Genomic DNA, 40,795 nt, shown 5'->3' with positions numbered 1-40,795 from the left:
ATGGCGCATAGACGCCGATTTGGGTAGCGGGGGAGACCATTTCATCAGATTCAGGTGACCTTCAACTGCTGCTGGTGACCCGTTCGAGGACGCGCAGGAAATTGTGTGCCAGCTGGGGGTGCAGCTGGCTGCCCGCCATCTGCAGGATCATCTGGGAAATTTTGTGAATCTGCATCGATCCTCGGTAGGAGCGTTCGGTGCGGAGGGCGTCGAAAATGTCGGAGACGGTTGAAATCTGGCTGGCGATATTTTGTCTCCAGCCATGTCTGGGGGTCGGATATCCCTGATTGTCGTAACGCATGTGGTGCTCATAGGCAACCACCACCGCCAGCCGCGGGATGCCCGGGGTGTTGAGCAGGTAGCGCGCGCCGTCGGCCGGGTGACGGCGCATGATCTCCCATTCTTCGGTGGTTAAGTCACTCTCTTTGGTGATGATCTCATCGGGAATGAACAGTTTGCCCATGTCGTGCAGCATGGCGGCGACGCCGATATCGTGCAGCAGCTGGCCCTCGATGCCGAGTGCCATGGCCTGGGCGATGTTGAGGGTACAGACATTGATCGAATGGGTGAAGGTGTATTCATCCAGCTCCCGCAATGGAGCCAGGGCGAGGAAGGATCCGGCTTCGTTGGTGAAGGCCGAGACGAAGCGGGCGACGATTTCCGAGATGCCTATGGCATGCAGCTGGCGGCGGGTTTTGACCGCTTCACAGATTTCAGCGAAACGTGCCAGCTCTTCGGCGTCAACCTCCTCGATCCCCTCCAGGCCGGAGGCTTCCTGCAGGTCTTCAATACGGAAATTGCTTTCATCGATTTCATCGCCCGGTCGGCGTTCCCCATCTTCCTTGCGGTTATAGCGCAGTTCGACCCGACCCAGCCGCAGACGCTCACCTGCCCTGATGACCGCATCACGGCGGGCGTTGACCAGCTGGCTCACCAGGTCGAGGATCTCTTCGGTTTCGAGCCCGGGCAACAGCTTGATATGCGCAATGCCGTGCCGACGCAGCTGGCGGGCGAGGCGGTCGATATACATGCCGCGGCCCAGGGAGTGCCGCTGGGCGATCAGTTCGTCTTCGACGAACAGCAGTGAGACTCCTTCGTCGCCTGTTCTTGAAAGGGGCAGTGCCTGTCGCGCCTGTTCGCAGAGCCGAGTGACCTGGCGGTGCTCGCTGCTGTAGAGCGTCGCGGTGGCGATCGCGGTGGAAAGATGACGGACGAAATCGAGAATCGGCTGACGGTCGTAGCGGCTCATGACTTCCTCCGCTGCAGGGTCTTAAGCAGTGCGTCCGCCTGTTCCCCGAGGTCACCACCGCTGGCCGCCAGCAGCTCGAGAATTTCACCGACCTCTTTGCGGGGGTAACTGCTGAGGGAGAGGATGATGTGCTGCTTGAGACGCAGCCAGCGGCCGCCGTGCAGCAGGCTGCGGGTCTGCAGAACCCGTTCCAGAACCGGCAGGGCCGCGGGGTTGCCGAACGGTTCGAGAGTATCGACCACGGCCGTTTTCAGGGCGAACCCGTCGACGGATTGGTCCTTGATTTCCAGCAGTCGCAACAGGCTTTCGAACAGCTCCGGGTTGAAACTGCCGTCGAGTTGACGTATCGCCTGCCATTGACGGCCGCGGTCACCGCTGTCCAGTTCCCGGGCCAGGTACTGGTTGGCCTGGGGATCGTTGAACTGGCGCAGGGTTTTGAAAACCTCGACCCGGACTTTCGGGTGCGGATGGTTGATCAGGGACCGGATGCCGTGCAGGGTGACCGGATCGTTGAGCCGCCGCAGCAGGGCGACCAGGTTGCGGACCACGTACCAGCGGCTGTCGCGCAGGTGCAGCATCACCGGTTCACGGATGGCATCGCCCATTTCTTCCAGTCGATCGAGATAGTAGCGGCGCAGCGACATCCGTTTTTCGACCGCCATCCGGTTGATCAGCGGTTCGATGAAAGGCGTCCCGATCTTGCGGATCAATTCGGTGATGGCAGCGAACTTGTCCCTGCCCCAGATGCTCATGGCGGCGAGGATCTCTTCGAGAAAACTGTTGTCGGCCAGCAGTATGGTCAGATCGGTGCTGCCGTTGCGTTTTGCCGACCGGTTCGGACCCCTCTGCAGGCCGACCAGGTAGTCGAACTGGCCGGTTTCGAGAAAATATCTCAACAGTTCCAACAGGATTTGCCGCAGTTCTTCCCGATCCTGCTCACTGCCCTCCTCGTTTCCCAGCAGGTCGATAACCACGTTGCAGACCTGGCTGTCGACCGGCTCGGCGGAAATTTCCGCGCGCAGTTCTTCGACCGCCATGCCCTCCAGGGTCGGGATATCATCCATGGAGACGATGCTGTGCAGCAGGTGCTGATAGGTGCCGGGAATGAAGCGGTCGGGGTCGTCTTCACGGAACAGCGAACGCAGGTGTTCACCTAGTTCGGCACTGGAGATCGTTTCTCCGACCTGGTCGGTTTCCTTCGAGGTGTGCTGGGAGAGTTTGCCGAGCAGGTTCATGATGGTCGGCGGGATCGTCAGGCGTTTCTCGTTGACATCCTCAAGGGCGGTGAACAGGGCATCGCTGGAGAGGTGAGTCAGTACCTCTTCGGCCAGTTCGTTCTGCGCGCCGAGGGTATTGAAGGTGCTGGAGAGAAACTGGCGGCGAAGTTCGGGGCTGAGACCGTCGACGAAGCTGCCGAGCTTGCCGAGGGCTTCGGTACGGTAGCTCTGGCTGCGGCCCTCAAGATCGAGTTCCTGCAGAAAGGTGGTGATGGTCTGTTCGTAGCTGGACAGCACCTCCTCCTGGTCCGCCCCCTCTCGGCGACGACTGAGGTATTCGGCAACCAGGGCCGGATCGACGGTGGCGCTCCTTTTCAGCTCACCGTCGGGGCTGAGGTCGCCCGCGATCAGTCCGCTGACAAAACGGTCCCAGAGTGATTCCGACTTCTCTTCTTCGAGGAGGGCGTCGCTGGCCCCGATTTCATCTTCGTCGGTGACGCTGAAGGAGTTGTAATCGATGAAGGTGAGGTTGAGGTGCGGCAGATCGAGATCGCGGCAGACTTCAACCAGGCCGCCCCGCTCCGCCAGGTCCTCGGGCCGCTGGACGCTCAACTCCTGGAAACGCAGCAGTTCGTCGTGCTCCAGCCCGCGTCGGAAGGTCAGTCCGGCAAGTCCGAGGTTGAAAAGTTCGTTGGCCAGTTTACGGTAGACAGCGTTGCGCTGGTCGAGGGCCGATCCGTGGACCAGCAGCGAGCGGCGGGTGATACCGAGGGTCAGGGAGTCGCGGAATTCGAGCAGTTGCCGCAGCAGGCTGATCAGCTGTTCGGCGGATTTCTGAATCTGCGGGTGCCCGGCGGGATAGGCCAGGCAATGCTGCCGGGAAATGTTCAGCGCGTAGATGAATTTCGACAGGATCTTGGTGTCGAAATCAAGATTTTGCGGAGTGTTCTCCGCCATGACAGCCTCCGGCGATTGCAGTTTTGCTTCCAGCGCGGTTCGCGCTCACAACGGCCACAGGATACACCAACCGCAGTTGTCGGATAAATGTTTTTCCGCTTGGCTGTCGGATAGTTGGCGCGTTTAATCTTCTTCTCAGCTGCGGGTGAATTTATGTGCCAGCTGATTGTCGATGACGTACATGCAGACTTCGCGGGCGCCCTTTTTCGAGTATTGATGCCGCTGGCAGAGATTGTTCATCAGGTAGCTGACATCGTCGCGGATCCTGCGGTCATAGGTTTTGAACGACTCACGCTCGAAATCCTTGATCGCGCGACGGAAATTCTCGTTGTCCAGAAACGGATCAAGGGCCTGCTCCTTCAACTTGGCGACATAGCGTTCGTGCAGTCGACCGTAAAGTTCGGTCTCGCTGAACGCCTTGCCTTCGGCGAGAATCTCCTGGGTGAGGGTGCGGGCGGTGTATTCTTTCTGTGTTTCGCGGCGGAACCGGGCACGCGTTTCGGCATCGGCGTCGCTCTCCAGCAGGCGATTTTCGATGTTGTGCAGAAAATCCTCATTGATTTCGAGGCGTTCTCCGGTAAAGCGGTTGGTTGCTTTGCTGCCGATTTCGTAGTTGAGAGCGAACAGGTAGTTCTGGATATCGCGCGAGATCTGCTCCTCGTTGTAGTAGTAGAGCGATTCCTTGACCTCCTGCAGCACCGTGTAGTCGTACATCGACAGTAACGACTCCATGAATCCTTCCGGCAGGGCTTCGCTCAGTTCCTTGTGAATTTTGGTGAAGAAGCGCCGGATGATGGTCATGTCGATCAGCTGGTCCTTGCGGGCGTAGGTCGAGAAAAGGTCGTTGAAAATACGCAGTGAATCACGGCCGGAGATGCCCTTGAAGCCTTCCTGTTCCGATTCGGCGATAATGCGCCGACGGCGCTTGGCGGTCAGTCGTCGGCGGTCTTCCGGGGTGATCCACTCGGGGATATAGCCGGTATAGATTTCCATCTTCAGCAGCAGCAGGTTCTTGTCGCAGTAGAGGGCGTACTTGTCCGGTTTTTCGATCCAGTCGAGCATCGCCTTCGAGGTTGGATTGAGACGGGTGGCGATGATCACCCGGGCGAAATTGTGCAGCACCCGCGGCAGAAATCCCTCATCGATATGCTTGCCGAAAATATGGCGGTAGATTTCCACTTCGGTCTGCAGGTCGAGAACATAGGGGATTTTGATGGTTTCGATGCGGTCGGTGAAGGACTGGAAATCTTCGATGTTGGTGCGGTCTTCGGGATTGAGCAGAGCGATGAAGAGGGAGTTGACATTCTCCTCGATATCTTCGACCTTGTGTACCCGTTCGCTGATGATGTTGTGCAGTTCGATGAAGCGGTCGCGGTTGTGTGACTTGATATCCATCAGCGCGTAGATGCCATTGTTGGTCTTGGCGTAGCGCGAGTAGATGTAGCGTACCTTGTTGCTGTCGCACAGCAGGTCGTCGATGCGTGACTGTAGGATCGGGTTGGTGAGGACGTTTTCCTTGGCCGGAGCATCTCCGGGGTTGAAGACGCTGATGCCTTCGCCGAGGCGCCGGTTGAACTGGTAGGGCCGGACATGGATCAGCTTGAAGACTTCCGCCGGACTGCCGAGCTTGCTCAGCAACGCGCGATAGAGGGAGGAGCAGATGGTGCAGCAGCGGTCCTTGAAAACCCACTCGTACTCCTTTTCGGTAAAAACCTTGTACTTGCGCTTGGTGTTGGCAAAGAGGTCGTCGATGAAAGATCGGCGTACCTCTTTGGGAACCACCAGGATCGGACTGTCGTGGCTTGGGCAGGGCACCTCGATCGCCTGCCCCTCCCGGTTCTGACTGCGGATGATTTCGTTCTGCAGTTGGGAGGTCTTGTCAAGCATCTGCGACAGCCGGCTCAGCAGCTGGTTGGTTTCGTGGTCCTCGAGTTGTCCCAGCAGTTCCCGGTCGAGTCGCCAGACAACCTCATAGCGGCGTCCCTCACTGCTGTTGGCGTAGTTCTCGAATTTCTGCAGCAGGTTGTTCAGAAAGGTGCTTTTGCCGCTGCCGTGCGGCCCTTCAAAGATATAGACCTTGTTCTGCTGGGTACTGCGCTTGAAGGTTTCGGCCAGGTCGATCAGCCGGTTGGCGAACAGGCGGTCGGCGAAGAAGGGCCGATCGGTATTTTCGGCGAACAGCCGCCGACAATCGTAGGCCATGTAGTGGATTGATTCGGGATCGTCAGCGTATTCATCCTGCCCCACTTCGACATGTGATTTGAGCAGATCGTGGAACAGCTGAAAGATGTTGCGCATCGTCTGCTCTGGATTACGGGTCAGGATCTCCAGGTATTCCGCGAAGGGGATGGTGCGCTCCTGATTGCGCAGATCCTGGTGTCGACTGATGTTGGCCAGGGCATGTTCGATTTTTTTCATACTGTCCCCATCGTTTCGCGTTTCAGTTCCCGGTTGTGCATCCGGTAGCGGACCCGCTGCCATTTGATCTCCCGCGGTTTGCCCGCCTCGGCCGGGGGGGCCGGGGCCGCCTCGTGGGTTTCCAACTCGACCGGGTTGCCCCACAGGTACTCCAGCCCGAGCATGGTTCCGGCGATGTAGTCCCGTACCAGTTGCTTGCCTTCGAAAGTATGCCTGAGGCGCAGGGTGCCGTCGCTGTTGTCGCCGTTGTTGTTGATTTCGATGTGCGGCGGATGGTAAAGGGACGCCAGCAGCATCTGACGGTAGTCTTCGGCACGGCGGCTGCCGACCCGGTATTCCCATACCATGCGCTGCTGATTGAGGGTCTTCTCGGTGACGAACAGCCGGTGATGGTCGACGAAATCCTGGTCGACGAACTGGTTGATGAACATGAAGTCGCAGTAGTTTTCGCGCAGGGTGAAGATGCTTTCACGCCCCCTGCCGAGTTTGCGGTCGTAATCGCGCCGCTGCTGCTGGTCGGCCAGCTGCTGAAACTCCCAACTCAGCTGCCCCTTGTCGGCCCGTTGTTCGATGTCCTGGAACAGGCGCAGGCCGAGGGCATAGGGGTTCACGCCGACCCGCGGCAGGGAGGTGACCATGGCGTTGACCCGGGCAAACTCAACCTCGTGGCTGCGAATTCGGTCATCGGCGAGGAACAGCTTTTCGTGCCAGTAGCTGGCCCAGCCTTCGTTCATGATCTTGGTGCGGATCTGCGGTTGAAAGTAGAGACTGGTTTTGCGTACCACGTGCAGGATCGACTGCATCCACTTGTTTTCATCGCGGTTGAGAAACTCGGAGTTCTCCAACAGGTAGAGGAGCAGATCCTGCTTCTGCACCGGGCTCTTGTCCCCCTGTTTTTGATAGATGGCTTCAAATTCGGGATAGGTTTTGGCCGTGTCGGCGAAAAAGGTCTCTTCGCACATCTCGCCGCAGTCGCGGATGCAGGTGTTGAAACGTTCGATTTCCTCCATGAAAGCGCTGGTTTTCATCTTCTGAATTTGCTGCAGGAAGACATCGAAATAGAAATTGACCTTGGGCGAGGGTTGATTGACTTCAGTGCGGTGGTGGCGGGAGAGCAGCCCGTGGTAATCGACCAGGTTGTCGATACCGCGGGCGAATTCAATTACGTAGTCGACCCAGCGGCCGTGTCGGGCGCGCAGCGAGGCGATCAGTCGCTTGTCGGCCAGCGCCTGGCTGGTGAAATCGTAGTCCCAGGTATGGCGGAAGAAGTGATTGTTCTGGAAGAAGTCAATATGCGCCAGTACGTGATAGAAGATCATCACGTTCAGCCAGTCCGGGTTGTTGTCATTGTAGAAGGAGATCGCCGGGCGGGTGTTGATCACCGTCTCGAAGGGGTTGTTGGGATAGAGTTCATACCGACCCCGTTCGCGCAGCACCTCGACATCATGCACCCAGTAGTCGTAGAGGGTCGGGATCATGTTTTTCGGCGTCAGGTCGAGCAGATCCCGGTTGGTGACGATGTACTCCAGGGATTCATCCTGAAAGCTCAGACCGGCATCGCGGGCGCGCTGCTTGCAGCCTTCCATGATTGATTTTGTATGCTGATCAACCAGTTCCATAGCTACCGGGGAGCGGTCTTTTTCCGCGATCTCTGCGTTGCCTGTGCGCGGTCCGCGTCAACGTAGCTTCCGCTACGCCTCCTTGATCCGTGCTCGGCGCCTTGATCTCACGAAAAAATCTTCGCTCCTGTGACCTTTCTTCTAGAGTGAACGATTCCTTGCGTTGCCTGTGCGCGGTTTGTGTCGACGTAGCTTCCGCTACGCCTCCTTCACCCTCTCTCACCTTCCTTGATTCGACGAAAAATCCCTCGCTCCAATCACCTTTCTGCTTGAGAAATTCCAGTTCTTAATGCCCACTTTTCTTTAGCCTTTAGCCTTTAGCCTTTAGCCTTTAGCCTTTAGCCTTTAGCCTTTAGCCGGGTCTGGTCTATTCCGATATCAACTTCTTGATCCCCTCGATGATGCGGTTTTCGTCGCTGCTCTCGCTCATGGTGTCCTTGCGCAACAGGTCGACGGCGTCGTCGAGCAGGCCCGATTTCCGCAGGTACTTGTCGACTTCGGTGTTGCCGGTGTCGGTGTAGGCATGTTCGGCGATGGTGATCCCGACCCGGTTGGCGTAGCGCAGCATCCGTTTCAGCTCGGGGATGGTCTTTTCTCCGCTGGTGTCCCAGTCGTCGCCGTCGGTGCCGTGAAAGACATAGATATTGTAGTCGCGCGCCAGGCTCTCCTGCTCGACAATGTCGTTGACCAGGCGGTAGGCCGAGGCGACTTCGGTGCCGCCGGCGACCTTGGAGTTGTAGTAGGTGTAGAAATCCTCAACCTCTCTGGCCGTGGTGTCGTGAAGGATGAAACGGGTCTCGACCTGGCGCTGGTACTGGTAGAGCAGCCAGCTGTAGATCAGCACGTGCTGGGTACAGACCAGTTCGGTCGCTTTGCCGCCCATCGAGCCGGAGTAGTCGCGGACGAAGAAGACCACCGCCTGCGATTCATAGTCCTTCTCCCGGGAGAGGATGCGGTAGACCTTGTCGTTGGGAGCGATGAGAAAGTCGGCCGGGTCGATTTCGCCGATATCAGGCACCCGTCCCAGGCCGATATTGGTTTCAAGGATGCGGCGCAGGGTCGCTTTCTTGTCGAGGACCTGGCCGAAACCGCGGTTCTTGTCGGTCAGATCGTAGGTGTAGCGGGTCAGGGAACGTTTCTTGCCTTTGTCCTTGAGGTTGGGCAGTTGGAACTGTTCGGTGAGGATGCGGCCGAGGTCGTAGGCGCTTGATTCGAGTTCATGGGCACCGCCGCTGCCCTGACCGGCCTGGCCGGAGCCTTCGCCCCCCTGGCGAACCGGCTGTTCGCCGATCACTTCACCCTCTTCGCCTTCGCCGGACCCTCCTGACCCCGAGCCCTGCTGTTCCTGCTGTTCCTGCTGTTCCTGCTGGATGCCGGGGTCGTGGATGAGTTTTTCCTCGACGGTGGTCGGCACCACCACCACCTTGTCGTCGTCGCCGCGTCCGGGCCGGATCATGCGGCCGACGCGGATTTTCCGCGGGAAACCATCCTCTTCGCGCTGGCGGTCCCGTTCCAGCAGTTCATCGAGGGAGCGGATGCGGGTGACGTAACCACCGGTCGGGCGACCGATGCTCTGCAACATGACCAAGTCCTGCCAGGCGTAGAGATTTTCGGGGAAGGGGACCGTCACCTCGGGGGGAGACGGCAGACCGTGTTCGCCGTCATCCTCGATTTCGCGCCGGATCATCTCCTCCTGCCGCGCGTTCAGCCCGCGGCGGCGCAGTTGCTGGTAGCGGTGCCATAGATCCCGTTTCATGCGAACATCTTTCCGCCCTGGGTTGCGGTTCAGGATTCATCCTCCTGGGTGCAGAAGTACTCGATGGTCTTCTGCGCGCAGGTTCGGCAGTAGCCGAGCTTGTCGAGCATGGTGGTGATCATCCGGTCATAGAGCTTCTGGTTCTCTTCATTGGTACGGTTGGCCAGCGCCCCGACCAGGCTGCCGGCGCCGGCGATGTCCGATTTCAGGCGCACGTCGGTGACCGCCTTGACCAGTTCGAGGTTGTCCATGAAGTCGTAGTTGGGATCGAGCGAAATCTTCTGACCGTAGATCTTGCGGATCGCGGTGCGGAAGGTTTCCCGCTGTTCCTCGGTCTTCAGCCCCAGCAGTTCCTCGACGCTCTTGATGAAGCGCTCATCAATTTTCAATGCCCGCAGCTCACCGCTCTGCGGATCCTTGTATTTCCACATCTTGTCCGGACCGAGGTTCTCGGCATCGATGCCGATGATCATGTTGACATAGTTCATCACGTCCTTGCGGATCGCCAGCGGTTCATCCATGTAGGCGTTGAACATTTCGGTCATCACCCGTTCACGGTAGAGGCTGCGGGCGATCTTGAGATCTTCGAGGTACTTGGCTCGGTCATTGGCGTCGGAGACATAGTCGAGTACCACCCGTTCCAGGGCCGGGAAGATGTCGATGGCGACCATGCAGCAGCCTTCGTTGGTTTCGGAACTTTCACCGAGCAGCTGTACGGCACGGCCGAGGTTGCGCTGGCCGAGCCCTTTCTGGCCGAAACGCTTGGTGATGTCGGGGTTCTGGTTGAGAGTATCGATCACCTCGGCCAGGGTCTTGATGCTTTTTTCTCCGGCCACTTCGCCGGCGGCCAGTTTCATGGTTTCGATCGGGGTCAGCTTCTCCGAGCGCGGCAGCCGGGAAAGGACCACGGTCGCCGAGATGGCGTAGTTCAGGTTTGGATCCTGGTGCAGATCCTCCTTGGTCAGGGTGGTCTTGGTCTGCGAGCCGATGGCGTAGGTGGTCAGTTCGGCCTGGCGGCGGTAGTCGGTGTTGTGCGAGACGTAGCAGACCCGGCAGCGGTCGACGATCGGCGCCTCTTCCTTTTCGGCCAGGAAACGGTTGAACTCGGAATTGTTGCTGGTAGCGATGATCAGGGTGTCGATCGGCCATTTGTAGCCGTCGATTTCGATGGTGCGGTTCTGGATCACCCCGAGGTAGACCTGGACCAGGTCTTTCTTGTTCTTGAAGATCTCGTCGGAGAAATGGATGCCGCCGCCGGCCACCCGCGCCAGGGCGCCGCGCCGCAGGTCGAAGCGGTAGGGGTTGTTGGTGTCGGTGATGTGCAGCAGCCGCTGGATCGATTCCTCGCCGAGCAGGTCGACGGCTGAGGAGGTGATCTTGTCCTTGGCCGAGTATTTGCCGGTCAGGGTGCCGAGGCTTTCGGTCATCGGTACCGGAACGATCTCGATGAACTTGAGCATTTCGTCGAGTTTGCCGTCGGTGTGGCGGCGGATGTCGTTCCAGATGTACTCGCTGCAGGCTCCCAGCGGGCGGTAGGCGGCGTAGAACTGGTCGATCTCGGTGTCGCTGAAGCCGCCCTTTTCGGCCAGAAAGACCTGGCTTTCTTCGCGGGTTTCACCGATGTTCATGGCCAGTATCATCGGGTCCTCGTAGGTCTGGGACTCGATATTCTTTAATCGGCCGTAGCTGCCGAGCCGGTCGATTCCCTTGAAAACGAAGGTGTGCTTGCGGTTCTCGGGGCGACTCAGGAACCGCCGGTAGCAGTCGCAGAGATATTCGACGAAGAAGGTCTTGCCGTTGCCCGGTTCGCCGACCAGGACAAAAGCCATTTCGGCTGATGATCCCCCCTCGGCGGCATCCTTGGCGAAGGAGACGAAGCTGTTGATCTCGTCGAACATGCCGATCACGTGCTTGCCGCCCCGGCGGAAAATCTGGAAATCGTAAGTCGTTTTGCCGTTGACCACCACCTTCTTGATATCCTGGTGGAGGATCATCCGGGCGACCCCCTGAACGGCATTTTCGAAACGTTGTTTACCGGTTTTGACGGCCTTGATGTGGTTGACAAGGGTTGGAGCGGTGCGTCGTTGAGCCATGGTTTCGCCTCCTGGAAGGGTTCCCGCGACGGCAGTGTGTGGTACCGAAAAGTATAGCCGGAAATCTTTCATTTGCGAGGCGATGTGGCTGTTATTTCATGAAGATTGGTTTTCTTCGGGAGGGGTTGCGCCGTTGCGGAGGAGGGAAGAGATCCGTCGTTCTCAGATCAGTCCGAAGCGCTGCTGGGTTTCGTCGGGGGCCCGGTCGAAATGGGAGAACTCCATCGAGAAGGTGCCACGGCCGCGGGTGGCGCTGCGCAGTTCAGTCATGTAGCCGAACATCTCCGAGAGGGGCACTCGTGCCCGGATCAGTTCCATGCCGCCCAGGGGAGTCATCCCCTCGACCTGCCCACGTTTCTGCTGCAATGAGCCGAGGACTTTGCCGGCGAATTCTTCCGGGGTGGTGATCTCCAGCATCATCAATGGTTCGAGCAGCAGGACTCCGGCATTGCGGGCGGCCATGGCCAGGCCGCGCTGGGCGGCGGCGCGGAGACCGGTTTCGGTGGTCACGCCGCTTTCGATCGGAACCTCGCGCACCTCGACACGCAGGTCGGTCAGGGGGTAGCCGGTACGGGCTCCCGCCCGGCAGGCCAGGTTCAGACTCTCGTCGAGTGCGCTGCGCCATTCCGCGGGGAGCAGATCTTCCTTCGGCAGGTCGACAATCACGCCCTCGCCGCGCGTCAGCGGGGTCAGGGCCAACAGTACATCTCCTGCCTGGATTTTCCCTTCTGTCTCGCGTTGGAAAATCTCTCGGTGTTCAACACTTCGGCGGATACTCTCGCGGTAGACCACCTGTGGTCGGCCGGTGATGACGGCGACGCCGAAGTCATCGGCAAGGCGGCGGGTGACCACTTCGAGATGCAGCTCGCCCATGCCGGTGAGAATCGTCTGTCCGGTCTCCTCGTCCTCGTGGACACGAAAAGTCGGGTCTTCCCACTGCAGCTTCTCCAGCGCCGGAAAGAGCTTGTCGCGGTCATCGACGCCCTTCGGTTCAACCGCCAGTGACACCACCGGTTCCGGGATGCTGAGGCCGCTCAGCACCAGCGGCTGTTCGGAGGCGCAGAGGGTGTCGCCGGTCAGGGACTCCTTCAGCCCGGCCGCGGCAACGATATCCCCGGCCCGGGCACTGGTGAGTCGTTCGCGCTTGTGGGCGTGCATGCGGAACAGCCGGGCGACCTTTTCTTCCTTCTGCATCCGGCTGTTGAAGATGGTGTCGCCGGGCCGCAGGCGTCCGGAGTAGAGGCGCAGATAGGTCAGTTTGCGTCCTTCGTCGGAGAGTACCTTGAAGGCGAGGGCGCAGAGGGGCTGCTCCGGGTCGCAGCGGACCTCCCGCTGTTGTTCCACGTCAGTCAGCAGATGGGCGGTGGCCGGCGGGATGTCCAGGGGGGACGGGAGATAGTCGCCGATGGCGTCGAGCAGCGGTTGAATTCCCTTGTTGCGCAGTGCCGAGCCGAGCAGCACCGGAAAGATGCGTCCGGCGATGGTGCCGCGACGCAGCGCCGGGCGCAGCTGCCCGGCACTGACCTCCTCACCGTCGAGGAAGGCGGTGAGAATCTCCTCGTCGAAGTCGGCCGCGGTTTCGACCAGGTACTCGCGGGCCTGTTCGACCTGTGCGCGCAAGGTTTCGGGGACAGGTTCCGCGACTGCCGGCCGGTCATTGTCGAAACGGAACGCCCGGCGCTCAAGCAGGTCGATGATGCCGTTGAATTCGGTTTCGCTGCCGATCGGCCACTGCAGCAGCACCGGCCGTGCCTGCAGTTGCTTCCGCATCTGCAGCAGCACCGCCTCGAAATCGGCACCGATGCGGTCCATCTTGTTGATCAGGCAGATGCGCGGCACCCGGTAACGATCCGCCTGGCGCCAGACCGATTCACTCTGCGGCTGGACCCCTTCGACGGCGCTGAAGATGGCCAGGGCCCCGTCGAGGGCGCGCAGCGAACGTTCAACCTCGATGGTGAAATCGATGTGGCCGGGGGTGTCGATGAGGTTGAACCACCAGCTGCGCCAGCGGCAGCTGGTGGCGGTGGCGGTGATGGTGATGCCGCGCTGTTGTTCCTGTTCCATCCAGTCCATGGTCGCCGAACCGTCATGGACCTCGCCCATCTTGTGAATTTCACCGGTGTAGAAGAGAAAACGTTCCGAGACGGTGGTTTTGCCGGCATCGATATGGCTGATGATGCCGAAGTTGCGCAACTGGTCGAGGGGGGGCTGGTTCATGGTGGTCCTGTTCAGGGGTTGAGCCCCTTGCGGATCTGGTTGAGGCTTTCCGGGTTGAGCTGGTTGAGCTCAAAATATTCCCGTTCCAGTTCTTCGACATAGAAACGGTCGAGACCACTGTTGTCGAGAAAATCTTCACGCAGCGAGGCATCCCGGGCGGCGACGATTTCCGGCAGCAGGTTGTGCAGGTAGATGGCTTCTTTCTTGATGTTGACCACCACGTCGCGGAACAGACCCTTGGGAATGTCGCCGTCGTAAAGTCCCTTGTTGGTGAATTCCACGCTGATCTCCCGGCGCAGTGCCTCCTGCTCGGCGCGGGTATTGTAGCGCGAGTAGAAGTTGCGGATGCGGTCCTTGACGTGGTCGAGCAGCTGGTGGTAAAGGCGCTCCTGCTCTGCGGTTCGGCGTTCCTTTTCCAGCAGCTCCTGGATGGTCATGCTGCCGTCGGCGATGGCGGCCAGCCCCTTGCGCAGGATCTCGACTTTGGTTCGTCCGTAGCGGCCGAGGTACTTGTTGTCGAGCAGGGAGGTGAAGAACAGTCGGTCGAAAAGTCCGGCGTCAAGTTCTTCGAAGGCGTTGCGGTTGCCGAGCAGGCTGCGGATCGCCTCCTCGCCGAGGTGCATTCCCTCCATGAAGGCGAGCTGGCTGATGTGCGCCGAGACGCTGTCGTAGCGGTCGAAGAAGGTGACGATACGCGAAAAACTCTCCAGCAGGGAGAGATCCGCCCCGTCACGAATGCGCTCATCGCAGGCCTTGCCGGTTTCCAGCAGCAACTGTTCGAACTGGTGGTCGCGGTTTTCACTCGCCTGGCGTTTGGCGTCGAGCAGTCGCAGCATGTCGTCATTGGTGATGCCGGCGTCGATGTCGGCGTCCTGCAGCAGAATCCCTTCGAGAATCTGCCGGGTTTCGGCCAGGTAGTCGTCCTTTTCGTCGAGATGGACCAGCTTGTCATGTTTGAGCATCTCGTCGAGAGTATAGAACAGTGCCGAAGGAATCTTGTTGCGGACCGAGAGGGTTTTCAGCCGGGTCAGGCGGGCGTTGTCGGCGGTGCTGATCTCGCCGGCAAGGTTGCAGTCGATGAGGATGCTCCGGTATTCATCGACGATGCGGCGGTTGTCGGGATGTTTGTACATGACATCGATACGGATGCGTTCCTGCTGATAGCGGTCGATCTGCAGATCCTCGGCCAGTTGTCTGAGGCGGCCGTAGTCTTTTTCGGAAATGCTTTTGTCGGCGAAATAGAGTTCGGCGAAGGTGTCGTGGTAGGCCTTGTGGCGTTTGTGAATCAGCTTGACCAGATACAGGGCACTGCGGTGGCCGAGGTAACCCATCAGCTCGTCGAGCAGTTCGATGTCGTCGCCGTGCTGGACGTGGGGGCTGCGTTTGAGCTGTTTGCCGAGCAGGCGGGCGATCTCCTCCTGCTGCTCACGAAGGCGGCCTGAAACCGAGCCGGAGAGGAAGAAGAAATAGTTGCAGACGGCGTTGCCTTCAAGAAAGATCTTGTCATAGCTGCTGCTGCCGTCGGTCCGGTCGGTGAAGAGCAGTTCATGCCGGTCGCTGTAGGTGGCGCCGTAGAGTGCCAGGCGGTTGCGGATATCGCCTTTGGCGAGATCTGCCAGCGGCTGGTCGACGCCGAACATGTATTCGCAGAAAGATCCGCCGTTGCCGCGATGGCTGATCCCGTCGCTGCTGAGGACAAATTCGTTGCCGGGACTGAAAATCCTCAGTCCGTGACCATCCTGCTCATAGAAATAGCTCTGCCGGACGTCGCGGCCGGCGACACTGGCGAAATATTCGATGGTCTCGTCGAGGTGCCCGTGAAGGCGGATTTCCTGATGCATGGCGGCCTGAGGTGCCGGGAACAGAGTCCGGCGGGTTAGGGGCGGTTCCTGGAGCAGGGTTTCAAGTCTCCCCTATTAAACCTGAAAATCGCCGTGATTCAAGGGGCATGCTCCTGATCGGCAAGAGAAAAAGTCAACCGTTGCCCGTCATAGGCGAAACCGAATCCGGGTGGCAGTTCGGATTCGTGGCGATGATGATCGATCTCGTGGTTGAGATGGGTCAGCAGCGTGCGGCGGGCTCCGATCCGTCGGGCCTCGGCCACGGCGGTGGCAACATGGAAATGGGTCGGATGGGGGCGCAGCCGCAAGCCGTCGAGGATCAGCAGATCGAGCCCCCGCAGCAGAACTCGCGAAGCGGCGGGGATTTCACTGCAGTCGGTCAGATAGGCAAAGGGGCCGATGCGGTAGCCGGTGGCTTCGTCGTCCCCGTGGCGCAGGGGGATCGGGATCACCGGCAAGCCGAGGATGTCCTCCGGTTCTTCAAGAATCCGGGTTTCCAGCCGCGGGCGGTAACCCAGCTTGATGGTGGGGTCGAAGATATAGGGAAAAACCCGCCGCAGATGTTCCATGGCCGAGGCCGAACCGTAAAGGGGGATGAACTGCTGCTGGCGATGATTGAAGGGGCGCAGGTCGTCAATGCCGTGGACATGGTCGGCGTGGGTGTGAGTGTAGAGTACCGCGTCGATGTGATTGATCTTTTCCCGCAGCACCTGCTGGCGTAGATCGGTGGCGGTGTCGATCAGCAGGTTGCGGCCATGGTAACTGAGCAGGATACTGCAGCGGGTACGCCGGTTTTCGGGAACCTCTGAGCGGCAGACGGCACAGTCGCAGGCAGGCATCGGTACGCCGGGGCTGCCGCCGGAGCCGAGAATGATGATTTCAACCAGATGCGGTGCAATGGCCAAGAAGATTTCTCCTGTCGATCAACTCGTGAATAGCGTCGGCAGACCGGTTTCCTGCCGGCCGACATTGCCCATGGGTCGGAGTTACGCAATTGTCATGCCGTTGGCACGGCGTCGGGAAACAGGGCGAACGTTGAGCCGTGATGGTTGCTAACCAGATGATATCACAGGTATTGGTAGAGGCTATGGGAGTATTCTCCGGAGCATTTTCAGGTGGTGCCGGAGACTTTTTCGCAAAAAAACCGGGGGTCCGGTTGTCTGACCGGGCCGGGTGACGGCATAATAAACAGGATGTCGCCGGCCCGGTTGCGGATATGCCGCCGGGGCAAAGAACCCTCCTGGAGATGAATGTGCCACCGAAACCGCAGATCCCCCCTCTTTTTCTGTCGCGCTTCACCGTTGACGACAGCGCCCCGTTTCAGCGGCACCTCAACCGGCTTGAGGTGGAGATCGGTCAGGAGGATTACCGTCATCTGAAACGGGTCGAACTGCTCGAACAGCCGTTGACGGAGGCTGAAGCGGCGGCGATGCTGGATATCACCGAACGTCTGCTGGCGACCACCCAGAACAATTACAACCGCAACCTGCTGACGTCGCTCGGAATCCGGGTGCTGCTCGATGAGGCCAGCTACCGGGTCTATTATCTCTGCGGTGACCGAACCATCCGCTTTGTGCCCCTGTGGCGGGAAAAGGTACTGAAGAAATTCTTCGGGGTCGTCCCCCTTGCCGACAGCGGTTGGCATCCCTGCCGCAGTCTGCTGCCCGGCTTCGAAGCGCGCTTCCTGCCGGACGCGGCCGGCGGTGCTCTGCTGCTGCGGCGCATCGCCGGCGGCGAGGGGCTGCCGCTGTTGACCGCGACCCATGGCCCTTACGATCCGCACACGCTGGAAGTGGCCCTCTACTTTCTGCGCACCGGCAAAGGGGGGGCGGCGACCGTCAATCTCGGTTTCGCCGGCCGCGAGCCGCTCACCGATGCCAACCTGCGGCAGTTGCAGAGCTGGGGCGTGCCTCTCAACCCCAGCAATATCGACGTCATCTACCCCTATGTCGATGAACATGGTCATCCCAACAGCTACAAGATGGAGGGAGGGCTGCGGCAGTTTATCCGTCAGCTCGGGATTGCCGAACCGCAGCTGATCCTCGACATCCACGGTTGTGTCGGGACCTGTCCGGAAGATCGCAAGGTGGTGGTCGGCCTGGGGGGGCTGCCGCCGTTTTGTTCCTTTGAGGAACTCGGCCGGGTCGAACAACGGGGAGATATCCTGCATCTCTTCCCGGCGATGCCGCTGGAGCGGGGCCTGCAGCTGGTGCGGGAGTTGTCGGAGGAGGTTTTTCTGCAGTTCTGCACCGCGCCCGGCTGCTGTTACCATTTTGTCGTTCTCGGCGGGCTCCAGGCGCTGGGACGGCGGATCGATCTGCGCAAGGATATCGCCAGTCTGCTGGAAGGGGAGGAACGCACTTACCTGCCGGTCGACATGGTACGCTGGCTTCCCGGCGCCGGGGCCAATGCCCTGCAGCGTATTGAAGCTCGCAAGCTTTCTGGCGCCCCCCTCTGCCTGCACGTGGAAATTCCCACCGCGGTGCGCCGCAAGATGGTGGTCCGGCTGCAGGAGCTGGCGATTACCGACTCTCTCAGTTCAAGTGGGCTCTGACCCGGCGCGGGGAACTCCTCCCCGGGACTCTTCAGCCGGCAGGAATCCCCTGTTTCGGGATAAGGTCGCCCGACTCAGCAGTCCATCGGTTCACCCTCGTCATCAGCGGTGCCGTAGACAGGGACCAGGCGGCTGCCGGCGAGCAGGTCGTTCCAGCCGCGACGGGTGCTGCTGAAAAAGATCACCAGAAATCCGAGTCCCGCCGGCAGCAGTGAAAAAAGGCCTCCGACGCTGCGGAGAAAGGCCTGGGAGAAGAGCAGCGGTTGTCCGGCCAGGTCTTCGACCCGCAGGTGGAAAAGCATTTTGCCCGGGGTCTGGCCGGTGAGAAAATGGAAGAGGGTGAAGTACCCGAAGCTGAGGGCGAAGAGGACCAGGAAGTAGGGACCGGAAAGTTCGACCAGGGTTGTCATGTCGGGCAGCAGTTCACCCGGCGCGGGATTCTGGAGAATCTGCTGACCGATGATAAGGAACAGCACGAAGACCAGGGTGAGAACCAGCAGGTCGCAGAACCCCGCTGCCAGGCGCGGCCCGAACGGGGCGAGCGGGACGGCATCGGTTTCGTCGGCAGTCTTTTCGCCCCCTGCTGTGGAGGTGAAAAAAACCTCTTCAGCCTGATCGGCTTCTTCGTCCATGAAATCGAAGCGTTTTTCAGCCGCATCGTTCGGGGCGGAGTCTCCGGCGTCGGCAAACAACTCGCGAGGCGTGGATTCTGCCGCGGTTTCCGATTCGGCAGAGTCCTGGTTCTGATCGTTGTCGACAGTCGTCGTCCGGCTGAAGTCGGGGGCCCGCTCAGCTTCCGCGAACCCCCGTAAATCAAAAGGGTCGGAGGACTCCCGGGCTTCCTCGGATGTGGTCTTCTCCGGTTCCGGCTGTTCACCGGGGGGAGACTCCTCGATTTCATCCCAGCCTTCGAGATCGTCGTCGCCGGTGGCCGGTTCGCTGAAATCAAGGTCCTCGACGACTTCGTTGAAGTCGAGGTCCGCGGCGGGTTCGTCCGTATCGGGATCGTCACCTGCGTCAGCCATCTCGATACTGTCTTCGGCGGCGGCAAAGGCGAACTCGTCATCTTCGTCGATGGTTTCCGCGGTGTCCAGCGCGGCATCTCCTTCAGTTTCGGTCGCGGCAAAATCGAAATCATCAGCCAGCTCGATACCCTCATCCTCAGGCGCGGCCGCCACTTCGGTTTCGTCATTCGTTTCGTCAAAACTGAAGTCGTCCAGAGCCTCCTCGTTCTTCGCGGCAACCGGTTCCGGTTGGGGCGGTGGTTCGTCGGCCGCGGGTTCCTCTGCAATATCGGTGGTTTCTGTCGGCGCGGAGGTCTCTGTGACTGTCGGTTCTTCGCTCATGAAATCGAAGCCGAAATCCGTATCGGCAGTTGCCGTTGTGGCGGTTGTGGCTTCATTGCCCTCCAGCCCGGCGGTTGTTTCAGGGGCTTCACTCTTGCCGACAGTGGGGAAAATCAGGCTGCGGAGACCGAATTTCTGTTTGTGACTCTGCAGATCCTGGCCGCATTTCTTGCAGTTTTCGAGGAAGTCAAAACTGGTGAATCCACACTTCGGACATTTCATCGGCACTCCTCCCGCTCAAAGGTTCGGACCTGACGGGCCCGACCAATCACAGCCCCCTCCCTTTTCGGGGTCTGTTCGGAGAGCTGTCGCTGTCGCCAGTCGACCGCTCCCGGTTGGTTCCCAAATCCCCGTAAAGATACTGCAAAATTCCGGCCACGGCAAATCCGGCGGTTTCGGTGCGCAGGATGCGTGAGCCGAGACTGACCGGGATAAAGCCCTGTTGCTGCGCCATTTCAACCTCGGCGGCGCTCAATCCCCCCTCGGGGCCGATCAGGATGGCGGCATTCCGCGGTGCAATCGAGGGCAGGACCGCCTGCAACGGGGTCGTGTCCTGTTCCCAGGGAACCAGCCGCAGTTCGCTGCGGCAACGATTCAGCGCATCGCCCAGAGGAAGGGGCTCCGCCAACTCCGGCAGCAGCATCCGTCCAGACTGGCGGGCGGCTTCACGGATGATTCTCTGCCAGCGTGGCAGCCGCGGTCGGCCGCTCGGTTGACAGCGTTCACAGAAGGTGGGAACAAAGCGGCTGATACCGAGTTCGGTCCCTTTCTGCAAAACCAGGTCGAATTTGTCCCCCTTCGGCAGGCCCTGCAGCAGGGTCAGGGGCAGGGTGTTTTCACTGACCCGGTGGCGTTTTTTGACTCCGGCCAGGCCTCGCCTGCGGTCGAGTTCGAGCAGTTCGCACCTGCAGCTCAGTCCCGCGCCGTCGAGCAGTTCGATCTCCATCCCCGGCTGCAGTCGCAGGACCCGCAGGTGGCGCAGAATCTCTTCCGGCAGCCTGACCTGTTCCTCGGTGAGCAGCTGCGGGTCGATAAAGAAGCGGCGCATCGACCCTAGCCCCGGTACACCAGGCAGGCCCATTCCTCCTGCAACAGCAGTTGTGCCGGGCGGTTGAAAAGGGGATCAAAAGCCTCCCGCACCAGGGGAATTTTCTCCTCCAGGATACCGGAAAGGACCAGGTTGCCTTCACCCGCCAGGTGTCGACGCAACGGGGCGGCCAGTCGGACGTTTTCCTCGGCGAGGATGTTGGCCAGGACCAGGTCGAAGTGGCCGGGGATCTTTTCCAACGGCGTGAGGTTCAGGTCGAGTCGATCTTCGACCCGGTTGAGGACGGCGTTGGCCTTCGCGACGCGGCAGGCCTCCTCTTCGATATCGCAGCCGACCACCTGCCCGGCTCCGAGCAGGGCGGCGGCAATGGCGAGAATGCCGGAACCGGTGCCGACATCAAGGACCTTGCGGGGCGGTTTCCGGGAGAAGGTTGCGACCAGGGCTTCGAGACAGAGCCGGGTGGTGGCGTGGCTGCCGGTGCCGAAGGCCATGCCGGGATCGATCTGCAGCAATGTCTCGCCGGCTGCGGGTTGCTCCTGCTCCCAGGTCGGCCGGATCAGCAGTGGACCAACCCGGAAGGGCTTGAAGTGCTGCTTCCAGTTTTCGGCCCAGTCATCCTCGGCAACCTGTCGCATGAGCAGATCTCCGGGTTTGAACCCGGGGATCAACGGCGCCACGTCGACCAGAGCGGCCCGCAGCCGGACGCACAGCTCTTTGCTGTTGTCTACCGCGGGGAAATACCCATGCAGGGTCTGGTCGCCGATATCCGGCTGGTTGGGGTCGGGAGGTATGAAGGTGTCGAGTTTGTGTACCGCGGTGACGACGCCGGCGGCCCCCTGGTCCGTCAGAACATAGCTGACCAGGTCGACGCCGGCTGCCGGAACCTGCAGGGTGATTTCGGTCCATGGTGGTTTCATGATGTCTGTTTAGCAGAAGGATGACTGCTTTGGCAATCCAATGTTGGTGGCGTCGGAGATGGTTTTTCAGTTTTCAGTTATTATGAGCCTTGACAAATGAGGGTGATATCAGTACTTTTTCGAAGTCTTTTAATGAGCCGCTAACATCGATGGTATATTTTTGTCGGTGTAGTGAGCCGAAACCGGTTTTCCAGTGGAACAGGCTGCCTCTTGCGAATCATTAAAGGAATGCTACACTGTCTCTAATGATAATTTCATGAGGGTGGCTATGGCCCCGTTGCAGCATGTTTACCTGCTTTCAGACGCTACCGGGGAGACCGCGGAAAAGATGGCTTCCGCCGCCCTTTCCCAGTTCCGGGAAAAACAGGTGCGGCTGTTGCGTTTCAGCAACGTGCGCACCAAGAGCCAGGTCTACCAGGCTCTGGATGACGCCCTGGAGAAGGGCGCCCTGGTTGTCTATACCATGGTCAACCGTGAATTGGCCCGGCTGGTGCGCGATGAATGCGATGCGCTCGGACTACCGGCCATCGATCTGCTGACTCCACTGTTGCGCAAGCTGGCGGCCTTCTTCGGCCTTTCGCCGAAGGAGACCCCGGGATTGCTGCATGGTGTGGATGAGGACTATTTCCGTCGAATAGAGGCGATGGAATTTACCGTCAAGCATGATGACGGACAGGAAACGCGGCACCTGCCGCAGGCTGATATCGTACTGGTGGGGGTGTCGCGCACCAGTAAGACACCGTTGTCGATCTACCTTTCGCACCGTGGCTGGAAGGTGGCCAACGTGCCGCTGGTCCCCGGGATCGAGCCACCTCCGGAACTGGCGGAGATTGATCCGGGACGGGTGGCGTGTCTGGTCATCGACCCGCAGCGTCTGGTCGAGATCCGCGCCGCGCGTATGAAGCACCTGGGACAGGATCCTCGCCTTGCCTATGCCGATTATGACAAGGTGGAGGATGAAATCCGTTTTTCACGGGCCTATTTCCGCCGCAATCCCTGGGTGGTGATCGACGTGACCGGCAAAGCGATAGAGGAGACGGCCAACGAAGTGCTGGTCAAACTGAAGATGAAGTAGTTTTTGTCGATTGTATGGACGTAGATAGAGAGCGTATCCCAGATCAAAGGAGAATAAAATCGATGAGCGCAAAAATCCTGGTGGTCGAAGATGAGAAGAAAGTAGCCAGCTTCATCAAGCGCGGGCTGGAAGAGGAGAATTTCAGTGTTGACGTCGCAGGTGATGGCGAAGAGGGTCTGACGCTGGCGCAAAGCAATCGTTATGATCTGATTCTCATGGATCTGATGCTGCCGAAAATGGACGGTCTTTCGGTGGTTCGCGAACTGCGGGCCAGGGAGATCACCACCCCGGTGCTGTGCCTGACCGCCAAGGATACGGTGGAGGATATCGTTTCCGGGCTCGATTCGGGCAGTGATGACTATCTGACCAAGCCCTTTGCTTTCGCCGAGTTGCTGGCCCGGGTGCGGGCCCTGTTGCGGCGCGGTTCCCAGGACCGCGGTGCCGAACTGACCTTTGCCGACCTGCGTCTCGATCCGGTGACCCACAAGGTCTGGCGCAGTGAGAAGGAGATCGACCTGACCGCCAAGGAATATGCCCTGCTCGAATATTTCATGCGCAACCCGGAACAGGTACTGACCCGGACCATGATTGCCGAGCATGTCTGGGATTATACCTTCGACTCCTTCACCAATATCATCGACGTTTATGTCAATTACCTGCGCAAAAAGGTTGATCGCGATTTCCAGCAGAAACTGATCCACACGGTGCGCGGTATCGGGTACGTGCTCAAGCAGCAGGGGTAAGATTTGTTCCATTCGCTGCGGTCCCGACTGACTCTCTGGTATGCCCTGTCGCTGGCCGTCATCCTGGCGGCCAGCGGCTTTTTCTGGCATTACTACCTGGGTCGGGAACTGCATTCCCACCTCGACCAGCGTCTCAAGCTGATCGCCGAGGATGTCGCCACCTTCTATGCTCTCAGTGAGAAGGAGCCGCCCTCTTCTGCCGTTGGCAGCTGCCAATCCCTGGATGATTTTCTGCGTCGCCACAGCTGGAGCGAATTTGTCCAGATTCGTGACCTGAATGGAACCATCCGTTGTTTTTCCCGCAACCTTGAAAGTGCCCGGCTACCGTTCGGCGCTGCCGGGGACAAGGTCCTCAAACAGCATCTTCCGGTTCTGGAGTCCCTGGCCGCGGCTCCTTTCGCCGGTGTGAGGCTGCTGAACCTGCCGCTTGAGATCGGGGGGAAAACGGTCGGCGTGGTGCAGGTCGGCGCCCACACCCGCGATGTTGAAAGCGCCCTGGAACGTTTACGGATGGTGCTGGCCACCTTCAGTCCGCTGCTGTTGCTGTTGATTACCCTGGGTGGATGGTTTCTGGCCGGGCGCACTCTTGCGCCGGTGTTGCGTATCACCCGTTCGATGCGGCGCATCAATGCCGAGAATCTTTCGGAGCGACTCACGGTCGGTAACGCCGGTCGTGAAATTGCCGAGTTGGCCGCAACCTTCAACGAAATGCTGGCGCGACTGGAAGAATCCTTCGGTCGGGTCAAGCAGTTTTCCGGTGATGCCTCCCACGAACTGCGCACTCCGCTGACGATCCTCAAGGGGGAAACCGAGGTCGCCCTGCGCTGGGCCAAAACCCCGGAGGAATTCCGTAATATGCTCGAATCCAACCTTGAGGAGATCAACCGCATGGAGCGGATCATCGAGGATCTGCTGCTGCTGGCGAAGAGTGATTCGGGCGGTCTGCCTCTGGAGAAAAAACCGGTCAGTCTCTCCGACCTGATGCAGGAGATTTACCTGCGGGGCAGCTCCCTGCGCGAGGATTCGAGCCTGGACGTGGTGCTCAACCTGGAGGTTGATGGCGAGGTGCTGGTTCAGGGCGATGAGCTGCGGTTGCGGCAGCTGTTTCTCAACCTGATTACCAATGCCGTCAAGTACACACCGGCGCCGGGGAGGGTGGAAATAAGCCTGCACCTGGATGGGGATCGCGCGGTGATCAGTATCAGTGATACCGGCATCGGTATCCCTGCCGACCATCTTCCGTATATTTTCGAACGTTTCTACCGCGTCGATGAGGCGCGTAACCGGGCGGTCGGGGGGGCCGGCCTCGGGCTGGCGATCGTCAAATGGGTGGTGGATGCCCACGAGGGGCATATCGATGTCCAGTCGATGCCGGGGGTCGGAACTACTTTTCGTGTCGAACTGCCGATTGCGGGACCATCGCTGCTCGACCGTGAAGCGATTCGGCAAAGGTAGATGGACGCGCGCGTTTTTTTTCGTCTGGTCAACGGCCCCTTCGGCGACCCGGCCCTCTATCTGCGTCTGCCGCATCAGCCCGACGCGTTGTTGTTCGATTGTGGAGACCTCCATCCGCTTGCTCCGCGGGCCTGTCTCAAGGTGCGACGGGTCTTCATCAGTCACGCCCACATCGATCACCTGGCCGGGTTCGACCAGCTGCTGCGCCTCTCTCTTTATCGTGACCTGTGTCTGCAGCTCTATGGCCCACCGGGACTGGTGGCGCAGATTGACCATCGCCTGCGTGGTTACAGTTGGAAGCTGTTGGAGAATTTCCCTTTTGTGCTACGGGTTACCGAGTGGTCCGAGAGGCTTGGGCGTTGCGCGCAGTTCTCTGCTGCCCGTGCCTTTGCCCTGGAGGAGTTGCCGCCTGTCGATCAGCAGGATGGCTGGCTCTGTCGTGGACGGGATGACCGGATCAGCGCGTTGCCGTTCGATCATGGCGGGGTTCTGTCGCTCGGGTTTCGTTTTGAGCAGCGACAGCAGGTCGTGATTGATGTTGTCGCGTTGCAGCGCTTCGGATTGCTTGCCGGCCCCTGGCTGGGGAACTTCAAGCGCCTGCTGCGCGAGCAGGCGCCGGGGGATACCTTGCTTCAGGCGCCACTTGCCGATGGCGGGGTGCGTGACTATCGTCTCGATGAACTGTCCGGAGAGATTGCCCGCAGTCGTGCCGGGGTCAAGGTCTGCTATGTCACCGACCTGCAGCCGACGGAGACGAACCTGGACCGGGTGGTCAGCCTGGCTCGTGGTGTCGATCTGCTGGTGATCGAGGCGCCTTTTCTGCATCGTGACGTCGAGCGGGCCCGGAAGCGTAATCACCTGACCGCGCATCTCGCCGGAGAGGCTGCTGGCCGGGCCGGGGTCGGGCGATTGCTGGTTTTTCATCATTCACCGCGTTACCAGGATCAGCCACGGGCGCTCTGGCGTGAAGCCGAGCGGGCGCGGCGGGAGGCGGCCGCGGCAGGACGGATGAATCCCGAAACCTCCGGGGTTTGATAAAATGATACCTGAATCAGTGAGTTCCTGTGAGATGGAGAGTGCAAGTGCTTGGCCTGAATGGGATTTTCAAAAATCTAAAGCGCACCCATAGGTTCGCTGGTGATTTTTGGGAAGCTCAGGCAGGTCAATGACTTGTGCCGTCCGCTGACAAGGGTCTCACTGATTCAGGTCATAGGAATACAGCTGGTTTCAGCGGGGAATCGGCTCACCTGTGGCAAAGCACAGTGGCAATCATCGGACGTTATGTTAAGAGAGTAGTTCATGCGCCTCGCCCTTAAACATCAGATCATCCTCGCCCCGGCCATCGTTTTGCTGCTGATGAGTCTGCTGCTGGCGTTCCTGCAGTACACCTACTGGGACCTGTCGGTCAAACGCCAGGCGCAGCGCAAGGTGGGAACTCTCTTCATCGCCATGGCCGAGGCCGATCTCGCCAGCCAGCGGATGGAAGCCCTGGTGGCCCGTCTGGGGCGCACCCCGATGGTCGATGTCGGGCGGCTTGAGGAGATGGAGGAGCTGCATGCCCATCTGGCCGGCGCGGCGCAGAGGATTCTCAGCATTGTCACCCTGTCTGACGAGACGGAGAAAACCTGGCGCCAGGCGGTCTCCGACCTTGATCCCGAGCAGGGTTTCGACAGTGAGCGGTTCAAGGCGGCGCTGAACAGCCTCCGTCCCGAGCTGGAAAAACTTTCGGGATTGATCCGCAGCGAGCGTGAACGGCTGCGCGAGGTCCATACCCAGGATATCGATGCCCTGGTCGAACGTACCACCTTCGTTTCGATCGTGGTTCTCGGCGTGGCAATCCTGCTCGGCATCTTCCTTTCCCTGACTCTGGCACGGCGCATTCTGCGGCGCATCCAGGCGCTTTCCGACAGCGCCGGCAAGGTTGCCCGCGGGCAGCTGACGCCGCCCAAGGAGCCGGAGCTGGTGCGGGACGAGTTGGATGACCTGGCGCTCTCGATCAACCGCATGGCTGAACAGTTGATCCGCGTGGTCGGTACCGAGAAGCTGCTTGAAGGGGCCGAAGAGGAACGTCGGCGTATTGCCATGGATCTCCATGACCAGACCCTTGCCGACCTCTCGTCGGTTTTGCGCGGCTTGCAGGAGATGGAAAAAAATCCCGACCCGGAGCAGGCCGGACGGCTTGAGAAAGAATTGCAGAAAACCATGTCCAACCTGCGCGAGGTGATGAACAACCTGCATCCGCAGTCACTCGAAATCCTCGGTCTGGGCCCGACCCTTGAGTCCCATATCGAACAACTGCAGAGCAAGGGGGGGACGCTCAAGTACCATTGTTACCTGCAGCCCGAACTGCATAACCTGAAGATGCCGCGCCTGGTCAGCCTGACCCTCTACCGGGTGGCGGTCGAGGCTCTGCACAATGTCGTCAAGCATGCCCAGGCCAGTCGCTGCGAGTTCTGCATGGAACGCCAGGGACGCAAACTGGTGCTGGTGGTCGAGGATAACGGCATCGGTCTGCCGGACCAGGTTTCGTCAGGCGGCCGCGGCCTGAACAATATTCGCGAACGGGCGCGGACCATCGGTGCCCGGGTCGAGTGGAAGAAATCACGTTTTTCAACCGGAACCCGGTTTGAATTGACCCTGCCGGTACGCCCGGCAGGCCAACAGGGGAGCCAAAATGAGCATGCAGATTCTCATCGCTGAAGACAATCCGAAGGATTATGAATTTCTCGAGCAGATGCTCGGCAACTGGGATGAAGAGATTGAACTGTTTCGTGCCCAGAACGGCCTCAACGCGCTCGAACTGGCACTGGAGCTGAATGATGTTCCGCTGGTGATCAGCGACATCCAGATGCCGGAGATGAACGGCATCGAGTTCGCCCGTGCCCTCTGGCAGCGCAAGCCCGATGCGCGCATCGTCTTCTGGAGCCAGTACAAGGACGAGATGTATGTCCGTTCGCTGCTGCGTATCGTGCCGCCGGAGACGGTCTACGGTTACATTCTCAAATCCAACCCCTCCGAGCGGATCTCGACCGCCATCCGCACCGTCCTCTGTGACGAACAGTGCTGGATCGACCCCGAGGTGCGCAAGGTCCAGGGACGGACCGGCCATGCCCAGACTGCGCTCTCCGATATCGAGTACGAGGCGCTGGTGGACATCTCGCTCGGCCTGACCGACAATCTCATCGCCCAGCGCCGCTATCTTTCCCGGCGCGGGGTGCAGAGCCGTCTCAATTCCCTGTACAGCAAGCTCGGCGCCGACCAGGAGCAGTTTCAGTCCGAAGGGGTCGGTGATGCCTTCAACCTGCGCAACCGGGCGGTTGCTATCTCCCTGCGTCGCGGTCTGGTCAACCCCTTTGAACTCAAGCACGAGGAAGAGGAGTTTCAGGAGTGGCTGAAACGCTACAAGGCCAATTTGAAACAGGACTGATGAGCGGATGGCTCTGGCTACGATCAAACGGTTCGGCGGCTCGCTGCTCGACGGTTACGAATGGAACGGCAAGCTGCTCAAACCCTTCGGCGGCTCGCTGCGCAGCGGCTGGGAGTTTGATGGTCAGTACCTGACCCCCAGCGGCGGGGCCCGCAGCCGGGGCTACGAGTGGAGCCGCAATATTCTCAGGCCCTGCCGGGGCTCACTGCTTTCCGGCTTCCAGGTGCAGGGCAACAACATCAAGCCCTACGGGCGATCGATCACCAACGGCTGGGAATTGCGTAGCGGCGTCTGTGTTCCCTTCGGCAAGGGCAATGAGGATGGATGGGAGATGCGCGGCCGGTTGCCGTTGCCGATTGTGGTGCTGGTGGTGACCGGTCTGGTGGAAGGAGGCTAGGCTGAGCAAAAACGCCCATCTGCGGCGTTGTCCTTCCCCCGTGTCAACGACGTACCTCCCGGTACGCCTTATGCCGCGGGGGGGCGGACGCCTTGCATCTGGGCATTTTTGCTCAGCCTTGAACCCTTGACTTCTCTAACCTTCTCCTGGCTCCCGATATCCCCGCTTTGAACCGTCTCATGGATCGACCTTGAAACGGTCCAGATGGGTGAAGTCCGCGAGTTCTTTCCTCTTCGGCGGTGCGGGAATTTTGTGCGGATAGCCGATGGGGATGAGGGATACGATTTCATATCCATCGGGGATGTCGAGTAATCCCTTCGCCTTGTCATGGTCGAAGGCGCCGATCACCACGGACCCCAATCCCAGAGCGTGGGCGCTCAATGAAATATTCTGGGTGACAATACCCAGGTCGTACATGAACCAGTCCCTGAACTTTGTGTAGGCCCTTCCCTTGTAGAATCCGGATGTTTCAAGTTTCCCGCAGAGCGCGATGATGACCGGGGCCCGAATCATGGCCCGGGCCGCAGGATTATTGTCAGTCAGCAGTTGCTGCAGCTGGAGTTTGAGATTCGGGTCCTTGACCAGGATGACTTCCCAGCACTGGGTATTGGCCCAGGAGGGAGCCCAGCGCGCGGCTTCGAGGATCTGGTTCAAGGTTTCATCCGCAATCCCCTTCTCCTCGAATTGGCGGATACTGCGTCGGCTTTTAATCATTTCCAGTGGATTCATGGGACGCTCCTGTTGAAAGCAGGTTTCCGTGATGGGTGACGGCCAGGCTGATGCCGCCGGAAATATTTATCACGGATGTTTCAGGAATCAAAGGGGCTGGCGCCAGCTCGTCAGGAAACGCGGTTGATCCCCTCCTTCCTCCGCTTAAGAAGTTGCATGAATTTATCCGTCGGGTTGTTGTTGGTTGTTAATTTTATATTTTTAATTCCAGTCCTTGTGTTCCTGACCGGTGAATGACACAAGTTATTGACCTGCTTGTACTTTCCAATAACCACCGGCGACCTGTGGGTGCGCCTCGGGTTTTTGAAAATTACACGTATGTCAAGCGGTTGCATTCTTCATGCGGTTTGTACCCATGGGGATTACCGCCCTGAGTCGGAGCATGGTCGATGCCGGACATGTCAAGACCCTCAGGGTTGACGGGGTGACCCCGACCGCGGCCAATATCGCCAGAGGACGTTACCTGCTGGCCAAGCCGTTGGCCTTGGTGACCAGGGGGGAGCCCAGGGGCGACCTGGCGCGCTTCATCGCGCTGGCGAAAAGCAGGCAGGGCAAGGAGATCCTGGCGAAAAGCTTCGTCCCGGCTGAATAAACCCCGAATCCGGATTTTCCTTGAAACGGCAACGGCCGCCCCGATGAAAGGGCGGCCGTTGCCGTTTCGGTTCACTTTTCCACATACCTGAATCAGTGAGCTCCTGTTTGGATGGAGAGTGCAAGTGCTTGGTCTGAATGAGATTTCCAAAAATCTGAATCGCACCCATAGGTTCGCTGGTGATTTCTGGGAAGCTCAGGCAGATCAATGACTTGTGCTATCCGCCGACAAGGAGTTCACTGATTCAGGACATAGATTCAGGCCGCGGTCTCCATCTTTTCGATGGCGGTCTGTGCCACGTGCTGCAATGCCCTGGCGGCCTCGGTGTCGGGATGGTCGAGGATGAAGGGTTTGCCGCTGTCGCCGGCGACGACCATCCGCGGGTCGAGAGGGATGCGGCCGAGGAAGGGCACCTGCGTCTTGTCGGCGAGTTTTTCGCCACCGCCGCGGCCGAACAGGTCGGTGACCTCCTCGCAGTGCGGGCAGACGAAGCCGGCCATGTTCTCGATAACGCCGAGGATGTTGATGTTGAGTTGGCGGGAGAAGCTGATCGATTTCTCGACATCGACCAGGGCGACATCCTGCGGGGTGGTGACGATCACCGTGCCGGCTCCCCGGCCGAGCAATTGGGCGGCGGAGAGGGGTTCGTCGCCGGTGCCGGGCGGGCAGTCGATAACCAGGACATCGAGCGGTCCCCAGACGACATCGGCGAGAAACTGCTGGATGGCGCCATGCTTCATCGGGCCGCGCATGATCATCGCCTGATCGCTCTGTTCGAGCAGAAAACCGATCGACATCACCCGCAGGCCCTGGAAGCCGAGAGGGATGATTCCCTCTTCGGTGGCGTGGGGACGCTGATCGGCCATGCCGAGCATGGTCGGCAGGCTCGGGCCGTGCAGGTCGACGTCAAGCAGGCCGACCGCCTTGCCCTCTTTGGCCAGGGCAAGGGCCAGGTTGAGGGCGGTGGTGCTTTTGCCGACCCCGCCCTTGCCGGACATCACCAGGATCTTGTTGTCGATCTGGCAGAGGTTGCGCTCCAGCCGCTGCCGGGCCTGGAACTGTTCATCATTCTCCTGGGGCTTGCGATCCCTGGCGCCGCAGGAGGAGACCCCGCAGCTGTCGCAGTTTTCATGATCGGACATGATATATCTGACTCCTTTTATCAGGTATTGACGGACCCACTTTACTGCGCCGCCGGCCGCAGGTCAAGGACAAGTCCGTCGATTGGCAGCGGCGATTGTCAGCAGGGGATTGAAAACGTCACGCTCTCCAGGCTGAGCAAAAATGTCCAGATGCAAGGCGTCCACGTCCCCGCGGCATAAGGCGTACCGGAAGGTACGTCGTTGACGCGGGGACGTGGACAACGCAGCAGATGGGCGTTTTTCATCAGCCTAATATTCTCTTCCCCCGGCCCGCCGGATGACCCATGCGACGAACGCGATCAGGACGATCAGGCCGGGGACGAAGAGGATGTTGAAGGCCTTGAGCATCGCTTCGAGGTTGTCGATCTCGGCCCGCAGCTGGTACTGCACGGCCCGCAGTTGCTTGCGGAATTTGACCTTTTCAGCGAGGAAGCGGTCCATCTCCCGCTGCTGCTCGGCGGTCAGGGTCGTGGCTCTGGAATCGTCACGTCCGCGCTGCAGCTCATTGAGCTTGTTTTCGGTTTCACGCAGCTTGTCGGTCAGTTCCTGCTCCTTGGCGCGGAAGCGCATCTCGGCCTTGCGCTGCAGCTCGGCAACCAGGGTAAAGGGGCGCCGGTAGCTGCCGCGGCTGCGTACCGAGATCAGGTCGGGACTGCCGCCGAGGGATTCGATGGTGTTGGCCGCCAGGTCGGCGTTGGCCGAGATGGGGATCGCCAGGCTGCCGCCGAAGACACTGGTCGCCTGCACCCAGAAACGGTCCTGCAGCAGGTCGGAGTCGGCGATGACGACCAGGTGGACCGGACCTTTGCTTTTCGCCAGGTGCTCGGCGGCCGGTTTTTCTTCCTTTCCGGCGGCACCCTTTTCCGTCGCCGGTTTCGGTCTGCCGTCAGGGAAGGCGCTGACGATTTCACCGTCGATTCGGGCGGCAAGGACATAGGGTTTTCCGGCGGGTTTGAAATCCGCCAGCAGCCTGGCCGGGTTGGGCGCGAAGGCGATTTTGGCGGCATCGATCAGCATCGCCTGATCGCTGCTTTTAATCAGCGGGGTGAAGACTGTTTTCACGCCCTTGAGAGGGCGCAGGGCGCCGGCGGTGGCGAGATTGAGATTGCCGAGTTGACTGGTAATCACGTCATCGTCCGCCAGGGAATCCCGGCCGATATTCAGCCAAGGCAGGTAATTGACCTGCATGCTGCGGAGTCGTCCCTGGTAGTTGACTTTGTGCGACTGGGGCAGGTCGCCGACCACCTTGCCGGGTTCCATTGCAATCCCCCAGGCGGCCAGCAACCGCTCGAAATCGGGGTTGCTGCTGATGGCGCCGGCCGGGTTGCCTTCGGCGGAGGCTTCACTTAAGGGATCAGCGAAGACCAGGGCTTTGCCGCCGCGTAGCAGGTACTGGTCGACGGCATAGAGCGTTTCGGCATCGAGCCCGGCCGGGTGAACCAGCATCAGCAGGTCGACGTCGGCGGCGATCGGCTCAGCGGTTCGCGGCAGGGTGCGGATCTCGAACTGCCGGCGCAGCTGGTCGAGGATCAGCCAGGGCCGTTGCATGCGCGGGTTCGGTCCGGGGGTGAAGCCGCCCTCGATGGGGGCTCCGGAGAGCAGGCCGACCACCAGCTTTTTCGGATGGACGAGCTGGTAGAGCAGCTGGCTCAGGTCGTATTCAAGGAACCGTTCCCGTTCTGGTTGAAAGAAGGGAATCACCTTGCGGTGGCCGTCAAGTTCACCAACCAGACCGAAATAGATGCTGTCGCCGCCGGCGACGAGCTGTACGCCCCGCAGGCCGAAACGGACCGCGTCATCCTCGGCTTCGGAGAAGGGCTCGGGATCGATTTGTTCGATGGTCAGCCTGCCGTCTGCGAGGTTGGCGTATTCGTCGAGCAGGGTGGCGACCCGTTCGGCGAAACTTTCCAGCCCGGGGACCTGCTTGATCTGCTCCCTGCTGAGAAAGAACTTGAGAGTGAGAGGTTTGTCGATTCCCGCGAGGATGTGGCGGGTCCCGCTGGAGAGGGTATTGAGCCGCTGCTCGGTGAGGTCGAGCCGCAGACCGCGCAGCAGCGGCGAAACCGCGACGTTGAGCAGCAGGAACAGCAGCAGGGCACCCAACAGTCCGCCCGGGGAGAAAAGACCTGATCCGGACCGGGTTCGGTATCCTCCCGAGGCTTTTTTGCGGCTGATCACCCAGGCACCGAGGTAGAGCCAGAGGAGGATGAAGCTGACAAAGAAGAGCAGATCGCGCAGGTCGATCATCCCGCGGGTGATGGTCTCGAAATGGCTCAGGAAACTGAGTGAGGCGATAGCGTCGAGAGCCGCCTGCGGCAGCCAGGGGCGGAAGAAGTCGAGCACCAGCGGGAAACCGGCGAGCAGAAAGGCGAAACAGGCCAGGGTCGAGATAACGAAGGCGATCACCTGATTGCGGGTGGTGGCCGAGAGGCAGGCGGCGACCGCCAGGTAGGCCCCGGCCATCAGCAGGCTGCCGAGGTAGTTGGCGATGATGACGCCGTTATCCGGATCACCGAGCAGGTTGACACTGATCCAGATCGGAAAGGTCAGGGCCAGAGAGATGGCGATCATTGCCCAGGCGGCGAGAAACTTGGCCAGTACCGCTTCGGTCATGGAAACCGGCAGGGTCAGCAGCAGCTCGATGGTGCCGGTCTTGCGCTCCTCGGCCCAGAGGCGCATGCCGAGGGCCGGAACCAGCAGCAGGAACAGCCAGGGATGCCAGAGGAAAAAGGCCTGCAGGTCGGCCTGGCTGCGCTGAAAAAACCCGCCGAGATAGAAGGTGAAAACCCCGGTCAGAACCAGGAAGATGACGATAAAGACATAGGCCAGCGGGGTGACGAAGTAGCCGGCCAGTTCACGTTTGAAGAGGGGCCACAGGTTTTTCATGCTGCAACCTCCCGGCCTTTTCCGGTCAGGTCGCGGAACATCGCTTCCAGGCTCGGGTAGCCGGCGCGCAGTTCATCGGGGGTGCCGTCGGCGACGATGCGCCCGCGATCGATGATCATCGCCCGGCTGCAGATGGCGTCGACCTCTTCGAGGATGTGGGTGGAGATGATGATCGCTTTTTTTTCCGCCATCTGCCGCACCAGTCGGCGCACCTCGTGTTTCTGGTTGGGGTCGAGGCCGTCGGTCGGTTCATCGAGAATCAGCACCTCGGGATCGTGCAGGATCGCCTGGGCCAGGCCGACGCGGCGTTTGAATCCCTTGGAGAGGGTTTCGATCGGCTGCCGCCAGACCTCCTTGAGCTGAACCTGTTCGGCCACCTGCTCAAGTCGGCGGTCCTTCGCGTCACCGCGCAGTCCGCGGATAGCGGCAATGAAGGCGAGCAGACCGGCGGGGGTCATCTCCGGGTAGAGCGGGGCTCCTTCCGGGAGATAACCGAGCCGGGCCTTGGCGGCCACCGGCCGCCGACCGACATCGATGCCGCAGATGCGGGCGTTGCCGCTGTCGGGAGTGAGAAAGCCGGTCAGCATCTTCATGGTGGTCGATTTTCCGGCGCCGTTGGGGCCGAGAAAACCGAGCACCTCGCCGGGCGCGACCTGGAAGGAGAGATCGTCGACCGCCGTCAAGGTGCCGAATGCCTTGCGCAGGGACTCGGCCTCGATGTACCATTCCATAGTTTGTCTCCGTGGGACATTGCCGGGAAGGTGAATTTCCCTTGTCCGCGCCCTTGTCTTGGTTGCGGAATCAACCGGGGGCGGCTAAACAGGAAAAACTTAATCTTCGCAAAGGCCCCTGTCAAGGGGCGTAAATAAACCCAAATCCACCGGCAATTCCGGGATTCGGCTGACGTTACGGATGAATCTGCTTCGTTGCCTTCACCGATTCGTTGCTCAACGTAGCTCGGCTACGTTTCCGCTCGAATCGGCACGGCGCCTCGCATCTCCACCCGTCCCGCCACCCTCGGTCCGCAAAACAGTCGGTGAATTTGGGATAATCTGAAAACAAGATGGTTCCGGAATCCTTCGGCGTCTTGTCAGGAGTTGTCATGACCCATGATTCAGAATGTTTCTGTGAACGGCTCAAGGGTGAGTTGAGTTTCTATTTTCTACGCCAGGAAGACTCCCCGATCATTTCCGAACTGCTCGAATGCCGAAAAGTTGCCGCCGGTGAAGTACTCTGGCGGGAAGGGGACGCATGCGACTGCCTGGCCTTCATCGTTTCCGGTCGGCTGGAAATTCGCAAACAGACGGAATTTCCCGGTAAGGACGTGATTGTCGGCATCTACGGCAAGGGAAGCATCGTCGGCGAACTCTGTCTGCTCAGCGGCCATGAACGGTTCGTGACCGTGGCGGCGCTGGAGGATGCCGATCTGCTGCTTTTGTCGCGCGAGAATTTTCAGCGCCTGACCCGTCAGGCTCCGGAACTCTCGGTGCGCCTGCTGCAGGGGGTGCTGTTGGCGGTTTCGACCCGGCTGGGCAAGTCGTTTGAACGGCTGGCCTCGGTATTTTAAAGCTGCGGGCTAATCAAATCTGTCAGCAACGCAGATAAGAAGGCTGTGCAGACCTTGTTGGAGACCATTGACCATGGCCGAAGAATTGCTGATCGCGCATAGTGCCGCTCCCCTCGGTGAAGAGTTGGCGGGGCTGCTGCAGGATGCCGGATTTTCGGTGACCACGGCCGATAACCTGTGTACCGCCCAGACCGCGCTCAGCCGTTTTCCCGACCTGCTGCTGCTCGATCTCGACCTTGCGGATGATCCGATGACCGATCTTGAGCCCCTGGCCCAGGGGTGTCTCACCGGAGAAATCCCCTGCCTGCTTTTCTCCTCACTCGGCATGGACCCGGACCGGATGCGCACGCTGGCGCCTTGGAGCAGTGGTCCGTTGCTGTCAGCCGAACAGCGGGATCTGGTGCTTGACCAGGTGCGTCTGCAACTGGAGCTGGTCCGTCTGCGCGCGGAACGTGACCTGCTCGCCGGCCGTCTGGAGGCGAAAAAGATCGAACTGCGCGAGGGCTTGCGCTCGGCGGCGATCATTCAGCAGTCGCTGCTGCCCAATTTTCTGCCCCGCAGCGACAGCTTCCGTTTCGCCTGGCGCTTCCGGCCCTGCGAAACGGTCGGCGGCGACCTGTTCCATCTCCGCCAGGTGGCTGAAGACAGCCTGATGGCCTATCTGCTCGATGTCAGCGGCCACGGCGTATCGGCGGCGATGGTGACTGTCTCGGTCTACCAGAGCCTGTCGCCGCATACCAGCCAGCTGATCAAGCAGCCCCTCGATCATCCCCCCCATTATCGGCTTTCGACCCCGGCCGAGGTGATCACCGAACTCGACCGGGAATATCCCTACGAGCGTTTCGAGAAGTTTTTCACCATGGCCTACCTGCTGCTCGATCCGAACAGCGGACAGGTCCGTTACTGCAATGCCGGCCATCCGCCGCCGCTGCTGGTCCGCCGGGACGGAACGGTCGAAACCCTCGATGTCGGCGGCACCCTGGTCGGCATGGGGGGGCTGATCCCTTTCGAGGAGGACCGGCTGCAGCTCTACCCTGGTGATCGCCTGTTTCTCTATTCGGACGGGGTGACCGAACTGCCGGATCCTGAGGGTGAATTGTTCGGGGAGGAGCGTTTTTTCGACCTGCTGGAAAATGGCGCCGACAATCCTCTGGATGAACAGTTGGAGATGGTGATGAAGGTTCTGGATCGGTTTTCCGGCGGCCAGCCACCACCCGATGACCTGACCCTGCTGGCCATTGAATACCGGCCGAACGGCCATCGTTGAACCTGAATCAGCAGGCTTGTGTTCTCCGCCGGTGACAAGCTCACTGCCGGGTCAGCTGCCGGCAACGCCGTCGCGACCAGAGCCCTTGACCCGGTACATGGCTTCATCGGCGAGGTGAATCAGGTCCCTGGCGTTGCGGGCGTCATCGGGATAACTGGCGACTCCGAAACTGGCGGTGATGGTGATCGGTGTCGGGGCGCCGGCCTCGAAGCGCTGGCTGCGCAGGTCAAGGCGCAGGATTTCGGCCATGGTCAGGGCGCCGCTCTTGCTTGTTGAAGGGAGCAGTAGCACGAACTCATCCCCGCCGTAGCGGCAAGCGAGATTGACCCGCCGGGTGTGCTGCATAATGAAATGGCCGACCTCGGTCAGCAGGCGGCTGCCGACCAGGTGCCCGTGGGCATCGTTGACCTTTTTGAAAAAATCCAGATCAAGAAAGACCAGTGACAGGTCATTGCCGTAGCGGCGGGCGCGTTCCAGTTCGTAGTCGACCAGTTCGCGGAAATGGCGGGCATTGTACAGCCCGGTCAGCTCGTCGGTGATATTCTGTTTCTGCAACTGTTCGAGCAGCAGCATCAGTTCCAGAGTGTTGCCGAGCAGTTCGCCCAGCATCGCCAGACACGTCACCACCTCGGGATCGGCGGGAGCGCCGCATTCGACGCCGAGAACCCCGATGATTTCGGCGACTCCCGGTAACGGCAGCCAGTAGTTGCAGGAGGCCGGAGCTTCCGGCGCGTCCCGCGGCTCACCGGAATCGGCGACCGCCTTGACCAGGGTGGAGAGCGGTTCGGCGGCCTGTTGCAGGTTGGCTGCGGAGCCGTCCGCCGGTCGCCAGTCACCGGTCAGCTGATCACGCAGCCAGAGTTGCCAGCTGCGGCCGTGGCAGAACCCGGGCAGCAACCGGCCGAGGGCGGCAAAAAGTTCGCCGTGTCCGCGACAGGCGCTGAAAACCCGGGCGGTTTCGAGCAGTCGCTGCTCCGGGGAGAAAGGGGCCGTGATAGTGTCACTATTGGTCACGCGTCAGGAGCTCCGGTTGAATGGAATCCCACATAGTTTACCCGAAAACGTTTTTCTTGTCGTCTAAATAGCGATTTTTTCAGCCATTCAGGGCCTTGCCGACGATCTCCCCGACATCGCGCGAGAGTTTGCTGTCGGCCTGGATACGTTCCAGTTCCGCGCGCATCTGTTCTCCCAGTTCGGGAATGAGTCGCCGCCAGCGGTTGAAGCAGCTGACCAGGCGGGCCGCGATCTGTGGATTGAGCCGGTCGAGACGCAGGACGTAGTCGGCGATGAAGCGGTAACCGCTGCCGTCGACACGGTGGAATGCGGCCGGGTTGGAGTGGGCCAGGGCGCCGAGCAGGGAGCGGGCACGGTTCGGATTCCTGAGGTTGAAGTCGGGGTGGGCGGCAAGTTCTCTGACCTGGTCCAGGCAGTCGCCGCGGCGGCTGGTCGCCTGCAGAGTGAACCACTTGTCAAGCACCAGCGGTTGGTCTTTCCAGCGGGCGTGGAAATCGTTCAACAGGTCTTCGCGTTCGGCGGCGTCGCTGTTGCACAGCGCCTGCAGGGCGGCGAGCTGGTCGGTCATATTGTCCGCCTGCCGGTACTGGGTCACCGCCAGCTGCTGAAATTCTGTTTCCTCCAACTCCAGCAGGTAGCCGAGGCAGAGATTTTTCAGGCTGCGGCGTCCGGCTTCTTCCGGGGTGCAGCGGTAACCGTCGGTCTGTTCCAGCTGCCGATAGAGTGTGTGCAGCGGTTGGCGCAGTTCGGCGGCCAGCGCCCGGCGTAACAACTGGCGAGCCCGGTGGATGGCGCCCGGGTCGGCCGGTTGCATCTGTTCAGCGAGATAGTTCTCACCCGGCAGGGTCAGCAGCTGGACGCGCAGGGCCGACTCGCAGGTTTCATCCCGCAGCACCCCGGCCAGTGCCGTGGTCAGTAGCGGGGAGATGGCCGGCGGTCGGTTTTCGCGGATCAGCCTCGCAAGCTGCAGCAACTGGCGACAGGCAAGCTGCTGGCCGGCGTCCCAGCGGCCGAAGGGGTCGCGGTCGTACCGCAGCAGGAAGGCGAGGTCGGCATCACTCCACGGGTAATCGAGAATCACCGGTGCCGAGAAACCGCGCAGCAGTGATGGCGTCGGCCGGTCGGCGAGGTCGCAGAAGATGAATTCCTCTTCCTGGCGTTGAATTTCGAGAGTTCGATCACGGCCGCCGGCTGCGTCCTCCCCCTGCAGTCGCAGCGGAATCTCCTTCCCCTCCCCGTCGAGCAGGGCGACCCTCAGCGGCAGGTGAAAGGACTCTTTCTGTGGTTGCCCGGGGGTTGGAGGACAGCTCTGGCGGACCCGCAGCCGGTAACAGCCGGTTTCCGCGTCGAAACTGTCGCGAATGTCCAGCCGCGGCGTACCGGCCTGGCTGTACCAGCGTTCGAACTGTGAAAGGTCGCGGCCGTTGGCATCGGCCATTGCCCGGCGGAAGTCGTCGCAGGTGACCGCCTGGCCGTCATGACGTTCGAAATAGAGATCCATCCCTTTGCGGAAGCCGTCGCGGCCGAGCAGGGTCTGCATCATGCGGATCAGTTCGGCACCCTTGTGGTAGACGGTCATGGTGTAGAAGTTGTTGATCTGCTGGTAGCTGTCGGGGCGCACCGGGTGGGCCATGGGGCCGCCATCCTCGGGGAACTGACTGTTGCGCAGCAGGCGCACGTCCTCGATCCGTTTGGCGTCGCGATGCACCTGGTCGGCGGAGAACTCCTGGTCGCGGAAGACCGTCAGCCCTTCCTTGAGGGAGAGCTGGAACCAGTCGCGGCAGGTAATTCGGTTGCCGGTCCAGTTGTGGAAATACTCGTGGGCGATCACCTCTTCGATCGCCTGGAAATCAGCGTCGGTGGCGGTGTCGGGGCGGGCCAGGACGTACCTCGAGTTGAAGACGTTGAGCCCCTTGTTCTCCATCGCCCCCATGTTGAAGTCATCGACCGCCACCACCATGTAGATGTCGAGATCGTACTCGCGGCCGAACTGCTCCTCGTCCCAGCGCATCGCCTTTTTCAGTGCCTCGACGGCGTGGCCGACCTTGTCGCGGTGATGGTGCTCGACGTAGAAGCGCAGGACGATGTCGCGCCCGCTGCAGGTGGTGAAGCTGTCGCTGATCTCGGCCAGATCGCCGGCGACCAGGGCGAACAGGTAGCAGGGCTTGGGGAAGGGGTCCTCCCAGGTGACACTGTGGCGGCCGTCGGGCAGTTCCCGGCGGGCAACCGGGTTGCCGTTGGAGAGCAGTTGCGGGTAACGGACCTGGTCGGCGACGATGGTGGTGGTGAAGCGGGCGAGGATGTCGGGGCGGTCGGGATAGTAGGTGATGTGGCGGAACCCCTGGGCCTCGCACTGGGTGCAGAAGTTGCCGCTGGAGACGTACAGTCCTTCGAGGGCGGTGTTGGCCGCCGGGTTGATGCGCACCCGGGTTTCGAGCAGGCAGGGTGAGGGCAGCTCGGGAAAGGTCAGGCTGTCTGGTTCCCGCAGGTAGTTTTCGTCGCCCAGCGGCCGGCCGTCGAGGTGCACGCCGAGCAGTTCCAGGCCCTCACCGTCAAGCTGCAGGGGACCGGCTTCGGTCTCGGGATTGCGTCGCAGCCGCAGGCGGCTGGTGACTTCGGTCGCTTCCGGATCGAGATCGAAGTGCAATTCGACCTCGTCGACCAGCCAGTTCGGCGGGGTGTAGTCGGAGCGATAAATGGTGAGGTTTTTTTCGGCCATGGTCATGTCTCCAGGTGTTTGGTCGGTGGATGGTGACAAGATACTCCAACGGGTCTGCATTTCAAAGGCTGACGACGCCTGATGGTGTCGCAAAAACTCACCCGCAGTTGTCTTCAGCCGCGGGGCGACCAGATCGCAGGTCTCGCTGCAGTGTCAATATCCCGACACCCCGACGTCCGCCGCAGGTGACGTTATTTTGACTGACATGTGATGTAAGTTGTTGACTATGCATGTAGCAGGTCCTGGCATGAAGTTGGCAGTATCCTGGATCACCAGCATGTTGCACGGCTCTTCCCACGCTGAACTCCATCAACGTGACGAGCCTTGACTTCCGGTCATGACCGTGGTGAGCAAGCCCGCCTTGTCGAGTGGGAAGCCTGAAGCGGCCTGCGGGAAGCACCAGTGGAAATCCGATGGGTTTCCGCGGGAAGAGCCACCTTCTTACTTCCCTTGCAGACAGGCCCCGCCCCAAAGGCGGGGCCTGTCTGTTTTGTTTGAGGACGCCGGCTTTTTCATCAACTCTGCGTTGCTGCCTCGCTTCGCTTGTGCG

At 60.4% G+C, this 40,795-nt stretch carries 29 protein-coding genes; 11 read left to right on the top strand and 18 right to left on the bottom strand.

Annotated elements, in window-relative coordinates:
* Positions 1–61 precede the first annotated feature (61 nt).
* The 9 genes from C2E25_RS13610 to C2E25_RS13570 all read right to left on the bottom strand — a co-directional run bounded on the left by C2E25_RS13610 (position 62) and on the right by C2E25_RS13570 (position 16,272).
* The gene (locus C2E25_RS13610; protein ID WP_103116280.1) at positions 62–1,249 is read right to left on the bottom strand and encodes an HD-GYP domain-containing protein; all 1,188 of its coding nucleotides are present in this window, start codon (positions 1,247–1,249) and stop codon (positions 62–64) included.
* Complete coding sequence (locus C2E25_RS13605) at positions 1,246–3,423, bottom strand: HEAT repeat domain-containing protein (RefSeq protein ID WP_103116279.1); 2,178 nt, start codon at positions 3,421–3,423, stop codon at positions 1,246–1,248. Before C2E25_RS13605 ends, C2E25_RS13610 begins: the two co-directional genes overlap by 4 nt.
* Before the next feature lie 135 nt (positions 3,424–3,558).
* Entirely contained in the window at positions 3,559–5,841 is a 2,283-nt protein-coding gene (locus tag C2E25_RS13600; RefSeq protein WP_103116278.1) for a serine protein kinase PrkA, read from the bottom strand.
* Complete coding sequence (locus C2E25_RS13595; protein WP_103116277.1) at positions 5,838–7,460, bottom strand: SpoVR family protein; 1,623 nt, start codon at positions 7,458–7,460, stop codon at positions 5,838–5,840. The genes C2E25_RS13600 and C2E25_RS13595 overlap by 4 nt, the downstream gene beginning before the upstream one ends.
* Positions 7,461–7,827: 367 nt before the next feature.
* Positions 7,828–9,216, bottom strand: a complete 1,389-nt coding sequence (locus C2E25_RS13590) for a DUF444 family protein (RefSeq protein ID WP_103116276.1) — start codon at positions 9,214–9,216, stop codon at positions 7,828–7,830.
* 29 nt (positions 9,217–9,245) lie between these two features.
* Positions 9,246–11,309 carry a serine protein kinase gene (locus tag C2E25_RS13585; protein WP_103116275.1) on the bottom strand — a complete coding sequence of 688 codons (2,064 nt, stop codon included), beginning with the start codon at positions 11,307–11,309 and terminating at the stop codon, positions 9,246–9,248.
* Between the two features lie 162 nt (positions 11,310–11,471).
* Positions 11,472–13,526 carry an elongation factor G gene (fusA, locus tag C2E25_RS13580; RefSeq protein WP_103116274.1) on the bottom strand — a complete coding sequence of 685 codons (2,055 nt, stop codon included), beginning with the start codon at positions 13,524–13,526 and terminating at the stop codon, positions 11,472–11,474.
* 11 nt (positions 13,527–13,537) lie between these two features.
* Entirely contained in the window at positions 13,538–15,367 is a 1,830-nt protein-coding gene (locus C2E25_RS13575; protein ID WP_103116273.1) for a TIGR04442 family protein, read from the bottom strand.
* A 98-nt stretch (positions 15,368–15,465) separates the two neighbouring features.
* Entirely contained in the window at positions 15,466–16,272 is an 807-nt protein-coding gene (locus C2E25_RS13570) for a GPMC system MBL fold metallohydrolase (protein ID WP_269845116.1), read from the bottom strand.
* Positions 16,273–16,619: 347 nt separating this feature from the next.
* Here C2E25_RS13570 and C2E25_RS13565 point away from each other — a divergent pair, with 347 nt between their 5' ends.
* Positions 16,620–17,921, top strand: coding sequence for a hypothetical protein (locus C2E25_RS13565; RefSeq protein WP_146032978.1), 1,302 nt, complete (start codon positions 16,620–16,622; stop codon positions 17,919–17,921).
* A 74-nt stretch (positions 17,922–17,995) separates the two neighbouring features.
* On the opposite strand, the gene C2E25_RS13560 is transcribed toward C2E25_RS13565, so the two are convergent.
* Genes C2E25_RS13560 through prmA form a run of 3 tightly spaced genes read right to left on the bottom strand, consistent with a single transcriptional unit; the run spans position 17,996 to position 21,232 of the window.
* Complete coding sequence (locus C2E25_RS13560; RefSeq protein WP_103116271.1) at positions 17,996–19,489, bottom strand: RDD family protein; 1,494 nt, start codon at positions 19,487–19,489, stop codon at positions 17,996–17,998.
* A gap of 46 nt (positions 19,490–19,535) precedes the next feature.
* Positions 19,536–20,315, bottom strand: coding sequence for a 16S rRNA (uracil(1498)-N(3))-methyltransferase (locus C2E25_RS13555; RefSeq protein ID WP_103116270.1), 780 nt, complete (start codon positions 20,313–20,315; stop codon positions 19,536–19,538).
* Positions 20,316–20,320: 5 nt separating this feature from the next.
* Complete coding sequence (prmA, locus tag C2E25_RS13550) at positions 20,321–21,232, bottom strand: 50S ribosomal protein L11 methyltransferase (protein WP_103116269.1); 912 nt, start codon at positions 21,230–21,232, stop codon at positions 20,321–20,323.
* A gap of 268 nt (positions 21,233–21,500) precedes the next feature.
* Between prmA and C2E25_RS13545 the strand changes: the two genes are divergently transcribed.
* The 7 genes from C2E25_RS13545 to C2E25_RS13515 all read left to right on the top strand — a co-directional run bounded on the left by C2E25_RS13545 (position 21,501) and on the right by C2E25_RS13515 (position 28,329).
* Positions 21,501–22,307: a pyruvate, water dikinase regulatory protein gene (locus C2E25_RS13545; RefSeq protein WP_103116268.1), complete on the top strand. Its 807-nt coding sequence runs from the start codon at positions 21,501–21,503 to the stop codon at positions 22,305–22,307.
* A gap of 62 nt (positions 22,308–22,369) precedes the next feature.
* Positions 22,370–23,050 (top strand): response regulator transcription factor, encoded by a 681-nt coding sequence (locus C2E25_RS13540; protein WP_103116267.1) that lies wholly within the window; start codon positions 22,370–22,372, stop codon positions 23,048–23,050.
* Between the two features lie 3 nt (positions 23,051–23,053).
* Positions 23,054–24,505 carry a sensor histidine kinase gene (locus C2E25_RS13535; RefSeq protein ID WP_103116266.1) on the top strand — a complete coding sequence of 484 codons (1,452 nt, stop codon included), beginning with the start codon at positions 23,054–23,056 and terminating at the stop codon, positions 24,503–24,505.
* Positions 24,506–25,540 carry an MBL fold metallo-hydrolase gene (locus C2E25_RS13530; RefSeq protein WP_103116265.1) on the top strand — a complete coding sequence of 345 codons (1,035 nt, stop codon included), beginning with the start codon at positions 24,506–24,508 and terminating at the stop codon, positions 25,538–25,540.
* 264 nt (positions 25,541–25,804) lie between these two features.
* Complete coding sequence (locus C2E25_RS13525; protein WP_103116264.1) at positions 25,805–27,205, top strand: sensor histidine kinase; 1,401 nt, start codon at positions 25,805–25,807, stop codon at positions 27,203–27,205.
* Positions 27,180–27,932, top strand: a complete 753-nt coding sequence (locus C2E25_RS13520; RefSeq protein ID WP_103116263.1) for a response regulator transcription factor — start codon at positions 27,180–27,182, stop codon at positions 27,930–27,932. The genes C2E25_RS13525 and C2E25_RS13520 overlap by 26 nt, the downstream gene beginning before the upstream one ends.
* Before the next feature lie 7 nt (positions 27,933–27,939).
* A complete protein-coding gene (locus C2E25_RS13515; protein ID WP_103116262.1) occupies positions 27,940–28,329 on the top strand; it encodes a hypothetical protein in 390 nt (129 codons plus the stop codon).
* A gap of 177 nt (positions 28,330–28,506) precedes the next feature.
* On the opposite strand, the gene C2E25_RS13510 is transcribed toward C2E25_RS13515, so the two are convergent.
* On the bottom strand, positions 28,507–29,058 hold the full coding sequence (locus C2E25_RS13510) for a nitroreductase family protein (protein ID WP_103116261.1): 552 nt from the start codon (positions 29,056–29,058) through the stop codon (positions 28,507–28,509).
* Between the two features lie 340 nt (positions 29,059–29,398).
* Here C2E25_RS13510 and C2E25_RS13505 point away from each other — a divergent pair, with 340 nt between their 5' ends.
* Positions 29,399–29,650: a hypothetical protein gene (locus tag C2E25_RS13505; RefSeq protein WP_146032977.1), complete on the top strand. Its 252-nt coding sequence runs from the start codon at positions 29,399–29,401 to the stop codon at positions 29,648–29,650.
* 257 nt (positions 29,651–29,907) lie between these two features.
* Here the strand turns inward: C2E25_RS13505 and C2E25_RS13500 are convergent, their stop codons facing one another.
* The 3 genes from C2E25_RS13500 to C2E25_RS13490 form a co-directional block, all read right to left on the bottom strand.
* Entirely contained in the window at positions 29,908–30,792 is an 885-nt protein-coding gene (locus C2E25_RS13500; protein WP_103116259.1) for an Mrp/NBP35 family ATP-binding protein, read from the bottom strand.
* Between the two features lie 249 nt (positions 30,793–31,041).
* Positions 31,042–33,678, bottom strand: a complete 2,637-nt coding sequence (locus C2E25_RS13495) for a Gldg family protein (RefSeq protein WP_103116258.1) — start codon at positions 33,676–33,678, stop codon at positions 31,042–31,044.
* The gene (locus C2E25_RS13490; RefSeq protein WP_103116257.1) at positions 33,675–34,409 is read right to left on the bottom strand and encodes an ABC transporter ATP-binding protein; all 735 of its coding nucleotides are present in this window, start codon (positions 34,407–34,409) and stop codon (positions 33,675–33,677) included. The genes C2E25_RS13495 and C2E25_RS13490 overlap by 4 nt, the downstream gene beginning before the upstream one ends.
* Positions 34,410–34,780: 371 nt before the next feature.
* Here C2E25_RS13490 and C2E25_RS13485 point away from each other — a divergent pair, with 371 nt between their 5' ends.
* The gene (locus tag C2E25_RS13485) at positions 34,781–35,245 is read left to right on the top strand and encodes a Crp/Fnr family transcriptional regulator (protein ID WP_158247267.1); all 465 of its coding nucleotides are present in this window, start codon (positions 34,781–34,783) and stop codon (positions 35,243–35,245) included.
* 73 nt (positions 35,246–35,318) lie between these two features.
* Positions 35,319–36,512, top strand: coding sequence for a PP2C family protein-serine/threonine phosphatase (locus tag C2E25_RS13480; RefSeq protein ID WP_103116255.1), 1,194 nt, complete (start codon positions 35,319–35,321; stop codon positions 36,510–36,512).
* A 51-nt stretch (positions 36,513–36,563) separates the two neighbouring features.
* Here the strand turns inward: C2E25_RS13480 and C2E25_RS13475 are convergent, their stop codons facing one another.
* Both C2E25_RS13475 and pepN read right to left on the bottom strand, forming a co-directional pair.
* Positions 36,564–37,526, bottom strand: coding sequence for a GGDEF domain-containing protein (locus C2E25_RS13475; protein WP_103116254.1), 963 nt, complete (start codon positions 37,524–37,526; stop codon positions 36,564–36,566).
* A 79-nt stretch (positions 37,527–37,605) separates the two neighbouring features.
* On the bottom strand, positions 37,606–40,245 hold the full coding sequence (gene pepN / locus C2E25_RS13470; RefSeq protein WP_103116253.1) for an aminopeptidase N: 2,640 nt from the start codon (positions 40,243–40,245) through the stop codon (positions 37,606–37,608).
* Positions 40,246–40,795 lie beyond the last annotated feature (550 nt).

The sequence above is a fragment of the Geothermobacter hydrogeniphilus genome, assembly GCF_002898515.1.
In the GTDB taxonomy this organism is placed as follows: domain Bacteria; phylum Desulfobacterota; class Desulfuromonadia; order Desulfuromonadales; family Geothermobacteraceae; genus Geothermobacter_A.
This window is presented reverse-complemented; position numbering and strand designations above follow the sequence as displayed.

What these genes read in the sequence shown, in the direction of transcription:
- C2E25_RS13610 (WP_103116280.1), bottom strand. Translation starts at nt 1,249, where the DNA reads ATGAGCCGCTACGACCGTCAGCCGATTCTCGATTTCGTCCGTCATCTT.
- C2E25_RS13605 (WP_103116279.1), bottom strand. Translation starts at nt 3,423, where the DNA reads ATGGCGGAGAACACTCCGCAAAATCTTGATTTCGACACCAAGATCCTG.
- C2E25_RS13600 (WP_103116278.1), bottom strand. Translation starts at nt 5,841, where the DNA reads ATGAAAAAAATCGAACATGCCCTGGCCAACATCAGTCGACACCAGGAT.
- C2E25_RS13595 (WP_103116277.1), bottom strand. Translation starts at nt 7,460, where the DNA reads ATGGAACTGGTTGATCAGCATACAAAATCAATCATGGAAGGCTGCAAG.
- C2E25_RS13590 (WP_103116276.1), bottom strand. Translation starts at nt 9,216, where the DNA reads ATGAAACGGGATCTATGGCACCGCTACCAGCAACTGCGCCGCCGCGGG.
- C2E25_RS13585 (WP_103116275.1), bottom strand. Translation starts at nt 11,309, where the DNA reads ATGGCTCAACGACGCACCGCTCCAACCCTTGTCAACCACATCAAGGCC.
- fusA (WP_103116274.1), bottom strand. Translation starts at nt 13,526, where the DNA reads ATGAACCAGCCCCCCCTCGACCAGTTGCGCAACTTCGGCATCATCAGC.
- C2E25_RS13575 (WP_103116273.1), bottom strand. Translation starts at nt 15,367, where the DNA reads ATGCATCAGGAAATCCGCCTTCACGGGCACCTCGACGAGACCATCGAA.
- C2E25_RS13560 (WP_103116271.1), bottom strand. Translation starts at nt 19,489, where the DNA reads ATGAAATGTCCGAAGTGTGGATTCACCAGTTTTGACTTCCTCGAAAAC.
- C2E25_RS13555 (WP_103116270.1), bottom strand. Translation starts at nt 20,315, where the DNA reads ATGCGCCGCTTCTTTATCGACCCGCAGCTGCTCACCGAGGAACAGGTC.
- prmA (WP_103116269.1), bottom strand. Translation starts at nt 21,232, where the DNA reads ATGAAACCACCATGGACCGAAATCACCCTGCAGGTTCCGGCAGCCGGC.
- C2E25_RS13545 (WP_103116268.1), top strand. Translation starts at nt 21,501, where the DNA reads ATGGCCCCGTTGCAGCATGTTTACCTGCTTTCAGACGCTACCGGGGAG.
- C2E25_RS13540 (WP_103116267.1), top strand. Translation starts at nt 22,370, where the DNA reads ATGAGCGCAAAAATCCTGGTGGTCGAAGATGAGAAGAAAGTAGCCAGC.
- C2E25_RS13530 (WP_103116265.1), top strand. Translation starts at nt 24,506, where the DNA reads ATGGACGCGCGCGTTTTTTTTCGTCTGGTCAACGGCCCCTTCGGCGAC.
- C2E25_RS13525 (WP_103116264.1), top strand. Translation starts at nt 25,805, where the DNA reads ATGCGCCTCGCCCTTAAACATCAGATCATCCTCGCCCCGGCCATCGTT.
- C2E25_RS13520 (WP_103116263.1), top strand. Translation starts at nt 27,180, where the DNA reads ATGAGCATGCAGATTCTCATCGCTGAAGACAATCCGAAGGATTATGAA.
- C2E25_RS13515 (WP_103116262.1), top strand. Translation starts at nt 27,940, where the DNA reads ATGGCTCTGGCTACGATCAAACGGTTCGGCGGCTCGCTGCTCGACGGT.
- C2E25_RS13510 (WP_103116261.1), bottom strand. Translation starts at nt 29,058, where the DNA reads ATGAATCCACTGGAAATGATTAAAAGCCGACGCAGTATCCGCCAATTC.
- C2E25_RS13505 (WP_146032977.1), top strand. Translation starts at nt 29,399, where the DNA reads ATGCGGTTTGTACCCATGGGGATTACCGCCCTGAGTCGGAGCATGGTC.
- C2E25_RS13500 (WP_103116259.1), bottom strand. Translation starts at nt 30,792, where the DNA reads ATGTCCGATCATGAAAACTGCGACAGCTGCGGGGTCTCCTCCTGCGGC.
- C2E25_RS13495 (WP_103116258.1), bottom strand. Translation starts at nt 33,678, where the DNA reads ATGAAAAACCTGTGGCCCCTCTTCAAACGTGAACTGGCCGGCTACTTC.
- C2E25_RS13490 (WP_103116257.1), bottom strand. Translation starts at nt 34,409, where the DNA reads ATGGAATGGTACATCGAGGCCGAGTCCCTGCGCAAGGCATTCGGCACC.
- C2E25_RS13485 (WP_158247267.1), top strand. Translation starts at nt 34,781, where the DNA reads ATGACCCATGATTCAGAATGTTTCTGTGAACGGCTCAAGGGTGAGTTG.
- C2E25_RS13480 (WP_103116255.1), top strand. Translation starts at nt 35,319, where the DNA reads ATGGCCGAAGAATTGCTGATCGCGCATAGTGCCGCTCCCCTCGGTGAA.
- pepN (WP_103116253.1), bottom strand. Translation starts at nt 40,245, where the DNA reads ATGGCCGAAAAAAACCTCACCATTTATCGCTCCGACTACACCCCGCCG.